At 59.5% G+C, this 57,671-nt stretch carries 45 protein-coding genes, 1 tRNA gene and 1 pseudogene (2 of these 47 running past the window's edge); 14 read left to right on the top strand and 33 right to left on the bottom strand.

Annotated features, from left to right (window positions below):
- Nucleotides 1-383: the 3' portion of an NAD-dependent malic enzyme gene (locus WBR25_RS14995; protein WP_005338379.1), read on the top strand. The gene continues 1,312 nt to the left of window position 1, outside the view; the window shows 383 of its 1,695 coding nt (coding positions 1,313-1,695); its start codon lies beyond the left edge, outside the window; the stop codon is at nt 381-383.
- 85 nt (nt 384-468) lie between these two features.
- On the opposite strand, the gene WBR25_RS14990 is transcribed toward WBR25_RS14995, so the two are convergent.
- From WBR25_RS14990 to WBR25_RS14975, 4 genes are all read right to left on the bottom strand, one after another.
- Nucleotides 469-1,506, bottom strand: a complete 1,038-nt coding sequence (locus tag WBR25_RS14990; RefSeq protein ID WP_123173541.1) for an OmpA family protein — start codon at nt 1,504-1,506, stop codon at nt 469-471.
- A 232-nt stretch (nt 1,507-1,738) separates the two neighbouring features.
- A complete protein-coding gene (ompA, locus tag WBR25_RS14985; protein ID WP_005349964.1) occupies nt 1,739-2,740 on the bottom strand; it encodes a porin OmpA in 1,002 nt (333 codons plus the stop codon).
- Between the two features lie 307 nt (nt 2,741-3,047).
- Nucleotides 3,048-4,067: a porin OmpA gene (gene ompA / locus WBR25_RS14980; protein ID WP_139405972.1), complete on the bottom strand. Its 1,020-nt coding sequence runs from the start codon at nt 4,065-4,067 to the stop codon at nt 3,048-3,050.
- 308 nt (nt 4,068-4,375) lie between these two features.
- Nucleotides 4,376-4,972, bottom strand: coding sequence for a hypothetical protein (locus WBR25_RS14975; RefSeq protein ID WP_005349969.1), 597 nt, complete (start codon nt 4,970-4,972; stop codon nt 4,376-4,378).
- A gap of 258 nt (nt 4,973-5,230) precedes the next feature.
- On the opposite strand from WBR25_RS14975, the gene WBR25_RS14970 reads away from it, so the two are divergent.
- Nucleotides 5,231-5,497 carry a helix-turn-helix domain-containing protein gene (locus tag WBR25_RS14970; RefSeq protein WP_005338367.1) on the top strand — a complete coding sequence of 89 codons (267 nt, stop codon included), beginning with the start codon at nt 5,231-5,233 and terminating at the stop codon, nt 5,495-5,497.
- A gap of 201 nt (nt 5,498-5,698) precedes the next feature.
- Nucleotides 5,699-7,039, top strand: a complete 1,341-nt coding sequence (locus WBR25_RS14965) for an APC family permease (RefSeq protein WP_005338365.1) — start codon at nt 5,699-5,701, stop codon at nt 7,037-7,039.
- A 72-nt stretch (nt 7,040-7,111) separates the two neighbouring features.
- On the opposite strand, the gene WBR25_RS14960 is transcribed toward WBR25_RS14965, so the two are convergent.
- On the bottom strand, nt 7,112-7,987 hold the full coding sequence (locus WBR25_RS14960; RefSeq protein ID WP_005338362.1) for a patatin-like phospholipase family protein: 876 nt from the start codon (nt 7,985-7,987) through the stop codon (nt 7,112-7,114).
- A gap of 46 nt (nt 7,988-8,033) precedes the next feature.
- Complete coding sequence (locus WBR25_RS14955) at nt 8,034-9,572, bottom strand: sensor domain-containing diguanylate cyclase (RefSeq protein WP_479748482.1); 1,539 nt, start codon at nt 9,570-9,572, stop codon at nt 8,034-8,036.
- A 197-nt stretch (nt 9,573-9,769) separates the two neighbouring features.
- Here WBR25_RS14955 and WBR25_RS14950 point away from each other — a divergent pair, with 197 nt between their 5' ends.
- The 3 genes from WBR25_RS14950 (at nt 9,770) to WBR25_RS14940 (ending at nt 16,473) form a co-directional block, all read left to right on the top strand.
- Nucleotides 9,770-10,819, top strand: coding sequence for an efflux RND transporter periplasmic adaptor subunit (locus WBR25_RS14950; RefSeq protein WP_162519637.1), 1,050 nt, complete (start codon nt 9,770-9,772; stop codon nt 10,817-10,819).
- Nucleotides 10,819-13,935: an efflux RND transporter permease subunit gene (locus WBR25_RS14945; protein WP_479748479.1), complete on the top strand. Its 3,117-nt coding sequence runs from the start codon at nt 10,819-10,821 to the stop codon at nt 13,933-13,935. Before WBR25_RS14950 ends, WBR25_RS14945 begins: the two co-directional genes overlap by 1 nt.
- Before the next feature lie 174 nt (nt 13,936-14,109).
- Entirely contained in the window at nt 14,110-16,473 is a 2,364-nt protein-coding gene (locus WBR25_RS14940) for a YgiQ family radical SAM protein (protein WP_479748477.1), read from the top strand.
- 76 nt (nt 16,474-16,549) lie between these two features.
- On the opposite strand, the gene WBR25_RS14935 is transcribed toward WBR25_RS14940, so the two are convergent.
- Nucleotides 16,550-18,283, bottom strand: coding sequence for a DUF262 domain-containing protein (locus WBR25_RS14935; protein WP_429193757.1), 1,734 nt, complete (start codon nt 18,281-18,283; stop codon nt 16,550-16,552).
- A 398-nt stretch (nt 18,284-18,681) separates the two neighbouring features.
- Nucleotides 18,682-20,181 carry a histidine-type phosphatase gene (locus WBR25_RS14930; RefSeq protein ID WP_479748476.1) on the bottom strand — a complete coding sequence of 500 codons (1,500 nt, stop codon included), beginning with the start codon at nt 20,179-20,181 and terminating at the stop codon, nt 18,682-18,684.
- A 411-nt stretch (nt 20,182-20,592) separates the two neighbouring features.
- On the opposite strand from WBR25_RS14930, the gene WBR25_RS14925 reads away from it, so the two are divergent.
- The 3 genes from WBR25_RS14925 (at nt 20,593) to WBR25_RS14915 (ending at nt 23,072) form a co-directional block, all read left to right on the top strand.
- Entirely contained in the window at nt 20,593-21,543 is a 951-nt protein-coding gene (locus tag WBR25_RS14925; protein ID WP_479748474.1) for a transposase, read from the top strand.
- 234 nt (nt 21,544-21,777) lie between these two features.
- A complete protein-coding gene (locus tag WBR25_RS14920; RefSeq protein ID WP_479748472.1) occupies nt 21,778-22,029 on the top strand; it encodes a hypothetical protein in 252 nt (83 codons plus the stop codon).
- Nucleotides 22,030-22,157: 128 nt separating this feature from the next.
- A complete protein-coding gene (locus tag WBR25_RS14915) occupies nt 22,158-23,072 on the top strand; it encodes a Gfo/Idh/MocA family protein (protein WP_479748470.1) in 915 nt (304 codons plus the stop codon).
- Between the two features lie 113 nt (nt 23,073-23,185).
- Here WBR25_RS14915 and WBR25_RS14910 read toward each other — a convergent pair whose 3' ends face one another.
- The 3 genes from WBR25_RS14910 to WBR25_RS14900 form a co-directional block, all read right to left on the bottom strand.
- Complete coding sequence (locus tag WBR25_RS14910) at nt 23,186-23,536, bottom strand: TusE/DsrC/DsvC family sulfur relay protein (protein WP_159158416.1); 351 nt, start codon at nt 23,534-23,536, stop codon at nt 23,186-23,188.
- Between the two features lie 24 nt (nt 23,537-23,560).
- Nucleotides 23,561-25,714 carry a YccS family putative transporter gene (gene yccS / locus WBR25_RS14905; RefSeq protein ID WP_100654251.1) on the bottom strand — a complete coding sequence of 718 codons (2,154 nt, stop codon included), beginning with the start codon at nt 25,712-25,714 and terminating at the stop codon, nt 23,561-23,563.
- A 249-nt stretch (nt 25,715-25,963) separates the two neighbouring features.
- On the bottom strand, nt 25,964-26,620 hold the full coding sequence (locus WBR25_RS14900; RefSeq protein WP_479748468.1) for a Bax inhibitor-1/YccA family protein: 657 nt from the start codon (nt 26,618-26,620) through the stop codon (nt 25,964-25,966).
- Nucleotides 26,621-26,828: 208 nt separating this feature from the next.
- Between WBR25_RS14900 and WBR25_RS14895 the strand changes: the two genes are divergently transcribed.
- A tRNA-Ser gene (locus WBR25_RS14895) sits at nt 26,829-26,916 on the top strand.
- Between the two features lie 122 nt (nt 26,917-27,038).
- Here WBR25_RS14895 and exeN read toward each other — a convergent pair.
- From exeN to WBR25_RS14805, 18 genes and pseudogenes are all read right to left on the bottom strand, one after another.
- Entirely contained in the window at nt 27,039-27,806 is a 768-nt protein-coding gene (gene exeN, locus WBR25_RS14890) for a GspN family type II secretion system protein ExeN (RefSeq protein ID WP_479748467.1), read from the bottom strand.
- Nucleotides 27,803-28,294, bottom strand: coding sequence for a GspM family type II secretion system protein ExeM (gene exeM / locus WBR25_RS14885; protein WP_042083641.1), 492 nt, complete (start codon nt 28,292-28,294; stop codon nt 27,803-27,805). Before exeM ends, exeN begins: the two co-directional genes overlap by 4 nt.
- Entirely contained in the window at nt 28,291-29,475 is a 1,185-nt protein-coding gene (exeL, locus tag WBR25_RS14880) for a GspL family type II secretion system protein ExeL (RefSeq protein ID WP_479748464.1), read from the bottom strand. The genes exeM and exeL overlap by 4 nt, the downstream gene beginning before the upstream one ends.
- A 122-nt stretch (nt 29,476-29,597) precedes the next feature.
- On the bottom strand, nt 29,598-30,599 hold the full coding sequence (gene exeK / locus WBR25_RS14875; RefSeq protein WP_479748462.1) for a GspK family T2SS minor pseudopilin variant ExeK: 1,002 nt from the start codon (nt 30,597-30,599) through the stop codon (nt 29,598-29,600).
- A gap of 112 nt (nt 30,600-30,711) precedes the next feature.
- Nucleotides 30,712-31,359, bottom strand: a pseudogene (gene gspJ, locus WBR25_RS14870) (type II secretion system minor pseudopilin GspJ); the annotation flags it as partial.
- Complete coding sequence (gene exeI / locus WBR25_RS14865; RefSeq protein ID WP_021229089.1) at nt 31,356-31,715, bottom strand: GspI family T2SS minor pseudopilin variant ExeI; 360 nt, start codon at nt 31,713-31,715, stop codon at nt 31,356-31,358. The pseudogene gspJ and the gene exeI, both read right to left, overlap by 4 nt.
- Nucleotides 31,712-32,284, bottom strand: a complete 573-nt coding sequence (exeH, locus tag WBR25_RS14860) for a GspH family T2SS minor pseudopilin variant ExeH (RefSeq protein WP_479748460.1) — start codon at nt 32,282-32,284, stop codon at nt 31,712-31,714. Before exeH ends, exeI begins: the two co-directional genes overlap by 4 nt.
- 38 nt (nt 32,285-32,322) lie before the next feature.
- Nucleotides 32,323-32,754 (bottom strand): GspG family T2SS major pseudopilin variant ExeG, encoded by a 432-nt coding sequence (gene exeG, locus WBR25_RS14855; RefSeq protein ID WP_005338297.1) that lies wholly within the window; start codon nt 32,752-32,754, stop codon nt 32,323-32,325.
- A 97-nt stretch (nt 32,755-32,851) separates the two neighbouring features.
- The gene (exeF, locus tag WBR25_RS14850) at nt 32,852-34,072 is read right to left on the bottom strand and encodes a GspF family T2SS innner membrane protein variant ExeF (protein WP_005338296.1); all 1,221 of its coding nucleotides are present in this window, start codon (nt 34,070-34,072) and stop codon (nt 32,852-32,854) included.
- A gap of 1 nt (nt 34,073) precedes the next feature.
- A complete protein-coding gene (gene exeE, locus WBR25_RS14845; RefSeq protein ID WP_005338295.1) occupies nt 34,074-35,579 on the bottom strand; it encodes a GspE family T2SS ATPase variant ExeE in 1,506 nt (501 codons plus the stop codon).
- The gene (gene exeD, locus WBR25_RS14840) at nt 35,579-37,618 is read right to left on the bottom strand and encodes a GspD family T2SS secretin variant ExeD (RefSeq protein ID WP_181222779.1); all 2,040 of its coding nucleotides are present in this window, start codon (nt 37,616-37,618) and stop codon (nt 35,579-35,581) included. The genes exeE and exeD overlap by 1 nt, the downstream gene beginning before the upstream one ends.
- 21 nt (nt 37,619-37,639) lie before the next feature.
- Nucleotides 37,640-38,473: a GspC family type II secretion system variant ExeC gene (exeC, locus tag WBR25_RS14835; protein ID WP_129504515.1), complete on the bottom strand. Its 834-nt coding sequence runs from the start codon at nt 38,471-38,473 to the stop codon at nt 37,640-37,642.
- A gap of 227 nt (nt 38,474-38,700) precedes the next feature.
- Nucleotides 38,701-39,396: a GspB family T2SS assembly factor variant ExeB gene (exeB, locus tag WBR25_RS14830; RefSeq protein WP_201991711.1), complete on the bottom strand. Its 696-nt coding sequence runs from the start codon at nt 39,394-39,396 to the stop codon at nt 38,701-38,703.
- Nucleotides 39,396-40,964, bottom strand: a complete 1,569-nt coding sequence (locus WBR25_RS14825) for an ExeA family protein (RefSeq protein WP_236357422.1) — start codon at nt 40,962-40,964, stop codon at nt 39,396-39,398. The genes exeB and WBR25_RS14825 overlap by 1 nt, the downstream gene beginning before the upstream one ends.
- Nucleotides 40,965-41,290: 326 nt before the next feature.
- Complete coding sequence (locus WBR25_RS14820; protein WP_479748456.1) at nt 41,291-42,736, bottom strand: HD domain-containing phosphohydrolase; 1,446 nt, start codon at nt 42,734-42,736, stop codon at nt 41,291-41,293.
- A gap of 49 nt (nt 42,737-42,785) precedes the next feature.
- Complete coding sequence (locus tag WBR25_RS14815) at nt 42,786-43,907, bottom strand: beta-ketoacyl-ACP synthase III (RefSeq protein ID WP_139493575.1); 1,122 nt, start codon at nt 43,905-43,907, stop codon at nt 42,786-42,788.
- Between the two features lie 54 nt (nt 43,908-43,961).
- Complete coding sequence (locus WBR25_RS14810; RefSeq protein WP_236357418.1) at nt 43,962-45,125, bottom strand: vWA domain-containing protein; 1,164 nt, start codon at nt 45,123-45,125, stop codon at nt 43,962-43,964.
- 3 nt (nt 45,126-45,128) lie between these two features.
- On the bottom strand, nt 45,129-45,971 hold the full coding sequence (locus tag WBR25_RS14805) for an AAA family ATPase (RefSeq protein ID WP_479748454.1): 843 nt from the start codon (nt 45,969-45,971) through the stop codon (nt 45,129-45,131).
- A gap of 159 nt (nt 45,972-46,130) precedes the next feature.
- Here WBR25_RS14805 and cysK point away from each other — a divergent pair, with 159 nt between their 5' ends.
- The 4 genes from cysK to crr all read left to right on the top strand — a co-directional run bounded on the left by cysK (nt 46,131) and on the right by crr (nt 50,123).
- Nucleotides 46,131-47,099, top strand: a complete 969-nt coding sequence (cysK, locus tag WBR25_RS14800) for a cysteine synthase A (RefSeq protein ID WP_005338267.1) — start codon at nt 46,131-46,133, stop codon at nt 47,097-47,099.
- 440 nt (nt 47,100-47,539) lie between these two features.
- A complete protein-coding gene (locus tag WBR25_RS14795) occupies nt 47,540-47,797 on the top strand; it encodes an HPr family phosphocarrier protein (protein ID WP_005338266.1) in 258 nt (85 codons plus the stop codon).
- A gap of 46 nt (nt 47,798-47,843) precedes the next feature.
- The gene (gene ptsI, locus WBR25_RS14790; protein WP_019446785.1) at nt 47,844-49,571 is read left to right on the top strand and encodes a phosphoenolpyruvate-protein phosphotransferase PtsI; all 1,728 of its coding nucleotides are present in this window, start codon (nt 47,844-47,846) and stop codon (nt 49,569-49,571) included.
- 42 nt (nt 49,572-49,613) lie between these two features.
- Entirely contained in the window at nt 49,614-50,123 is a 510-nt protein-coding gene (gene crr / locus WBR25_RS14785; RefSeq protein ID WP_005338264.1) for a PTS glucose transporter subunit IIA, read from the top strand.
- Between the two features lie 98 nt (nt 50,124-50,221).
- Here crr and WBR25_RS14780 read toward each other — a convergent pair whose 3' ends face one another.
- From WBR25_RS14780 to mscK, 4 genes are all read right to left on the bottom strand, one after another.
- Nucleotides 50,222-51,154 carry a GGDEF domain-containing protein gene (locus tag WBR25_RS14780; protein ID WP_064336990.1) on the bottom strand — a complete coding sequence of 311 codons (933 nt, stop codon included), beginning with the start codon at nt 51,152-51,154 and terminating at the stop codon, nt 50,222-50,224.
- 338 nt (nt 51,155-51,492) lie between these two features.
- Nucleotides 51,493-53,523 (bottom strand): M13 family metallopeptidase, encoded by a 2,031-nt coding sequence (locus tag WBR25_RS14775; protein ID WP_479748451.1) that lies wholly within the window; start codon nt 53,521-53,523, stop codon nt 51,493-51,495.
- A 54-nt stretch (nt 53,524-53,577) separates the two neighbouring features.
- Nucleotides 53,578-53,982, bottom strand: a complete 405-nt coding sequence (locus WBR25_RS14770) for a hypothetical protein (protein ID WP_139443283.1) — start codon at nt 53,980-53,982, stop codon at nt 53,578-53,580.
- 408 nt (nt 53,983-54,390) lie between these two features.
- A protein-coding gene (gene mscK / locus WBR25_RS14765; protein WP_058057772.1) for a mechanosensitive channel MscK crosses the window boundary here: on the bottom strand, nt 54,391-57,671 show its 3' portion. It continues 49 nt past the right edge of the window; 3,281 of the gene's 3,330 nt are visible here — the last part of the coding sequence; its start codon lies off the right edge, out of view; the stop codon is at nt 54,391-54,393.

The raw sequence follows: 57,671 nt of genomic DNA, 5'->3' as shown, positions 1-57,671 counted from the left end.
TGGTGGCCACCGGCAGTCCGTTTGCACCGGTGGAGCACAAGGGCAAGCGCTACGTCATCGCCCAGTGCAACAACTCCTTCATCTTCCCGGGGATCGGCCTTGGCGTCATCGCCTCCGGCGCCACCCGGGTGACCGACGCCATGTTGATGTCGGCCAGTCGCGCGCTGGCAGAGTGTTCGCCGCTGGTGAAAGGGGAGGAGGGTTCTCTGCTGCCGGATCTGGCGGATATCCATCAGGTCTCCCGCTACATCGCCAAGATGGTAGCCAAGACCGCCATGCTGCAGGGCAAGGCGGTGCAGACCCCGGACGAGGTGATCGATCAGGCCATCGACGCCAACTTCTGGCATCCGGAATATCGCCGCTACCGTCGCACCTCGTTCTGATTTCTGCGCAAAGACGCAAAGCAAAAGGGATGCCTCGGCATCCCTTTTTACTGCACGTCTGACATGGTTATCGCCTCAAGATCAACTACTCGCTGCCGCCCTGTACGCCGGTGACACGCACCTCTACCCGGCGATCCGGTCCAAGGCAGTCGATGAGCGCCGCCTTGGCCTTGATGGCATCACACTGGTTGCCGGTGACCGGATTACTCGCGCCATTGCCCTGGATGCTCACCTTGTCGGCAGGCAACCCTTTGCTGATCAGAAAGTCGGCAACGGTTTGGGCCCGAGCTTCTGACAACCTCTGATTGTTGGCATCCGAACCGATACGGTCGGTATAACCCATCACGACTGCACTGCCATCCTTGGGCTGCACGTCGACGATCTGCTGGTAGAGATCGTCCAGCGCACTCATCCCCTCCTGTTTGAGGTCCGCTTTGCCAAAGGCGAACAACACATCGGAACTGAGGTTGAAGGTCTGATCCACCACCTCCGGTTCGGCCGGTGGCGGGGGAACCACGACCGGGGCGGGCGTGGGGGCTGCTTCCTTGGGTTGGCTGCGGTTCGGGTGGATCACCAGCTCCAGCGTGGCGGTGCTGATGTCGCTGACCCAGCGCTGGGTGCCGCTGTTGGCTTTGCCGTTATCCGGATCATCGCCAACGCGCACTATGTAACGGTAGCGTGCCTGCAGATCGACCCAGTCATGGAGCCGGGCCGTCACTCCCAGACCCGCCAGCGGCGCCAGGTTGTCGTCCCCGCCATTGACCGATTCGACGTGATAGATATAGCCACCACCCTCGGCAAAGAGCGAGAACATCTCGCTGAGCGGCAGGCGGCCAATGACTGACAGCGTGGCTCCCTTGCTGTTGAAGTCATGGCCGCTGATATCCCAGTCACCGGTGGAGAGATAGCCAATCTCAGCCCCCAGATTTTCCGTGAAGTTGTAGCCGCCAAACAGGGAGAGCGCAGTCGCATCCTTGCCGACATCCTGACTGAAATCATTCAGATTGTGGGCAATGGCCCAGCCACCGCCGACCCCGGCATACCAGTCGTGAACCGGTTCCGCTTGTGCGCCTGTGCTCGCCAATGCCAATGCAATCCACACAGGTTTTACTCTTATGTTCATCGCGTATCCTCGTCGATGTTTGGTGTAGTGGGGTTGCCTGCTGGTCAAACCCCACACTTATGTATAGGTGACGGGCTGTTTTTAACCACCAAAGAGGTATGGGGGGCGACACGCCGTGAACTAGGGCGCGAGACGGGAAGAGGAAGGGGGCAATAGAGGGTTACAAAGTGGGTGAAATAAGCGGCAAGAAAAAGGAGGCCAGGTGGCCTCCTTGTTATGTCGGACTGCAGGATTACTGTTGTACTTGCTGCACGCCGGTGACGCGTACTTCTACACGGCGATCCGGTGCCAGGCAGGAGATCAGCTGAGCCTTGCCCTTGACGCTGTTGCACTGGGTACCGGTGACCGGATTGGCTTCACCGCGACCTTCGATGGCAACTTTGCCGGCCGGAAGACCTTTGCCAACCAGGAAGTCGGCCACGGTACGGGCACGCGCTTCGGAGAGTTTCAGGTTGTAGGCGTCAGAGCCGATACGGTCGGTGTAACCGACGACCACGGCGCTGCCATCTTTCGGCTGAACATCAACGATCTGCTGATACAGCGTATTCAGCGCTGCGACACCTTCTGGCTTGAGGGTGGATTTGCCAAAGGCAAACAGCACGTCAGAGCTCAGGGCGAAGTTCTTGTCGACCAGTACCGGCTCGGGAACCGGCTCAGGCGCAGGGGCGGCAACCGGGGCAACATAAGAGGTGCGGTTCGGGTGCATCACCAGCTCCAGGGTCGCGATGCTCATGTCGCTCTCCCAGGTTTTCTGCTCGTCACCCAGATTCCACAGATAGCGGTAGCGTGCTTGCACATCGATAAGGTCGGAGAGCTTGGCAGTCAGACCCAGCCCCGCCAGCGGTGCAGTGCCATTGTCGCTGTTGCCATTGCCGTTGACGTGATTGAAGTAGGCACCGCCTTCAGCAAACACCGAGAAGATGTCGCCGAGCGGCAGGCGGGCGATACCGGAGAGGGTTGCACCCTGGGTTTTGAAATCGGCACCGTCAACGCCCGCTTTACCGGCGTAGAGGTAGCCCAGTTCAGCTGCGTAGTAGTCGTTGAAGTTGTAACCGCCGAACAGGCTCAGCGCAGTGGCGTCTTTGTCTGTATCCAGACCTTGTACATCGTCAAGGTTGTGAGCATATGCCCAACCTGCACCAACACCGGTGTACCAGTCATCGGCAGCCTGAGCTGTGGTGCCTGCGGCGGCGAGCGCCAGTGCAATCAGGGTAGGAGCCATTTTGAGTTTCATCGGTTTATCCTCGTTGTGTTAGCCCATGTCGGGCAATGCACTTGTTTTTATTGCTGCGAAAAATCGCCAGCAAAGTGGATAGCGAAGGCTTTGGACTCTCATGATGCAGTGGCGTCATGGACAACAGACCGGACAAGAAGCGCTTTTTAGTGCTTATCCAATACCTTACAGGCGCAACTACTTTATGCTTTCGAGACGGGGCAGGCAAGGGCAGGGAGGCGGGAGTGAGGGATGCAAGCGAGAACTAGACAAACAAAAAGGGATGCCGCAGCATCCCTTTTTTTCGCACTATCTGAACGAGGTCAGATTATTGCTGAACTTCTTGTACGCCAGATACGCGAACTTCTACGCGACGATCCGGAGCCAGGCAGGAGATCAGTTGAGCTTTAGCGGTTACGCCGTTGCACTTGGTGCCGGTAACCGGGTTGGCTTCGCCACGACCTTCGATGGCAACTTTGCTGGCAGCCATACCTTTGCTCACCAGGAAGTTGGCAACGGTACGGGCACGGGCTTCAGACAGCTTCTGGTTGTAAGCGTCGGAACCGATACGGTCGGTGTAACCAACAACAACAGCGTTGCCATCTTTCGGCTGGAACTCAACGATTTGCTGATACAGGCCGTTCAGGGCTGCAACGCCTTCCGGCTTCAGGGTGTCTTTGCCGAAGGCAAACAGCACGTCTGAGTTCAGGGCGAAATTCTTCTCTACCACTTGCGGAGCAGGAGCCGGAGCTTCTTCAACAACCGGAGCAGCTACCGGAGCTACATAGGAAGTACGGAACGGGTGGTATACCGCTTCCAGAGTAGCGATGCTCTGGTTGGCTTTGTAACGCTCACCGTTGGCGTGCAGGTCAGCCACGTCCCACATGTAGCGGTAGCGAGCTTGCAGATCCAGCGCGTCATTTACCTTGTAAGTCACACCAGCACCGGCCAGCGGGGAAACTTTAGTGTCGCTGGTGCCCAGACCATCGGTGTGACCCCAGTAGGCGCCGCCTTCAGCGAACAGGGAGAAGTCGTTGCCAACCGGCATACGGGCGATACCGGACAGGGTGGCACCCTGGCTTTCGTAACGGTTGCCGTTGGTGTTGCCACGACCGGTGTACTGGTAGCCCAGTTCGGTACCGAAGTTTTCGGTGAAGTTGTAACCCATGAAGGCGTTGGCAGCAGCCGCGTCTTCCTGGCCTACATTGGTGCTTTCCAGCTTGTTCAGGCCGTTGAAGTGAGTAGCACCGACACCGGCACCGAAGTAGATGTCGTCAGCGGCGTGAGCAGCGGTAGCACCCAGAGCAGCCATGGCGATGGCGATCATGGAAGGAGCCATTTTCATCATAAAAAAATCCTCGTTGAGATCGCACGTTATTCACGTGCTTCACACTTTGTAATTTATGTAAGCTGCAGGCTCCGCCGTACGGCTGGCGTCGAGTCTGGCAGATGACCCGGTATAACCGGGTTGCACACTCTCCTGGTGTGTCGAGTGCGCTGGCATGGCACGCAATGCGTGAGAAACCACTGCCAGGCAACTGATGTCATTCCGATGACGAGGCGCACTCTATGCCGATTTTAAAACATGATCAAGCTCACAAATGAGCCTTGTGGCAAATTGTGTCGTGCCCTTAACTGGCTGTTTATTTTGATTAATTAGTGATCCAGATAGGCCCTGTGCAGTTTCTTCTCCAGCTTCATATAAGCCTGAACCCAGTCGCTATGCGGGCTGGCAGGATTCGCTCTGGCGGCAAAGACCGCAAGGTAATCTGCCTGGGTTGCGCTCTGCAGCAGGGGGGTAAATGTCATCAAGAAATGTCGGGCCAGATAGGGGTCAAGGGGCCAGATGTTGAGGATGGCGCGAGCCACAGGCTGAACCGCAGCTGAACAGATGAAGTGGCGGTGTCCCGCCTCCAGCCAGTCGGCCATCTCGCACATGCCCGATTCGGGCACCAGACCACCATCACCTTGAGTGGTTGCCAGAGCAATCGCCTGACCATTTACCGTGACGAGCTGCTCATTGTTATGCAGGGTGCCGTCGTGGCTGCGCAAGGCCAGGTCCGGGCACGCCTGTTCAAGAAACAGGCTGCAGCTCTCCGGCAGGGCGGCCAGCAGTTCGCTGGCGTGGCTGGACATCAAGGCCGGAAGCCAGAATGCTTCGGCGCGATATTGTTCACCTTGCAGGCGCTGTTGTGCCAGTTCTTCTGTGCTGGATACGGGGTGCAGGCGAGAGATAATGCCGGGAAACGCCATACTTATTCCTCTTAATGGGTATCCGGCGGATTATACGAGTTATTGGGGGGGCCACAATAAAGGTTTCTTTTCGAGACTGTTTACCTGAGGCGGCTGAGCGATTACCATCCCCCCTTGAAGGCAAGGGTTGTCGCCGAAAGGCGCTCATAAGATAGAGGCTCGACCATAACGAGTCCGAACAAAACTGATACACTTGACTACGAGTCGTCGCGAAAAATAAAAGGCGGAGTAAATCCGCCAAACGGAGTATGGAACATTATGAATTCAAATATCGTCACTGTTGGCAAGAAGATCCGTCAGATCCGTGAAGCGGTCGGTTTGAGCCGTCCGAAGTTTGCAGATTTGCTGGGTGTTCCTCCCACCACGCTGAAAAACTACGAGCTGGGTTACCGTGAAGTTGGGGGCGCCTTCCTGGTTGCCCTGGCGCACCACCCTGATCTGCACAAGTTCACCCTCTGGCTGCTGGCAGACAAGAAAGTCGCCGAAATCGGCCAGATTGGCCCGGATGACCTCGCCAAGGCGTGATCATCGATGTGAATAGAAATGCCGCCTTCGGGCGGTATTTTTTTTGGGTTGTCGATCGATATTTTGATCTAACACGCTTTGAATTACCCATGTAGGCCAACGAGAATAAGCGGCCCCGAAAAGTGGGCCCCCTGGTGGTATCTGGCCACCTGAACACTATTACATTCAGGATGATATGAGCAATCGGTATGGAGTATGGGTATGAGCAGTAATGAGTTGGATAAACGCTATGGCCTGATGACTGCCATTGCGATGGTGGTCGGCGTGGTGATCGGCTCCGGAGTCTTCTTCAAGGCCGATGATGTACTGCGTCTGACTGGCGGTAATCTGGCCATTGCGCTGCTGGCATGGGCGCTGGGAGCATTTTCGATGATCTTCGGCGCGCTGGTGTTTGCCGAGTTTGCCCAGCGGATCGAAAAGTCCAACGGTATCGTCGATTATGCCGAAGCGGCATACGGCAAAATGTTTGGTTATCTGGTGGGGTGGTTCAAAGGCGTACTCTATTACGCCCCTCTTTCCGCCATCCTTGCCTGGGTCGCCGCTCTGTACACCATGATCTTGCTCGGCAGTGATAATCCGACCAACTCTGGTGCGACCTGGATACTGGCGGCTGTCTATATGACGGTCACCTACCTGATCAACTTCTACACCCCGGTCCTGGCGGGCAAGCTGCAAGTGGGCTCTACCCTGATCAAGTTGATCCCGCTGATCCTGGTTGCCATTGTGGGCACCATTTCAGGCTTGCTCAATGGTGTCACCGTGACCAACTTTGTGCAGGCAATGGATGGGATAGGAAGCACCGGAGGCACGCTGGCTACGGCCGTGGTTGCCACCGCCTTCGCTTATGAGGGGTGGATTGCCGCCGTGACCATCAACAGCGAAATTCGCGATTCCAAGAAGAATCTGCCCAGAGCGCTGGTGATTGGCACCCTGATAGTCTTTGTGGTCTATGTCACCTATTTTCTGGGGATCGCCAGCGTCTTGCCGACGGACGAGATAGTGGCGCAAGGGGATAACGCGGTAAATCTCGCGACAACCAGCCTGTTTGGCGGGACTGCCTCGACCATTTTGACCGTGTTTGTGATTATCTCCTGCCTCGGCACCCTCAATGGTCTGGTGTTGGCGACCATGCGCATTCCCTACTCGCTGGCGATCCGCAATCAGGGGCCTGCCCCCAAGTGGATGAGCCGTATCGAACCGCATCACCACATGCCAATCAACTCGGCCCTCGCGGCAGCGTTGTTGTCGGTGATCTACTCAGTGTTGTGGTACTGCAGCATCAACGAGACATTCGGTCGTTACATCGCCCTGGACGAGATGCCGATCGTGCTGATTTATGGCCTCTATCTGTTCCTCTATGTCTGGTACATGCGCACCTTTACCGAGTTGGGCTGGATAAAGCGGTTCGTGATCCCGACCTGCGCCACCCTGGGCGCGCTCATCATTCTGTATGGTGGTATCACCAATCCCAGTCTGGGACTCTATCTGCTGGTCTCTGTGGGGGTGATTCTGCTCGGGTTGCTCTTCTACCGTAAGGAGTAACCGGGTAAGTGAGTTGAATAAAAAAGCGCCGAATGGCGCTTTTTTCATGTGTAAACCACAGCATGTCGACAACTAACTGCCCAGCAACCCGAGGCGGCCCAGTTCATCCTTGAGCTGATCGAGATTGCGCTCGACACAGGCTTCCCCCTCGTTGATGGCATCGCTGGCGCGATGAAAATCCATGATGGAGAAGCTGCCAAGGCGCGGGCAGAGCTGGATCTCCGGCGGGTCACCGGCCATCCGGGCACGGGTGATCCGCTCCTGCATGATGTTGATGGAGCCACTCATCACGCTCCACAGACCCGGGGTGGCTGGCGCGGATTCACCGCGATTGAGCCACTGGCTGAGCAGGCCGCCGCTGCCGGGTTGATCCGGCTCATCGGTCCAGGGTTGGTGCATATCGGTGTTGAGGTTGACCGCAATCACCACCTCGGCCCCCATCGCGCGGGCCAGCGAAATGGGCACTGGATTGACCACGGCGCCATCGACCAGCCAGCGGTCGTTGATCCGGGTCGGGGTGAGGATCCCCGGCATGCCGCAGGAGGCGCGTACCGACTGGCGCAGCGGGCCCTGTTGCAGCCAGATCTCGCGGCCGGTATCGAGTTCGGTGGCGATGCAGGCGAAGGGGATGGGCAGATTCTCGAGATCGGGATCCCCCAGATGGCTGGCGGCAAGACCAAACACCTTTTCGCCGCGAAACAGCCCGCCGGAGAGGGCCGGGTCGAGCAGGCTGACCACCTGCAGGCGGGTAAAGCCGCGCACCCAGGTTTCCAGCCGATCCAGTTCTCCTGCGGCATAGGCGGCACCGACAAAGCTGCCGATGGAGCAGCCAGCGATCAAATCCGGTTTGATGCCGAGACGTTCAAGGGCGCGGATGACGCCGATATGGGCCCATCCTCTGGCGGCGCCGCTCCCGAGAGCGAGCCCTACGCGGGGTTTACGTGGCACGACAGTCCTCCAAAAAAGGGGTTGAGGGCTCAGCTTACTCCGAGAGTCAGGAGGCGTCACCCTGCCATCTTTCGCTGCGGTTGCGGCCGTTGGCCTTGGCCTGATAGAGCGCCACATCGGCGCGGCGCACCGCTTCGTGCAGGGGAAGGTTCTCCTGGTGGGGCAGATAGCCGAGGCTGATGGTGACCTCCAGCCCGGGTTCGATGGCGGCCCAGTCGTGATCCGCCACCGCCTTTCTCAGCCGCTCCGCCAGCTCGCCGAGCTGAGTTGCATCAGCGCGGCCAATCAGCAGCAGAAACTCTTCGCCCCCCCAACGGATCAGGCGATCAGTGGGTCTAAGCTGCTGCTGGCAGATCTGCACCAGCCGGATCAGCACGATATCGCCGACGGCATGGCCGAAGTTGTCATTGACCCGTTTGAAGTGATCCGCATCGAACATCAGGATCCCCGCTTGCAGCCGGGCCAGCTCTCCCGCCTGTTCCAGCAGCACCAGATAGTGGCGGTTGAAGGCACCGGTGAGGGCATCGTGGCAGGAGAGGTAATTGAGCCGCTGGTTGAGGCGATGGGATCTCAGGTTGGAGAGGGCGGCCAGCAGCATAAAGAGGATGGCGAGCAGGGTCGGCGTGGACTGGCAGAGCATGGCCCACACCAGCGGCAGCAGGGTGACGTTGTGCACCAGTCGCAATGGAGTATCGGGGATTGCCATGGTCAGCTGCAATGCCCCTTGCCGCCACTGGTATTCGTCGGTCGGCTCGGGGTCTTGCGGCACCACGGGTTGGCGCGCGCTGCTGGCCAGCACCTGATGGTACTGATTGAGCAGCAGATACTCACCCAGCGCCGGTGCCAGCTGATTGAGCTGCGATTGCAAGCGTGAGAGCAGGATGTCCATGCTGATCATCCCTACCAGCGAGCCGTCCTTGTAGAGAGGCTGGGACATGGTGACCATGGTGCCCAGTCCGGCAAAATCTTCGTAGGGGCGGGAGAGAATGGTGTCCCGGCTGGGGTTGGGTGACATCAGTGCATCCTGCCAGTAGTGCTTGTCATAGATGCTGCGGGCAAAACGAAACTGGCTGGAGGGGATCCAGGGATAGAGGTAGATAAAGTTGTCCACGCCGGTGAAGTAGGCCCAGGCGATCTCGCTGCCCAGGCGCTGGCTGGCGGTGGACAACAAGGGGGAGAGGCTCAGGGCCAAATGAAGTTGCGCCTCCCGTGCACTGCCGGGGGGCGGCAGCGGGCCGTCACCGGTGAGGTTGCCCGCCAGTCCGGCCGGTAAATCACCGGGGAGCTTGTCGAGAGCCAGCCCCTCTGGCAGTACCTCGATATGGCGATAGAGCTGGCGGGTGAGCACCGACTGGGGGTCGCTGCGCAGTCGCTCTTCGGCCTGCCCGCGCATCGCCTCCAGAAACACTTCGGTCTGTTTGAACCGATCCCGCAGGTAGATGGCGCTGTTGAGGGTATCGCTCTGGTAGAGGCGTTCTATCTGTTTCAGGCTTTGCCGCAAGGTCAGACCAATCAGCAGGATGACCACGGCGAACAGGAGCCAGGTCAGGCGTGTGAGAAAGCGGTGGTCAGACATTTTGGGCATAGGCAGTCAGTCGGGTTGCGAAGGAAATTGTCGTTAGTGTATGCGATGTGGCGTGAAAACAAACGGCGCGACCTGAAACAGAGTGAGCTTATCCCGCTCTTGTTACGTTTTGTCACATTTATACATAGTCACGGCATAGTCTGGGGCTAAAATGGCCCCAATCTGGATTTACCCTCTCACTCTTCATGGACTGTTCGATGAAAATGCGTATCTGGCTCGGCTTGGGCCTTCTTCTAATCGTGGTTGCCGGCGTCTGGGCGCTGCGTCACAGCGAACCCGCCGCCAAAGCACCGACCAGACAGGTCAATATCCGCACTCAAACCGTCAAACAGAGTCTGGCCGAGCCGACCCTCAAGCTGGTGGGCAAGCTGGCAGCCAATCGTTCCGTCATCATCAGCCCCGAAGTGACCGGTCGCATCGTCAAAATTGCTGTGCAATCTGGTCAGAGCGTGGCGAAGGGGGAGACCCTTATCGCGCTCGATGCGGGCAAACAGCAGGCTGAGCTGGCCGAGCAGAGCGCCAGTCTGCGCGACGAGAACCGCAAGCTGGGGGATATGCGCAAGCTGGTGGCCCGTGGCGCCGTGACCCAATCCGAGCTGGAGGGGCAGGAGGCCACCGTGGCCCAGGTGCAGGCACGCCTCGATGCCGCCCGCTACGAGCTCTCCCTGCGTACCCTGCAGGCGCCCTTTGCCGGTACCGTGAGCCTGATTGACTTGAGTGAAGGGGCGCTGGTCAACAGCGGCGACACCCTGCTGCATCTGGATGAACTCGACAAACTGCGCCTCGATCTGGCGGTGCCGGAGCGTTACCTCTCCCTGCTGCGCCCGGGCATGGCGGTTACCGCCACCAGTACCGCCTGGCCGGATCAGCAATTCAATGGCACCCTGACCACTCTCGATAGCCGCATTTCAAACGATACCCAGAACATCAAGGCGCGGGTGATGATCCCCAATGGCAACGGCCAGTTGCGCCCGGGCATGCTGCTCAATGTGGAGCTGGCACTGCCTGCCCAGCAGCTTACCCTGATCCCCGCCCAGTCGGTGGAGTACGCCGGTGAGCAGCGCTTTGTTTACCGTCTCGAGGCCGATGGCCGGGTCAAGCGGGTGCCTGTGGTGCTTGGCGAGACCGAAGGGGAGACCGTCTGGGTCACCGAGGGGCTGAAGGTCGGCGATCGCATCGTGGTCGAGGGGCTGGTCAATCTGCGTGATGGGGTGCAGGTGCGTGATCTGGCCGAGGTGAACGGCTGATGTGGCTCTCCGATATCTCAGTACGCCGCCCGCTGGTGGCGGTGGTGCTCAGCGCCCTGCTCACCGTGTTTGGTCTGGTCGCCTTCAGCAAATTGACGGTGCGGGAGATGCCTGATGTGCAGATCCCCTCGGTCTCCATCACCACCACCTATGAGGGGGCGGCCCCCTCGGTGATGGAGAGTCAGGTCACCAAGCCCATCGAGGATCAGCTCTCCGGCATCAGCGGCATCAAGAACATCAACTCCATGACCCGCAAGGGGCGCTCGATGATCACCGTCGAGTTCAAGCTCGGCTGGAACATGGTGGAGGGGATCTCCGATGTGCGCGATGCCCTCTCCCGCGCCCGGCCACGGCTGCCCGATGATGTGGACGAGCCGCTGGTGACCAAGGATAGTGGCAACGGCGATGTGGCGATCTGGCTCAACTTCAGCAGCAGCCAGATGGATCGCACCGCCATGACCGACTACGCCAACCGCGTGCTGGTCGACCCCCTGAGTCTGGTGGACGGGGTGAGCGAAGTGGCGCTCTCCGGCGATCTCACCCAGGTGATGTATGTGCGGCTGCGCCCTGCCGACATGGCCGCCCGTGGCATCACGGTGAGCGATGTGGAAGATGCCCTCAAGCGCGAGAATATCGAGCTGCCGGGGGGGGAGATCCGCAACAACTCCATGACCATGGCGGTGCAGATCGCCCGTCTCTACCACACAGCGGAAGATTTCCAGCAACTGCAAGTCACCACAGCCGCCAACGGCCAGAGCGTCTATCTGGCCGATATCGCCGATGTGGAGGTGGGAGCCAAGAACGAAGACAGCGCCTATCAGCGCAACGGCAAAGAGAGTCTGGGTATCGGCATCGTCGCCCAGTCCACCGCCAACCCGCTGGCTGTCGCGCAGGGGATCGAGAAGAAACTCGGCGAGATGCAGCGCTTCCTGCCGGAGGGGGCCAAGCTCGAGGTCGATTACGACTCCACCATCTTTATCAAGCAGGCCATCGACGAGGTGTACGAGACCCTGGCCATCTGCGCCGTGCTGGTGGTGGCGGTGCTCTATCTGTTCCTCGGGCAGGGGCGCACCACGCTTATTCCGGCCATTACGGTGCCGGTGTCGCTCATCTCCGCCTTTATCGGCGCCTGGTATTTCGGCTTTTCCATCAACCTCATCACCTTGCTTGCCCTTATTCTCGCCATCGGCCTGGTGGTGGATGATGCCATCGTGGTGGTGGAGAACATCCACCACCATCTGCAGCGGGGGGAACCGCCGCTGCTGGCCGCCTGGCACGGCACCCGCGAGGTGGGCTTTGCGGTCATCGCCACCACCGCCGTGCTGGTGATGGTGTTTGTCCCCATCGCTTTTATGGATGGCATGGTGGGGCGGCTCTTTACCGAGTTTGCGATATTGCTCTCCTTGGCGGTGCTCTGCTCCTCGCTGGTGGCGCTGACCCTGACCCCGGCCATGGGCTCCTGGTTGATGCGCCCGCTGGATAAACCGAACCGGCTGACCGCCGGGCTCGATCGCGGGCTGGGCTGGCTGGAGGGGCACTATCGCCACCTGTTGGCGTGGGTGCTGCATCGCTCCCGCTGGACGCCGCTGGTGCTGCTGCTCTGTCTGGGCGGTATCGGTGCCCTCTTTACCCAGCTACCGACCAGCCTTACCCCGACCGAGGATCGCGGCGTCATCTATGTCTTCGTCAAGGGGGCAGAGGGGACCAGCATCGAGCGGATGAAGCGCAACATGCAGCAGGTGGAGTCCGCCATCATGCCGATGCTGGGCAAAGGGGTAGTGCAGGCGCTGAGCTTCAGTACCCCCGCCTTTGGCCGTGGCGGCGATCAGACCGGTATGGTGATCATCCAGCTCACCGACTGGGCGGAGCGCGACGTTACTGCCACCGAGTTCTCCCGCTCGCTGGGTACCAAGCTCTCCGGCATTCCCGATGTGATGATCCGCACCTTCCAGCCCGGTTTCCGCGGCGGCTCCACCGCGCCGGTGCAGTTCGTGCTGCAGGGTAACGACTATGCCGAGCTCTACCAGCAAGGGTTGGCGCTGCAACAGGCAGCGCAGGGCAGCGGCCTGATGCTGAGCCCGGATCTCGACTACGCCGAGAAGACCCCGGAGCTGCAGGTGACCATCAACCGCGACAGCGCCAGCCAGCTCGGCATTCCGGTCTCCACCGTGGCTAACAGCTTGCAGACCCTGCTGGGCGGGGCGAGCAAGACCACCTATGTGGACAGGGGCGAGGAGTATGACGTCTACCTGCGCGGCAACCAGACCGAGTTCAACGGCATCTCGGATCTCGGCCGCATCTATCTAAAGGCCGCCAATGGCGAGATGGTCAGTCTCTCGACCTTGGCGACCGTCAAGCAGGTGGCGACCGCCAACCGCCTCAACCACTACCAGCGGCAAAAGGCGATCACCCTGACTGCCGACGTGCATCCTGACCACACCCTGGGTGAGGCCCTCGATTTCCTCGATGGCTGGGCCAACGCCAACCTGCCCACCGGCATGACGGTGGATTACGCCGGTGATTCCAAGGATTACCGCGACAATCAGGGGGAGATGGTGCTGGTCTTTGGCCTCGCCCTGCTGGTGGTCTATCTGGTGCTGGTGGCCCAGTTCGAGAGCACCCTGACCCCGGCGGTGGTGATGGTGACAGTGCCGCTCGGTATCTTCGGCGGCCTGCTTGGCCTCTGGCTGACGGGGCAGGAGATGAGCATCTACAGCCAGATCGGCATGATCATGCTGATCGGCATGGTGACCAAGAACGGCATCCTCATCGTCGAGTTCATCAACCAGCTACGCCAGCGCGGCGAAGGGTTCGAGGAGGCGATCATCGCAGGCTCGGTGCGCCGCTTGCGCCCGATCCTGATGACCTCGCTGACCGCCATTATCGGCGCGGTGCCGCTGATGCTCTCCATGGGGGCAGGCTACGAGAGCCGGATGGCGGTGGGAACCGTGGTCTTCTTCGGACTGTCGCTGGCGACCCTGGTGACCCTGCTGGTGGTGCCCGCCATCTACCATCTGATCGCCCGTCACGCCGGCATGACAGGGGCGCGGGATCAGCAGGTAGACGAAGCGCTGGCCGCCAAAGGGGCAGGGGAGTCGCACCCTCCGGCGCTCTGACCTCAATCCTGACGGAGGCCGGTTATCAGCCTCCATCATCACAAGGGCGCCTGCGGGCGCCCTTGCTATTGCGGGCGGCGGCCTATTCCGCGGGATCTATAGGGACAAAAAGCCATCGCTCCCCTTGGCCGCAACCGGTATAATGCGCGACCCGAATTGTTCCAGGTGGTTAAAATGCAGCCGGTACCCAACCTTTTCTCCTATCCCCGCTATTGGGCCGAGTGCTACGGCACGGCGCCCTTCCTGCCCATGTCCCGCAAAGAGATGGACAAGCTCGGTTGGGACAGCTGCGACGTCATTCTGGTGACGGGGGATGCCTACGTGGATCACCCGAGCTTTGGCATGGCGGTCATCGGCCGCATGCTGGAGGCGCAGGGCTTTCGGGTCGGCATCATCGCCCAGCCGGACTGGTCATCGAAGGATGACTTTATGCGTCTGGGCAAACCGAACCTCTTCTTTGGGGTGACCGCGGGCAACATGGACTCCATGATCAACCGCTACACCTCTGACAAGAAGCTGCGCCACGACGACGCCTACACCCCGGGGGATGTGGGCGGCAAGCGGCCGGATCGCGCCACCCTGGTCTATACCCAGCGCTGCAAGGAGGCGTTCAAAGAGGTGCCCGTCGTTATCGGCGGCATCGAAGCTTCCTTACGCCGTATCGCCCACTACGACTACTGGTCCGAGACCATCCGCCGCTCCATCCTGCTCGATGCCAAGGCCGATATCCTCATCTACGGCAACGCCGAGCGGCCGCTGGTGGAAGTGGCTCACCGCATCGCAGCGGGGGAGACCATCGACACCATGCAGGATATTCGCGGCACTGCCGTTATCCGCAAGGAGCCGCTGCCGGGCTGGAAAGGGGTGGATTCGAGCAAGCTCGACCAGATTGGCCGCATCGATCCCATCATGAACCCCTATATGGAAGGGGCCCCATGCTCGGACGACGCCACCGACGCGGCCCCTGCCGCGCAGGAAGCCCAGCCTGTGCTGGTGCAGCCGCCCAAGCCCAAGCCGTGGGAAAAAACCTATGTGAAGCTGCCGGCGTTCGAGCGGGTGAAAGAGGACAAGGTGCTCTACGCCCACGCCTCGCGCATTCTGCACCACGAGACCAACCCCGGCTGTGCCCGCGCCCTGTCGCAGGCCCACGGCGATCGCATCGTCTGGGTCAACCCGCCCGCCTTCCCGCTGGAAACCGAGGAGATGGACGGCGTATTCGGCCTGCCCTACCAGCGGGTGCCGCACCCGGCCTATGGCAACGAGAAGATCCCGGCCTTTGAGATGATCAAGACCTCGGTCAACATCATGCGCGGCTGCTTTGGCGGCTGCTCCTTCTGCTCCATCACCGAGCACGAAGGGCGCATCATCCAGAGCCGCTCGGAAGAGTCGATCTTGAAAGAAATCGAAGATATCCGCGACAAGGTGCCGGGCTTTACCGGCGTCATCTCGGATCTCGGCGGCCCCACCGCCAACATGTACAAGCTGCGCTGCAAGAGCCCCAAGGCCGAGCAGACCTGCCGTCGCGCCTCCTGTGTCTGGCCCACCATCTGCCCGCACATGGACACCGACCACAGCCCGACCATCAACCTCTATCGCAAGGCGCGCGACCTCAAGGGGATCAAGAAGATCCTCATCGCCTCCGGCGTGCGTTACGACATCGCGGTCGAAGATCCCCGCTATATCAAGGAGCTGGCCAAGTACCACGTCGGCGGCTACCTCAAGATCGCGCCGGAACACACCGAAGAGGGGCCGCTCTCCAAGATGATGAAGCCGGGCATGGGCAGCTACTACCAGTTCAAGGAGCTGTTCGACAAATACTCCAAAGAGGCGGGCAAGCAGCAGTACCTGATCCCCTACTTCATCTCCGCCCACCCGGGCACCACGGATGAAGACATGATCAATCTGGCGCTCTGGGTCAAAGAGAACCGCTTCAAGCTCGATCAGGTACAGAACTTCTATCCGTCGCCGCTCGCCAACGCCACCACCATGTATTACACGGAGAAAAACCCGTTAAACAAGGTGAGCCGAACCAGTGGCGATGTGTTTGTCGCCAAGGGCGAGCGCCGTCGCCGCCTGCACAAGGCGCTGCTGCGCTACCACGATCCCGCTGGCTGGCCGATGATCCGCGAAGCATTGCTCGCCATGGGCAAGGGCCACCTGATTGGCAATGGCCCGGGTTGTCTGGTGCCTGCGGAAGGGCGCAACGAGCGCGCCGCCAGCGGCAAAGGGATGAAACCGGCCTTGACCCGTCACAGCAACATCAGTCACCAGCGTGGCAACGGCGCGGGCAGCAAGCCGACAGGCGGCAAGCCGGTGGGTTCCCAACTGCAGAAAGGGGCGGCTAATGGCAAACCGGCCGCACAGGGCGAAGGCAAGAGTGCGGGCCAGAATGCGGGTAAAAGTAAACCTGCCGGAAAACCTGCCCATAAGGGCAAGGCGCCGACCCGCGCAGGCTCTGCCAAGCCGGGTGCCAAACCCGCTGCTCAAGGCGGCAAGCCTGCGGCTAAAGGGAATGGTGCCAAGCGACCGGCGCGGTAATACTTCCTGATTGGAAAGCGATAGAAATAAAAAGGCGACCAGATGGTCGCCTTTATTAAAGAAATCTTCCTAATAATTATCGCCAAATGCAGTCATATGCATTTTCAGCAAGTGAAGTAGTTCTTGCATTAATTAAATCTTCATTCCACTCATCTTGAGTATTTTCCTCTAGGAAGACTTGTACTATTCGGTAGTTAGAATTTTGGTATATTCTCTTTTTGGCAGGAAAAGCGGCGGTAGACGCATTTCCATTAATACTCTCTCCCATGGGGAGTAAATTACCAATAGAACCAATTATTTTTTGTGGAATAGTCTGGTTAGATTGGTTCGCAATATGTTCTAAGGACAGGTCGCTTGGTTCAAATTCGTTGGTGGCTTGCAATCTTCTTTCTATTTTTGCAAATATATACTGAATTAGTTTTTTATTGCTTGTGTTATTGTTAAGAAATTGAAGCTCTGAGAATTTGTTAATAAAACTTTCTTTTGTGGGTCTTTTTTGTTCTAAGGTGCGAATTACATTATTAATGATATCATTGCATTCACGAGCATTTTGGGCGTAGGTTAGGTTTCTAGCATTTTTTGCATATATACCTTCTATTCCTGATGGGCGCAAACTACAAATTGCATTAAACATAAAATGGAAATTTTCTATCCTGTTTAATGTGTGAATTAATCTTCGTTGCTTTATCAAGCCTCGTGATCTTACTTTAAATAAAGCAAGCAAAAAAGACCTCATAATGCTTACATTAAAAATAGTTAAGGCATTGAGAGAGTTGAATATGCTTCTCTGATCGGCTTGCGGCCAATCAGTCAATAGTGGAGAAGATAGTTTTACATATGTCAGGCAATCTGAATGCAATTCAGATAAATATCCATCAGCAGTAAATGCACCTACATCAAATTGTTTTTTAAATGCTTTATAGAGATTTCGTTTGCTCGTGTATGCAAACTTTGTTGTCCATTGATTGATGGAATATTCATCCAAACTAACACGTGACTCTCTAGAAGATAATATTCTTGTGATATCATTCCATTTGGTTTTTGCAAAATCAATAGGGTAAGTTCCATTCCACTCTTGTAATACTTTATTCTTAATTAAATCTATTGGGCTAAGATTAATTCCTCTAGCATTTAGTATTTCAAATATAGTGTATGCATCATCGCTGTTTAATACGTTGACCCTGATTACTTTTAAGTGGTCTAGAATAAAGTCGAGCAATGTGCTTAATAGTGTAGAGTATTGTTCATCGCTAATTTCTACGGTTGAATTAGTCAGGGTTTTTCTTAAAGATTGCCTAGAAACTAGTCTGCTGATCTGCGTAAATGCGGCCCTTACTAATTCATCCTCCTCGGATTGAATTTCAGCCTGATGAATATCTAAATCTTGAATTGTAAGTGCAAAGTAATTTGACTGTGATCTCTTATCTAATTTAGGAAATACGCCTCTTCGCCTATCAATAGCTTTTATATATGTACTAAATGTTACTTGCGCCGCCCCCTCTGGACCGATTCCATTAAGCGCTCTGCAAATTGCAGATATAAACATCGTTATAACAGTTAGTCTTTGTTGACCATCTACAACTTCAACCTCAAAGTCTTCTTCGCGACCAGCAAGTACTAAAGTACCTAAGAAATATTCTTCACATGTGAACTCATCGTTAGTTATATGAATGTTGTTTGTTAGATCTGACCATAATTCATCAATGTTTTCTTTAGTCCATGAAAAATCTCTCTGATATCTAGGTATGAAATACTGCTTATTGACAGATAATAAGGCGTTAATTGTTACTGGATCAGCTTGAAAATGCATAAATGAATCACTCAATAATTAGAATTTTATGAATTAGTAATAAATCTTGGATCGGCGGAATCTGGTATCCCCACCTTTCCGAGTGAGGCATAACGCCTCCGAATCTTACGCTACCGCCAGTGGATTACAGCATTCCAAAATGCTCCCTTGACCCGCGCTGGCAGCAACCCATCACAGCTCAACAGGTTCTGGATGGCTATGGTAAGCCAAACGAAACTGCCGAGGCGAGCCTTAAAATGACTTAACTATCAGAAATTAATCGTTTTTTGAACTGGATCAGCAAATGGAGCCGGAAGGCGGCTTTATAGCCATATCCCGCTTTGGCCAGCAGGGAAGGGAGTGAATTGGGGCGACATGATGGTCGCCCCTGGTGATTGCTATATCCGGCTCGCGAAGGGTTAGCCGTTATAGCCGTAGCAGCGCTTGAGCTCCTCGAAGTCGTAGTAGTGGCTGCCGCTTTGGTAGGGTTGGCAGCCCGTTTTAAAGGCGATCTCCTTTTCGTTGTAGAGCATCTTGACCAGCACCTGCCGCTGCCCGTTCTGGTAGATATCCCACTGAATATTGGCGGTATAGGGGGAGACCCAGCCGCCGCGCCACTCGTTGTTCTGCTGGCTGAACAGCTGATCCGGGCTGGCCCCCTGACGGCTCCCTTCCAGCTTCATCAGGGCGGCGAGGGGGATAATGGCTTCGGCGTGGGCAAAGCGCAGGGTGGCCCGTCGGCTCTGCTCGCCCTCCACCACCTGACGCTGCACTTCGCCAAACAGGCCGTCGAGCAGCGGCTGGGCAATGGCGTAGGGGGCGCCCTGGTTGGCAAAGCTCGGCCCCTTTTCGTAGAAATCTTCCGCATCGGAGAGGTAGGAGAACCAGGCAGACTCTTCCGGGGTGAGGAACTGCTCCAGCGCCCAGGGCTCGCTGCCCTGTGCCTGCGCTTCGCGGATCATGCCGGGGCCGATGATAAAGAGGTTGTAGAGCATCAGGGCAGCATCCACCTCGTCGCGCACATAGGTCATGCCGCCATCTTCCGGGTTGACGGCGACAAACTCGACGCCGCCCGCCAGATAGTCGACAAAGCCCTTGCTGTAGATACGCTCCAGCATGCTGCGAGCCATCTCTTTGGTCTTGCTCAGGTTTTTAAGCTGATCCAGCGCCCTGGCCAGCTCGGGGGCCGGGGCGATTCCTGCATCTTCGTCGCCGATAAAGCGCTGGTAGCTCTCATAGGCGGGCAGGTAGCGGGCGTAATCCCCCTCGGGGGTGGTCTTGTGGAAGTAGAGCTCGAACTTGTTGACCAGCTTTTTGTCGATCTTCGAGGGGTCATCCTGCGTGAGGTAGCACTGCGCCGAGTCGCTGACATAGTTCACGTCGCGCTTGAGGCTCTCCATAAAGTAGAAGGCGCTTTCGTTGGCCCTGTCTTTGCCCGAGGTGACCACCTTGATGCAGTGGGGCTCGCTGCTGTTGAGCAGGGTCGGCAGCCGCGCCGCCAGCCGGGTGGCGAGATTGGCGTGCTCCTCCTTGCCCAGCGCCGAGAGCAGGCCGTAGCCCAGTTTCTGGTTGGCGGCCGTCACCAGATCGACCTTGCCTCCCAGCCCCTGCCCGAGGGTAGTAAGCGCCCCCTGACGCTGCGCCTCTTCCCATACCAGCTTGGTCAGCACGTCATATTTAGGGCTGGAGAGGGAGCGCGAGCCGTGGCGCGCCACCATCTCGGTAAAGACCGGGCTGAACCCCTGTGGCGCTGGCTCGTAGCTCTCCGCCTGCTGCTGCGGGCTGTAGACCGCTTTGGTACTGTATTGGTAGGCGGTTTTGCCCTGGCTGTCGGCAGATGATTCATTCTCTGACTGGCAGCCACCAAGCAAGACCAGCGAGACGGCCACAGCCACATAAGAAGAGCGCGGGAAAGTCATGATGTTCCTTATCTATCCATATGAAAAATAAGTGAAAAACTTTATGGTTTGAAAATGACCGTGGGATGTCAGCCAGATGACAGGCTGATGACTTCTGATAAAGCAGTAAGCAAGGGGAGGGATAGAGGATGGCTATAGGGAGGGCAATAGAGGCTCAACTAACCACTGCGCCGGTCACGGCTGAGTGGTCAGTGAGCGCGTTTGGGATGGGGGCTTATTGTCTTACCTCCTGCCCCGTCATCTTGATCCAAAGGGGGGCAATTAAAGGTTGCCAATTAAGGGTTGCTCAATACCACGCCAATAAGGCATCGAACATGCGGGTATGGGTCACCATTTTTTCGGGACACCCACCTTTTTGACGGTGGCGTAGGGCTGTTCTTGACTTAAGAGGTCACCGTTGAGGGATGTGCCATGACCATTGCCCGTTCACGTCAAATCAGCTTGCAGGATACGCCTTACTACCATGTGGTCAGCCGCTGTGTGCGGCGAGCCTTTCTGTGTGGTGACGATGCCCATTCTGGCCAGAGTTATGAGCATCGGCGTCAGTGGGTGGTCGACAAGTTGGGGCAACTATCGCGGCTGTTTGCAATTGGCATTTGTGCTTATGCGGTGATGAGCAATCATTATCATCTGGTGCTCAAGGTGGAGCCCGATACCGCAGCCAACTGGAGTGAGCGGGAGGTGGCTGAGCGCTGGGCGGCGCTATTCCAGTGGCCGCATTTGGTCAGGCGCTGGTATCAGGGGGAGATGTTGATCGAGCCTGAGCTGGCTGTCGTGCAGCAATTGCTGGCCCAATGGCGGGAGCGGCTTCACTCCATAAGTTGGTTTATTCGGCTACTCAATGAAAATCTGGCCCGTCAGGCCAATCAGGAAGATGGTTGCAAGGGCCATTTCTGGGAGGGGCGCTTCAAGAGTCAGGCTTTGCTCACCGAATCCGCCTTATTGGCCTGTATGGCGTATGTTGACCTCAATCCGATACGAGCTGCGTTGACCGATCGGCCAGAGCAGAGTGAATACACCAGTATCAAACAGCGCCTTGACGCGCCTGCTACTACTGAGGTTTTGCCACCACTTTTGCTGCCGTTTGCCCGCCAGGGTAAGCCTGAAGAGCTGCCTTATGCCTTCAGCGACTACCTGATGCTGGTTGATTGGACTGGTCGTGCTATTCGGCCCGACAAGCGGGGTCATATTCCGGCCCAATTTGGACCCATTCTGGAACGATTGGGGCTCGATGCTGTTCGCTGGTTGAAGCAGGTGGCGCTGTTCAGGCGACAAGGGATCAGAGTGGTGGGAGACAGATATCAATGTCAGCAGTTTGCCCGCCACTGTGGCCAGCGACGATGCCATCAACCAAGGCTGTGATAGCTTTGTATCCACCCTGCTGATAGCTCCGGGTATTGCACATAGTCCAATAAATGGCTGTGCAGGGGCTGTTGCTTTCTAAACCTGACAATCTCTCCCACCAGCCTACTTTTGCAGGCATCAGCTCGGATACACACCCCTTATTGGGCCTGCAAGTAGCCTAATAGTGGCTTGCTCCAAAAGGTGGGCAAAAGGTGGGTGTCCCAATTTGATGTGGCTTGCTCAAAAAGGTGGGTGTCCCAATTTGATTCTGCGACGCTCCCCTGTTACACCTCGCTGCAAGCCTTTATGTCGGTCAATGACGTGGCGGCTTGCATTCCGTCGGCCATCGCCGCCCTCGGCGATTTTCGTGTACTGGAACTGGCCGGGGCGCCGCAGCCGTTCGAGGTGGTGGTCGGCAGACACCGCAAAAGCCAAGGCAATCTCGCCATCGAGTGGCTGGCCGAGGTGATCAAGTCGGTCTGCGATCTTGCCATGCCTGGATAACATCGCCGTTTGCCGAGAGCTGCACACGCCAGCCAGCGCGCCAACGGCAGGCTGGATCTGCGGGACAAATCCTGCGATGGTGCGGGCAGTTATCCGCTTGTCCCGTTATCGAGTGAAAAGGAGTTGAGATGCGCATTGCCATGATTGGTCTGGGGGATATCGCCCAGAAAGCCTATCTGCCGCTGCTGGCGAGCGACGAGCGGATCACCCCGCTGCTCTGCACCCGCAATCCTGCGGTGCTGGAGAAACTCGCCCGCCAGTACCGGATCGCCGAGTGCTTTACCGATGTGGCGGCCATGCTGGCCAGTCGCCCCGATGCCGTGATGATCCACGCCGCTACCGCCGTTCACCGCGAGCTGGCCGAGCAGTGCCTGCGTGCCGGCATCCCCACCTTTGTCGACAAGCCCCTGTGCGACAATCTGGCCGAGGCAGAAGCGCTGGCCAACCTCGCTATCGCGCAAGATTGCGCCCTCTTTACCGGCTTTAACCGCCGCTATCTGCCCGTCATGGCCGCGGCGCGGGCCCAGCCGCTCACCGAGCTGAACTGGCAGAAACACCGCTTTGCTCTGCCGGGCAAGGCGCGGGATTTTATGTTCGACGACTTTATCCATGTGCTCGACAGCCTCTGCTTCTATGGCGGCGTGCCGGGCAGCGACTTTCATGCGGTATTGCGACCGGATACGAAGGACCGCAGCCTGTTGGCCGGGGTCAGCGTCAGCTGGCAGAGTGGGGATCGCGCCATCAGCGGCAGCATGAACCGCAGCGCCGGGATCACCGAGGAGCGCATCGATGCCTACGGCGACAACCTCTCACTGCACCTTGAGAACTGCACCCGCGGCATCATCGCCCGCGACAAGCAGGCGCAGATGCTTAGCCCCAGCGACTGGCAGCCGGTGCTGGCCCAGCGCGGCTTTGCCGCCATGCTGGTGCACTGGTATCAGCAGATTGAAATCGGCAAAGCGGATAGCGAGCTGATTACCTCCTACCTGCACGGCCACCGGCTGGCGGAGCAGTTGGTGGCGCTGGCTGACAAGCGGAGATAAGGCTGGCTGCAAGCCTGCGATATATGAAGACGAGATGCGCGAAAAGATAGCGCACCAAACACAACGGGGGCCGCAGTTGCGGCCCCCGTTGTTATGGGATGAGATGCATGGGATCAGATGCACTTCACCGGCTTGGGCAGGCCACCAATCTTGGTCGCCTGCTTGGCGGGGCCTTCCGGGAACAGCTTGTAGAGGTAGCGGCTGTTGCCCTTCTCGGGGCCGTACTGCTTCTCCATCGCCTTGACCAGCGCGCGGATGGCGGGGGAGGTGTTGAACTCCAGATAGAAGGCGCGCACAAAGCGCACCACTTCCCAGTGCGGGTCCTCAAGCGTGATCCCCTCCTGCGCGGCCAGCACCAGCGCCAGCTCCTCGCTCCAGTCGTTGCTGTTGAGCAGGTAGCCCTTGGCATCGGTCTCGATGAGTTGGCCGTTGAATTCCAGCTGATGTTTTTCGGACGCAGACATGGGGGCTCCTCGCTAATGGGGCTATCAGGATTGGGCGGGCATGGTAGCGCCTTGATCCCCGGTGAGCAACCGGCTCTCGTTGGCCAGATGCAGCAGCTGATCCGCCAGCTCGCTGATCAGGTTGAGCTGCTGGGTCAGCATCAGCTGCTCCTCGCTGCTGTCCGGACTTATCACCGGACACTGACCACCGATGGAGCTGGATGGGTTGCCCGCCAGATGACCGGCGGCCTGCTCCAGGGTGTGGCAGATGTGGTGGCGCACCTCATCCAGCCCGCTGATGGCCTCCAGTTTGTCGCGATGGGCCCCCAGCGCCGAGATGTAGGAGAGCAGGGCGTGGTTGCGCCAGGTGAGGGTAAAGCAGAGATCGAGGAAGCGGCGGCGCTTTTGTGGCTCCACCAGCATGCTCTGCCAGGCGGTGGCCAGCTCGCTGTCCGCCAGATGGGCGCTCTTGCGTGCCACCCGATAGTCGATGGACTCGTCCCGCTGCTGCTTGAGACTCGCCAGCACCGCCGAGAGGTAGCGGGCGTTGGCCGAGAGCGAGTTGGCGATAAGCGTCGGCAGCCGCTTGTACTGCCAGTCCGGCCAGAGCCAGGCCACCAGCCCGTAGGAGATCAGGCAGCCGAGTAGGGTATCGAGCAGCCGCGGCCCGAGGATCGCAAAGCCGATGCCATCGAGCAGGTTGAACGCCATCAGCACGTAGAGGGTGATAAAGCAGACCGCAGCGCTGTAGTTGTTGCGCACCTGGGTAAAGAAGAGGAAAGCGGCCAGCCCCATCACCACCAGCTGAACGTGCAGCTCGGGGAAGAGCCAGAGCACCGGAATGCCCACCAGTATGCCGGCGAAGGTGCCGAGCATCCGCTGCACCAGTCGGCGGCGGGTGGCGCTGTAGCTGGGCTGGCAGACAAACAGCACGGTCAGCAAAATCCAGTAGCCCTTTTCCAGATCAAAGGCTTGCAGTATGCCGTAGCCGATCACCAGCCCGAGTGACAAACGCAGCGCATGGCGAAACACCATGGAGTGCAAGGTGAGGTGCTGCTTGAGCTGGGCCAGCAGCGGCAGGCGGGGCGGGCGTGCCAGCGCGGGCAGCTCCTGCTCTGGCTGCTCGGGGTTTTGCAGCACTTCGGCGCTGCCGAGCAGCTGGTTGATGCTGGCCAGATTGCGGCGCAGGAACTTCATCGGCGTCAGCAGAGTTTTCGGGTAGTGCTGCTTGAGATTGGTGAACTCCAGCTGATCGCCAAGGGCCTCCAGCGTCCAGTGGATGCGCTTGTTATGGGCGTAGGGCTTGTGCACCAGAATGGCGTAACCGAGCCGCTGGCACGCCTCGGAGAGTTGCAGAAATACCTCCTGAAATCCTTCCAGTACTATGCCCTGCTTGAGCTCAGCTTCCAGTCGGCTGTAGGGATAGTGGCTGGAGGTGGCGCGCTCGTGTATTTCCAGCGCCAGCAGGTAGAGGCGCAGCAGGCTGGCAAGCTCGGGGCTCGCCGGATGGCGGCGGCTCAGGCGGGCGTTGAGGGCCGATTTGGTGAGGGTCAGCGCGCTCACCAGATTGATGTTGAGCTGGGCCAGATTGTGGCGAATGGCCTGGGCGCCGTGCTCGTCCGCCGGGAAGAAGCGGGACTTTTCCAGCAGGTAGCGGCCAAGGGCGAAGTAGCTCTGGGCCAGTTGCTCGTGCAGGGTCTTGTAGGGCAGCAGCCAGAGCCAGATAAACGAGACCAGCCCGTACCAGAGGGCGCCGGCGCCGAGTGCCAGCGGCTGGTAGAAGAGATCCGGCGCCTTGGCGGCTCCCAGCATGGTGTAGATGGCGATCAGCAGCGAGCCGAAGCTGATGGTGGCGTAGCGGGCGCCGAGCGCCCCCACCATCACGAAGATAAAGGTGGAGCTGGCGAGCCCGATGGCAAACAGCCAGGGGGTGGGGTAGAGATACTGCACGCACAGCGACGCAAACATGAAGCAGATGAGCGTCATGGCGAGGTTTTTGAGCCGTCCCCACAGGCTGTCGTCGGTTTCGGCGATGGCGCCCGCCACGACCCCGAGGGAGAGCAGCACGGTGAGCTGGATATTGCCGGTGGCCAGGGTGAAGGCGAGCAGACCGAGAATGGCCAGCAGCACCTTGAGGGCGAAGTAGATGTGACTATCGGTCAGCAGTCGGCGTAACAAACCGGAGAATTCCATGGGCATGCTAGGCACCACCCTTGAGCGAAGCAAAATCGATGTGACTATCAGTCAGCAGTCGGCGCAGCAGGCCAGAGAGATCCATCGGCATGAGACAGGTGAAACCCTTGATCGAAACGAGAGCGAGATAGTAACCCGCCAAGCGCGAAGTGGCCCTGATCCAAATCAGGGCCACTTCGCTTCATATCCTTGATTTACAACTTATCCTGACAAAAATCGGCGCCAATAAAAACCCCGCCGAAGCGGGGTTTCTGATTAGTTGCGGTTGCCGCCAAGCAGGCTCAGCAAGCTCAGGAAGATGTTGTAGATGGAGACATACAGGGTGACGGTGGCGGAGATGTAGTTGGTCTCGCCGCCGCGCACGATCTGCTGGGTAGTCAGCAGGATGGCCCCGGAGGAGAAGAGCATGAACATGGCGGACAGAGCCAGGCTCAGGGCGCTCATCTGCAGGAAGATGTTGGCAATCATGGCCACCAGCAGTACCCAGAAACCGACGAACAGCATGCCGCCGATGAAAGAGAGGTCACGCTTGGTGGTCAGGGCATAGGCCGACAGACCGAAGAAGGTGAGCGCGGTGCCGCCAAGGGCGGTCATCACGATCTCGCCACCACCATTGTTCATGTACATGTTGATGATGGGGCCCAGGCTATAGCCCAGCAGACCGGTCAGGGCGAAGGTGAAGACCAGCCCCATGCCGTTGTTGCGATTCTTCTCGGTCAGGAACATCAGACCGTAGACACCGATCAGGAACACGGCCCAGTGCAGCGGCGGCATGTTCATCATGGTAGCGACCCCCGCCACCACGGCAGAGAAGCCCAGAGTGAGGGAGAGCAGCATATAGGTGTTACGCAGCACCTTGTTGGTATCGCGTACGGCACTTTGGGTGCCAGTGTAGATAGAACGGGTATCCATCTTGGGTGTCCTCTTGATGTCCGGGTGAGACGGCGAGCAGCCGCCTCGTGATCGCTGTTTGTTACTGCATGTTTACGCATTGTATGTAGAACAAATAGGGATGACGAGGAACAATTTCAAGCCACCTGCCATTTTGCTCCCGCACACTATCCCACAGGAAATATGTATTGCATATGAACAAGGGCTTAGCGTAGTATGCACGCCGTTCGGAGGGGTGGCAGAGCGGCTGAATGCACCGGTCTTGAAAACCGGCGATGGGCGACCATCCGTGGGTTCAAATCCCACCTCCTCCGCCATATTCAAGGAGAAAGCCCAAGCGGTCACCCGCTTGGGCTTTTTTGTATCCGGAATTTCAACTGACATAGACGATAATAATGGCCCGGGTTGTCCCGGGGCCATTTTCACGTTGAATGGTGGCTTAGATCCGTCCCTGATAGCGCAGGGGGAAGCGGCCTTGACTGTCGGGCTGGCCGAGGAAGGGGAGCCCCTGCTGCATCTGTGGTGGCAGTGCCGGGCCCGGCTTCAGGGTGCCCTGGAACAGGTATTGGCCATTGGGTTGCAGCTCGAGGCGACCCATGGTCTGCACCGCATCGGAGCCCTGCTTGAGTTCGGCCACCAGTTTGGAGTCGAGGCAGGTGAGTTTCAGCTCGGGGTCAGCCAGATCCAGCTTGCCCGCCGGGGTATCGGCGCTGGCGTTGTACCAGTCGAGGTTGCCATAGAGGTTGTCACACCAGGGGTTGCCCTGGGCAAACTGCTCCACTTTGAGCTGCAGCTGGCCGGTGACGGTGATCGGGATCGGCAGGCGCATCGGCACCCGGTTCAGCAACCAGGGAGCGGGGGCGTTAAGGGTCAGGTCACGGCCGAAGGCGGAGCCATTCCAGCCGACAACGCCCTGACCATTGAGGCCATTGCGATCGCCAAAGCGTATGGCCACTTCGGGGGCGAAGCGCAGCAGCGACCAGCCGTTGAGATCCCAGCGCAGCTGGTTCACCGATTCGCTGGCATATTGCAGTCGGGCAATCTGGCCACTCCAGAGGGTGCCGCTCACCCCTTCCAGTTTCAGCAGGTTGGCAATGTTGGCAGGCAGCGGCAGATGGCGAGCCACCAGCGCCGCGGGCAGGGTCGCCAGCAGGAAGACGAAGTAGGCTGCCAGAAACAGGCTGGCAATCAGGATGCGTTTTTTCATTGTGGACGACTCAACTGCAAACGTCTGACCTTGACCAGACCCGGGGCCAGATCCTCGCGGGCGATCTCGATGATTTGAACCTGAATACCGTGCTGCTCCACCAGAGTGGAGAGCCAGAGCAGCAAGTCATCGAACTGGACCGTGTCGATCCACACTTGCAGCTCCTGCGCCTGGGGTTGCAGCCGGGCAATCTTGATCTTGTGGTTGAAGGCGGTGCGGTTGACCACCCCTTCCAGGGTGCCGCTGGTATCGATCTGGCGACCCGAGCCCCCTTGCATGGCCAGCACCTCTTCCCCCTTCTCCTTGAGCCAGGCGAGGGTCTGCTGCTGGTTCTGCACCTGCCGCTCCCGCTCTGCGATGCGGTTGGCTATGGGCTGCCAGACGCTCCAGTAGAAGAGACCGACCAGCAGCAGAACGCCACCCGTGACCACCAGCCGCTGTTCCCGTGCGGTGATGCCGTGCCACCAGCTCTGCAATTTTTCCATCATGATGATTTACCCTTGAGCACCAGTGCGCCCTCTACCTTGCCCTCGGTGCTGCGCACCTCGCCTTGCTGTACCTCGAATTGCTTGCCAGCCAGCTCACGGAACCGCTCGATCTCGGCAAAGCCGGGAGCGGTCACCTGCAGCCTCAGCTCGCGGCGACTGGCATCAAAGCGCATCACCTGCGGCTTGAGGCCGGGTACTTCGGCAAAGGTGGGGGCCAGCTCGGTGAGCATCAGCAGTACGCCGTTTTGCGGGGCTTGTCCCATCTGTTGCAGATGCTGGGTCATCTGGCTGCGCACGTTCACGATGCGGCTCTCACCCGGGAAGATGCGGGTATAGACGGCGCGGATCTCCGCTTTCAGCGCCTTGTCCTGCTCGGTGAGCTGATAGAGTTGCACCCCGCGCTGGCCGAGGGCCACCAGCAGCAACAGACCCGCGGTGATGGCTACCTTGCGCCACTGCAACCAGTAGCGGGCATATTCGGTCTGCGGCCGGTAGGAGCCGGTCAGCAGGTTGGCGCGGCAGGTGAGGGCCCCCTTGGCCAGCAGCAGCATGGGCAGCTCGGGCTCCGCCGCCTGCCAGTTGGCGGCTGCAATGGCGGGCACCGGGGTGTGGCTGTGGATGGTGACTGGCTCGACTTCGGTTGCCAGCAAGATGGCCAGCAGCGGTTCGTCGGCGACGATCCCCTGACAGGGCCCCTGGCGTACCAGCCACTCATTGCCGAGTTGCAGCGCAGACCAGCCATCAGCGGCCTGTGGCAGCGCCAGCACATCGGGCAGCAGTTGCAGGCTCTTGAGGCCAGCGGCATCGAGCCAGCCGAGCCACTCGCCCATCTTCTGCCGATCCACCGCCATCAGGTCGACCTGTTGCCCTTCGTGGGCCAGCACCACCAGATGGAGCTCGTCCACGTCGGAGGCGATCTGCTCCTCCAGCAGGTAGGGGAGGGCCGCCGCCGACTGGCGGTTGTAGCGACCCGGCAGGGTGACGCGCCGGAAGATCAGATCGCTGCCCGGCACTAGCGTGACCACGGGGCGGCCACCGGCCCGCTCCTGCAGCTCGCCCAGGGCATCGGCCGAAGGCAGGGTGCCGGAGGCGATGATCTCCTGCTCCTGACCGGACCAGACCAGCCAGGCCACGGGTTGTTGTTTATTGGTCCCCAGTCGGATGACCAGACTTTCGCTCACGCATCTCTCTCCTGCGATACCGGTTTGCAAAGGGCGTTGTGCGCCCTGGCAACCGGTGCGCAGCCCGCAGGCTGCATCCAACATCTCTCGTACCCGCAGGCGATGGCCTGCAGGTGCGCTGTTTATTCGGCGCCGCTACTGAGCCGGCGCAGCATCACCAGTTTATTGTCCTTGCCCCGCTGGAACAGGGTTTCGAGCCAGGCCCGGTTATCGCCGACCTCGGCCACGACTCGGGCTTCGAAGAAGTCGCTCTTGACCACCAGCGCCTCTTTCAGCCCTTTCACCGCATCGACCGGAGCGAGCATGTCTGTCATCAGCTTGCTCTCTTTCCACCCCTTCTGTGGCCGCTCGTTCAGCACTCGCTTGGCGTCATCCAGCCCGATAGTGCCCAGATAAAGGGCAACCAGCAGCTCGGGGCGCTCGGGGGCAAGGGTATTGATATTGATCTTCAACTTGTCGCTGGGCAGGGTGCAGACATAGGGGGCCAGTTTGGCATAGACCCTGGCCGTCACCCCGCGCACCGCCCTCAGCTCATCCTTGCCCAGCATCCACTGGTTGGCGGTCAGATAGGGTGGCTTGAGCCCCTCGTAATAGGCGTCCTCTGCGCCAAGGCTGGAGACCAGCACCGTATCCTTGTCAGTCCAGTCACGGATGGCGTCGGTGAGCTGGGCCGCCTCGTAATCATCCATCGCCAGCTGCTTGAGCAGTTCGCGAAACACCTGCACCGGATAGGGCTGCTGCGCCAGCTCCTCGCCGCTCCCCGCCTTGGAGGCCACGCTCAGGCTGTTGAGGTTGAAGCAGGATTGCAGGTCGGTCACCTCGCCCTTGAGCTGGCCATCGTCCACCGGAAAGACAGTGTTCTTGCGGGCCCAGTTCTGGCTGAGGTTGACCACCTCGGGATTGTCCTTGAAATCCTGCGTCAGCACCTTGCTCACCAGCGCCTCTGCCGAGAGGGCATACCACCACGCCTGTTTGCCTGTGGTGATGTTGGCGGTGCGGCGCAGCTCAAGCTGCAGGCGGCCGCTCATATTGCTGGCGATGATCACCATTACCGAGAGGATCAGCAGCACCACCAGCAACGCCATACCGCGCTGGCGATCGGGTGCGGCGAGATTAGCCCGCATTGGCGCCCCCTCCGTTCTGGCTGTCACCATTACCGCCATTGGTATTGCCGTTGCCGCCGTTGTTCCCGTTATTGCTGTTGTTGCCGCCCCCCTGGTCGGGGTTGCTGCTCTGGCTGTTCTCTTCGGCGCGCTGGCCACCGGCACCAATCAGGAACTGGCGGCGAATGGTGCCGTAATCTTCCAGATCCAGCTCCACTGCCAGCCCGTGGGGCAGCACGCTGCGCTGGGTCCACTCCTCTTTCCAGTTGCCCTTGTCGAAGAAGTAGAGGCGAAACGCCGTGACCCCCGCCAGCACCGGCTGGATGCGTGGCTCGGTGCCGATCACCGGATCCGGATAGAGGTAGCTCAGGCGCTCCAGCTTCTGATCCTTGAGGCGCCAGCCGACCCGTTGCAGATGGGAGCGGGGCAGCATGCCGTCCGGGTTGAGCCAGCCGCTGCGCATAAAAGCCATGCCCCAGTCATCGCTCTGCTGGCCGAACCGGGAAGCCGCCAGCAGCACCTTGTTGTTCTCCCCTTCGATGCGACCGCTGCGCGGCACCATCTGGGTGATGTCTCGCTCCAGCAGGGTGAAAGCGAGTTGCAGTTCGTTGAGGCGAGCCTCCTTGCGTTTGGCCACCTCGTCGCTGGTGAGCACCCCCTGCAGCACCTGATAGGCGCCCATGCTGAGGCTGGCGAAGATGGCGATCGCCACCAGCATTTCGAGCAGGGTAAAACCGGCGTGACGGACGGGGCGAGGCGTGCGGGCAACGTTCTGGGTCATCGGCTGATATAAGTCCGCATCATGGCGACCGGGTTCTCGGCTTTGGCCTCGGTACGCACTTCCATATCGAGTGCCCGAAAGTTGTTGTCGGCGGTGGCGACGCCGCGATAGCGCCAGTACCAGGTGCTGCCCGCCATCTGCTCATCCCCTTCCACCCAGCTGTCGCCGGGCCACTTGTTCTCGAGCTTCTGTTGCACCAGCTGGTTCTCTACCACCCAGGTGGCGAGTGTCTTCTGCTCCAGATAGTTGAGGGCCGAGAGGTGTTCGCTGGCGGTTTTCATTACCGCGAGACCCGCGATGGCAAAGACGGCCAGTGCGACCATGACTTCGAGTAGTGTCATGCCCCGGGCTTTCATTCGCTCACCTCTTCATCTTCATCACCGGTGAGCAGGGTGAGGCGGCCGAACTCGTCCCCCTTGACGATGCGGGTGTAGCGGGCATCGTCATCCTGCTGGGTGAAGGTGAGCACGAACGGGCTCAGTTCGCCGCCCGGGAAGATGAGCAACTGCGGCGTGCGCTCCTTCTCGTCGCGCTTCTGTTCGGTTTTCTCGTCGGAGTCCGGCTGCCAGCCAAAGCCTTCCAGCTCCAGCGCCAGCGTCATGTTCTCGGCCAGTTGCACCGGCCCCAGCTGCTTGTCGCCAGTCAGGGCCAGCCACTTGCGATCCTTGGCCTGGCGCTGCATAAACTGCCAGCCGTTATCCTCGATGCGAATGCCTACCAGCCGACCATCCATCACCGCGTACTCCTGCGCCAGCTGCAGCGTCGCCATCAGGCGACGCGCCTGCTTGTCCAGTTCCCTATCCCCTCTGGCGCCTCCCATGCTGAGGGTGACGGCGGTGGCCACCAGCCCCATCAGCATGGCGACCAGCAACACTTCCAGCAGAGTAAAGCCGGATTGGCGATGAAAGGAGAGAGCCCGCTTCATGCAGTCAGCTCACAAGGAGTGCGGTGGCGACATATCACTTATTGGAAATCCTTCAGGTTCCAGTTGCCGATGTCGTCATCGGTACCGGCTTCACCATCCAGACCCATGGAGAAGATGTCGATCTTGCCGAACTGGCCCGGGCTCAGCAGCTGGTACGGGTTGCCCCAGGGATCTTGCGGCAGGCGCTTGATGTAGCCGCCATCGCGGTAGCTGCGCGGCGCCGGATCGATAGAAGGCTTGGTCACCAGCGCGTCCAGACCCTGTTCTGTGGTCGGGTAGCGGTTGTTGTCCAGCTTGTACATGTCGAGGGCGTTTTCCAGCGCCACGATATCGGAGACCGCTTTCTGCTGGTCAGCCTTCTCCTTGTTGCCCATCAGGTTGGGCACCACCAGACTGGCCAGAATGCCGAGGATCACGATGACCACCATGACTTCCAGCAGGGTAAAACCGGATTGACGACGTTTGTTCATGAGTTGCTCCGTAACGAATGAGATGGGATGGCCCATCAGAGAGTGATCACTGGGTGGGTTCGACGGGCCGCCAGCGGCGCCACCGAACACCGGAAACTTACATATTCACCATATTGTTGAGCTCGAGGATCGGCTGCAGGATCGACATCACGATAAACAGCACCACCCCGGCCATGGAGACCACCAGCATGGGTTCGAACACCCCGAGGGCGATATTGACCTGGGATTCAAACTCCCGATCCTGGTTGTCTGCCGCCCGCTCCAGCATGCTGTCGAGCTCGCCGCTCTGCTCGCCGGAGGCGATCATGTGCAGCATCATGGGCGGGAAAATCTTGGTCTCGGTCAGCGACTTGCGCAGACTGGTCCCCTCGCGCACCCGTTCGGCGGCCTCGAGAATGCGCATTCTGGCAAAGTCGTTGGAGAGCACTTCGCCGGAGATCTTCATCCCCTCCAGCAGCGGCACCGCACTGGCATTGAGGATGCTTAACGTGCGAGCGAAGCGGGCGGTGTTGAGACCACGGCTGACCCGGCCAATCACCGGCAGGCCGAGCAGCACCTGATGCCAGCGTCGGCGACGCTTTTCATCGGTGAGCCACCAGCGCCAGACAAAGCTGCCAAGGAAGATCAGCAGCAGGAACCAGAGGCCGTAGGCCTGCATCAGCTCGCTGGTACCGATGAGAAAACGGGTGGTGCCCGGCAGCTGCTGACCCATGTGTTCAAACTGGGCCACTACCTTGGGTACCACGGCGGTAAGCAGGATCGAGATAACCCCGATGGCGACACAGGTGAGCACTATGGGGTAGATCATCGCCTGCAGCAGCTTGGTGCGCATATGCTGGCGCTGCTCGGTGTAGTCGGCGAGGCGGTTGAGCACCTTCTCCAGATGGCCCGATTTTTCACCGGCCGCCACCATGGAGCGAAACAGCTGGTCGAACACATGGGGAAAAGCCCCCAGCGAGTCGGCCAGCGAATAACCTTCCACCACCTTGCTGCGCACGGTCGCCACCAGAGAGCGCAAGTGGGCCTTTTCGCACTGCTCGGCCACCGCTTTGAGCGCCTCTTCGATGGTGAGACCGGCCCCCACCAGGGTGGCCAGCTGGCGAGTGATCAGGGCCAGCTCGGCAGTGCTGGCACCGCGCCGAAACAGGGCGAAGCGGGTCGCTTCCCGTTTCGCCTTCTCGGTGGTCTCGTTCACCTCGAGGGGAGTGAGCCCCTGTTCGCGCAGCAGCTGGCGTACCTGACGGGCCGAGTCGCCCTCCATCACGCCGCTCTTGCTGCGCCCCTTGTTGTCGAGGGCCTTGTATTCGAATGCCGCCATCTCAATCTTCCCGGGTCACGCGCAGTACCTCTTCGAGGCTGGTCTGCCCCTTGAGGACCTTGTCGATGCCGTCACGGCGGATGCTGGGGGTGTGGCCGCGGATCAGCCGCTCGATGGCGAGCTCGCCGCTGGCACTGTGAATGGCTTCACGCACCGCTTCGTCGATCACCACCAGCTCGTGGATGCCGGTCCGGCCACGGTAGCCGGTGTGGTTGCACAGCTCGCAGCCGACCGGACGCCACACCTGCTGATCAGGGGCCAGCTCGATGCCCATGGCGAGGCGCTCCTGCTCGGTGATGGGGCGCGGGGCACGGCAATCGGGGCAGAGGGTGCGCACCAGCCGTTGGGCCAGCACCGCCAAGAGCGACGAGGAGAGCAGGAAGGGCTCGATCCCCATGTCCCGCATCCGGGTGATGGCGCCGATGGCGGTGTTGGTGTGCAGGGTCGACATCACCAGGTGACCGGTGAGGGACGCCTGCACCGCAATCTGGGCGGTTTCCAGATCTCGAATTTCCCCCACCATCACCACATCCGGATCCTGACGCAAGATGGCGCGCAGGCCGCGGGCGAAGGTCATGTCCACCTTGGTGTTGACCTGGGTCTGGCCCACCCCTTCGAGGTCATACTCGATGGGGTCTTCCACCGTCAGAATGTTGCGATCCCGAGAGTTGATTTCAGACAGCGCCGCATAGAGGGTGGTGGATTTACCGGAACCGGTCGGGCCGGTGACCAGAATAATGCCGTGGGGCTTGCGAATAAGCTCGCTGATGATGGTGCGGTTGGCCGCGGTCATCCCCAACTGCTTGAGCTCGAGGCGCACGTTGTTCTTGTCGAGCAGACGAAGTACCACCCGCTCGCCGTAGCTGGACGGCATGGTGGAGACCCGTACGTCGACGGCGCGGCCGCCGATACGCAACGAGATACGGCCATCCTGCGGCACCCGCTTCTCGGCGATATCCATCCGCGACATCACCTTGATCCGCGAGACCAGCAGTGATGCCAGCTTGCGATGGGGGCGCAGGATCTCCCGCAGTACCCCATCGATACGAAAACGGATCACCAGTGCCCGCTCGAAGGTCTCGATATGGATATCGGAGGCCTCTTCCTTGATCGCCTCGCTCAACATGGCGTTGATGAGGCGAATGATGGGGGCGTCGTCATCGGCATCCAGCAGATCTTCGCTTTGCGGCAGCTCTTCGGCCAGGGCGAAGAAGTCCATCTCGTTGCCGAGATCTTCCATCAGCTGGCGCGCCTCGGAGGAGTCGCGCTGGTAGTGGGCCATCAGCAGCTCTTCGAAGGCCTCGTTGTCGAGCTGCTCCACCGCGAAGCTGCAACCCGCTACCCGCCGTACTTCCAGCAGGGCTTGCGGGGTGACACCGGGGCGGCACTGCAGCACGGGGGCGCCGTCCCGCTCAATCAGGATCACCCCGAAATTGCGGGCAAAGACAAAGGGGAGCTCGGGCAGTGGCGCAGGCCCGACGCTTCCATCCAGATGGTAGGCACTCATCAGGGCTTACTCTGCACAAACGGGGTGGTGGTCTCGACAGTGCTTTGCTGTCTGCTCCGCATCTCGTTGATCTGCTTCTGGATCTCTTTTTGCAGCTCGGGCGACACCATCACATCCTGGCCATAGGCAGGCAATACCTGACGGGCGGGGGAGGTGAGATACCCCTCCTGCGAGGCGGCATTGAGCTGCTCGGCGCGGAACAGGGAGTACTTGTTGCTGGAGACTCCGGTATAGACGTCCGCATCACGCAAGATGGTTGGCCGGATAAAGACCATCAGGTTGCGCTTGGAGGTGGTGTTGGAGGTGGAGCGGAACAGATAGCCCAGCACCGGGATATCGCCCAGCAAGGGCACCTTGGAGACCTGCTCCTTGGTCTGTTCGTCCATCAAACCGCCCAGCACCACGGTTTCGCCGCTTTTGACCAGCACCGCGTTCTTGACGGTACGGGTATCGAAAGTGGGGCCAAGGTTGGCGGTACCGGTCGCCTGGGTCTGGGCGACGCTGGAGACCTCCTGCTCGATATTGAGCAGCACCGAATCCCCTTCGTTGATCTGCGGGGTCACCACCAGCTTGGTGCCCACCGTCTTGCGTTCGATGGTGTTGAACACCTGATCGCTGGTGGTGGAGCTTTGCGAACCGCTCTGGACCGGGACCTCCTGACCGACGTTGAAGGAGGCCTCCTTGTTGTCCATGGTGACGATACTCGGGGTGGAGAGAATATCGTTCTTGGTATTGGAGGCCAGCGCCGTGGCCAGCATGGCCCAGTCGCCGTGATAGAAACCGGCGGCCATGCCGTTGAACTCTTTCAGCAGACCGGCAGCGGTGTCGGTCTTGCCATTCTGGTAATCCTTGCCCGCCGCAATGGCGCTGCCGAGAGGCAGACCTGAGTTGGTGAACTGGGTGCCACCGCCGTTGGCATTGCCCCACTGGACGCCAAGGCTGAGGCCGTCGCCATCCTGCATCTCGACGATGATCGCCTCCACCAGCACCTGGGCGCGGCGGATATCGAGCTTGGCCACCACCTGCTCCAGTTCGGACATCACGTCCGGCTGGGCGGTGATGACCAGCGCATTGGTGGTCTCGTCGGCTGAGATGGCCAGCTTGCCACCGCCGATGCTGGCGCCACCTGTGGTTGCGCCGCCGCCCTTCTTGTCGGCCTCGATGCTGGAGCTGACCCCCTTGAGCACCTCGACCATGTCTTTGGCCTTGCCATATTTGAGGTAGAAGACCCGGGTGTTGCCCTGGCTTTGCAGGTCGCGGTCGAGCTGGCGCACCATCTGGATGATGCGGGCGCGCGCTTTCGGCTCACCACTCACCACCACAGAGTTGGTACGCTCGTCGGCCACCACCTTGGGGGATAGCAGCAGGGAGGCGGTGCCGCCCTGGGGGTTGCCATCCTTGTTGAGGTTGGTCACCAGCCGCACCATTTCCCCCGCCGAGGCGAACTTGAGCTTGATGATGTCCACATCCTGATCGCCTGCGCGGTCGACCCGGTTGACCACTTCCACCAGACGGTTGACCACGGCGGCGCGGCCGGTGATCAGCAGCACGTTGGAGGGCTCGTAGTGCACCACGTTGCCACCACCGGCGTTGTCGTTGAGCTGGCGCAGCAACGGCGCCAGTTCACGGACCGAGACGTTGCGCACCGGCACTACTCTAGTCACCATCTCGTCGCCCATGCCCGGGTTGCTGCCATCCACCACCGGAATGGCGGAGGTCTTGGCATCCCGCGAGCGCAGCACCTTGAGCACTCCGTTGTCCATCGGCACCACGGCAAAGCCGTAGACGTCGAGCACGCTCAGGAAGAACTGGTAGTACTGCTCCTCATTGAGCAGGTCGTAGCTGCGCACGTTGATCTTGCCGCGCACCGAGGGCTCTATGATGATGGTTTTATTGAGGTTCTTGCCCACCGTATTGATGAACTCTTCAATGTCGGCGTTCTTGAAACTGGCAGAGTATTCGGTGGCCCAGGCTGAGCCCGCCATCATCAGTGCCGCTGCGATAGTGGCCAGACGCCAGCATTTCCCTTTAGTGGTCATTATTGGTACGACTCCAAATCATTATTCTGACAAGCGCACATAGATGTCGAACTGTTCGCCCTGTCGCTCGACGGTCACTGTCATTTCCGTTGCGCCAGCCATCTGCTGCATCGCCTGCATGGCTTGCATGTTGTCCCGTAAATCCAGCCCGTTGATGCTGATGGCCAGGTCATTGGCCTGCAGCCCGCTCTGGTTGAAAAACTCAGGATTGCTGCCCGGATTGAGGCGATAGCCGGTCATGCGGCCATCCACCTGAACCGGTGAAATATTGAGGTAATCGGTGATCTTGCCCGGATCGGCCATCAGCTCGCTGCGCAGGGAGCCAAGGGGAGCGGTGTTGGTCTGCGGCAGCGGCTTGCCATACTCCTCGCCATCCAGCATCAGGGTCTCGTCGCGGCCATCCCGCTCGATGATCACCCGATCCGGATAGACCTGCCGGATCCGCGCCTGGGTGCCGTCAATCATGTCACCGACCCCGTAGGAGTTCTGGATGCCGGACATGGCGATGATGGCGATGGATTTGGCGGGATCTGAGCTTGCCAACACTCCGTTGAGCTGGGCATTGAGCTGGGTACGCGGCGCATTGGCGGCCACGGCGGCTTTGGCCTGTGCCTTGGGGATCGCCTTGCCAAACAGCGCCAGTCGGCTTACCTCGCCCAGTTCAAGGCGCGGGTTGCTCTGGCCGTTGACCGCCACTGCGGAGGGTTGCCACGGTTGGCTGGTTTGCGGGCTTGCCAGGGTGAGCAGACGCCAGGTGAGGGCGGCGCTCTGCTGGGCCAGCATGATCAGCAGCGCCAGAAAGGCCACCTGGGTGACTCTGGTCATGGGAAGCCGCCGGCACTGGGCCAGCAGCATGGTCAAGATGTCATCCCTGAATCGTAGCGTCATATTAATCAACAAATTCCAGGCTCTGGGGCGGCTGCGTATTGTGTACGGCCGGTGGCTGTGACACAACGGGTCGGGGCGCGCCAAACCGTAAAAATGGATATTTCATCACACCGTAAACCTTTGAATGCTCACAAAAGTGGCACTCAGGTGAGGTGCATCCTGCTTGCCAGCGAATATCAGGGTACGGTGCGTACTCACCCTCGCCAATCCTGCAGCGCCTTGAGGGTCACGCTCTGTCCGGCGACCTGCAGCACTATGTATTGCTGGTCGATGGTGGCGAGCACGACTCCCGGGGCGATTTCGCTCCCCTCCCGGTATTCCCGGCCATTGAGCACCACGGCGCGCTTGGCGGGGTTGGAGGAGAATACATGAGAGCCATAGCTCAATTGCGGGACCTGCTGGCGCACCGATTGGGGTGCCGAGCCCAGCGCCATCAACTGGGCTGGTTGCACGTTGTTCTGGCCGGTGGCGTGTGGCGTCTCCTGCAATGGGGTTTCATTGAGGGCTTTCATCAGCTGCTCGGCCAGACTCAGCGCGGGGGTATTCCCCTGACTGGTCCCCTCGTTTTTGGCCACTGCTCTGGGTTGTACCACCGGTTCCGGCAGGGGCGGGGGCAGCGGACGGGTCACCATTGCCTTGGGTTCGACCCGCACGAAGGGCGGAGTGATCACCTCTTTCACCTCCACCTTCTCCTCGATGGGGCGCAGGTGGAGCAGATGCCAGCCATAGTTGGCGCCCGCCCCCAGCAGCAAGGCCAGGGGAGCCAGCAGCCAGCCGATGCGGCGTGGGCTGCGCTCCTCTTCCCGGGGCATGGGCAAGCCCATGGCTGGAATATGGGCGGAGAGTTGCGGTTGCTGCGCACGGCGCAGCGCCTTGAGCAGGGTAGACATCAGGAGGCCTCCTCCAGTCTGGGCATGGGTTCACCGGAGAGGGCGTTGAGACGCAGCAGGGTGTTGCTGCCCGCGATGCCATCAGGGGTGAGCCCCTGGTCTCGCTGGAACTGCTGCAGCTTGTTCTTGAGCTCGCCATCGAAGCGGCGCACCTTGCGTTCGGGTTGTTGCAACGCACGGCTGAGGGCATTGTCGAGCCACTGGATCTGGGTCTGACCGGCATTGCTGGCGATCAGGCTGACGCCCCCTTTCGGCATGCGCCAGAGCAGGGTGTAGCTGCCGCCCCAGTTGTCGCTGAGCCACTGGCGATCCACCTGCCAGCTCTGGTCACCTATCATCAGGCTGGCCTTGTTCGGCCCCAGATTGACCAGAGTCGCGTAGTAGAGGCCGCCAGTCTGGTCAGTGAGCGTGATCATGGCGGGATACTGCAGGGCGCGCAGCTCATCGAGGCTTGCCTCTCCCTCCTGACAGCGCAGACCGGCACGGGGGGCGTTATCGCAGGTTGCTTCGAACGGTTCCGGTTCATAACCCCAGACCCGATAGAGATTCTGCATGGCGCTGTCGGGGTCGATGGCCTGATTGATCGCCTCGGTCAGCTGCTCCTGCTGCTCGGCGGTCTCGTCGATGGTGACCGGCACCTCGACCTTGACTACCGGACGGGTAGGGAACACGCCGAATAATTGCCAACCCCACCAGCCTGCGGCCACCAGCAGGGCGCCCGCCAGCGTCACCATCAGACCGGAGGCCCAGCTTCCTTCGTCCCGAACGCCATTGACCTCGAAGGCGGCCTGGCTGATATCGCTGTGGACAATCTTGTAGCTGCCACGGGCGAAAGCGGCGATCAGGGCGCGGTCGCAGATGAGGTTGATGAAACGGGGGATGCCGCCACTCAGGCGATGGAGCGTCTTGATTGCGCGCGGGGTGAAGATGGGTTGTACGCAGCCTGCGACTTGCAGCCGGAAGCGGACGTAGGCATCCACATCGCTGTGAGAGAGCGGCAGCAGGTGATAGCGGGCGGTAATGCGCTGGGCCAGCTGGCGCAGCAGGGGTTGGCGCAGCATCTGTTGCAGCTCGGGCTGACCGATCAGCACCACCTGCAGCAGTTTTCGTTCGTCGGTTTCGAGGTTGGTGAGCAGACGCAGCTGCTCCAGTACGCCGGGCAGCAGGTGCTGCGCCTCATCCACCAGTACCACGCTGCGTTTGCCTGCCGCCAGGTTGGCCAGCAGGTGATCGCGAATAAGGTCGAACAGCCGCTTGATCCCGGCATCTTCGGGATAGGGGAGTTGAAACTCGTCGCAGATGGCGGCCAGCAGATCCCGTTCGGTCAGGGAGGGGTTGAGGATATAGGCGATCTCGGTCTCGGCGGGGAGCTGTTGCAGCAGGCAGCGGGAGACGGTGGTCTTGCCGGTGCCCACTTCGCCGGTCAGCAGCACAAAGCCGCCGCCATCCTGCAATCCATAGTTGAGATGAGCAAGGGCTTCGCCGTGGCGCTCGCTCATATAGAGGTACTTGGGATTGGGCGAGATGGAAAACGGGTGTTCCGAGAGGCCGAAGAACTGTGTGTACATGAGGGTATTCTTTTGTAGCCGGCGACAGATGAAAAATGTCTCCGGATGATAGCAAACCTCGCTTTCATTGGAAGCCATCATTGGCGCTGGAGGGCAAATTGCGGCCTTTTCCTGCCATCTTGTGATCCCGGTTGCGTCATCGGCACGAATCCGGATCACAAAATGACAAAAAATAGCTGTAAATAAAGGGAAATATCAATATGGGCGCGGCGTGGCAAATGCCGTCAACATGGCGCTGAACCGGCAATGGTTGGACCTGTTTGTGTACAATTTATGACGCCGGTTGCCCTGTCAGCCATCAGGGCAGCTGGTCGGAATGTACTTGCTCAGCGGTGATCCTGAAACTGCGCGGCAATCTCCCTGAACTGCGCCTCACAGGCGAGAAACGCCGCGACGATGCCGGGATCAAAATGGCTGCCGCTCCCCTTCACGATGATCTCCTTCGCTTCCTCATGGCTGAAAGCAGGTTTGTAGACCCGTTTCGAGATGAGGGCATCGTAGACATCCGCTACCGCCATCAGCCGCCCGGAGAGGGGAATCGCCTCACCCGCCAGCCCAGCCGGATAGCCGCTGCCATCCCACTTCTCGTGGTGGGTGAGGGAGATCTCCCGGGCCAGCCGCAGGAAGGAGTTGGAGCCCAGCTGCGCCTCGGCGCTCGCCAGCGCATCAGCACCGATCTGCGGGTGGCGCTTCATGATGGCGAACTCCTCGTCGGTCAGCTTGCCCGGTTTGAGCAGGATGGCATCGGGAATGCCCACCTTGCCCACATCGTGCAGAGGGGCCGACTTGAACAGCAGATCGATGGTGGCGTCATCGAGCGGATAGCGATCCCAATCGCTGCGACTGAGGTATTGCGCCAGCGCCTTGACGTAGTGCTGGGTGCGAATGATATGGGCGCCGGTCTCGTTGTCCCGGGTCTCCGCCAGCGAGGCGAGGCCAAGGATGGCCACGTCGCGGGTCAGGTTGAGCTCATCGCTGCGGGATTTCAGCTCGCCGATCATCTGATTGGTGCTGGCGGCGATAAGGCCAAACTCGTCATCCCGGGTGACCGGCACCCGGGCGTCGAAGTCACCGCACTGCACTCTGGCCATGGTGCTGGTCTGCTGGCGCAGGGATAGGCCGAGATTGCGACCATAACCGTGGATGATGAGGGCGAGATAACAGAAGGTCACCGTCATCACGAAGGCGATTTCCCACAGGATGTAGTGCTGGGCATCGACCCTCGGCAGGCTGCGCTCCACCGTCACCAGCCACTCCAGATCCTTGTTGAACAGCAAGAAGAAGACGCCTCCCAGCAGGGTGAGGGTCGCCAGGGTAAAGAGGGTGAACTTGCGTGGCAGCGGCATGGCCAGCGGGTGGCTCAGTGCCAGGCTCTGCTCGGCTTGCCGTGCTCTGGCCCGATGCCAATCCCGCTCCAGAGTCAGGTCGGCCGCTACCAGAAAGCCGAGGGTGGTCATCCCCAGCAGCACCTTGAGGTGACTCTCCAGCGGAAAGTCGTGGGCCAGGGCGTTGTAGCCCGAGAGCAGCAGTGCTCCCAGCAGGTAGAAACCCACCTCCAGTCCAAACCCGTCCAGCCCGTTGCGCGCCAAGGGCCGACTTGAGAGCAGCCAATTGCGCACGGCGAACATGATGGCAAACGTCACCAGGGTCGGCCCCAGTAACTGGGGCAGGGTGAGACTCTCGAGAAACGGGCAAACCTGCCAGCCATAGAGACAAAATAGTGACAGGGTTACCCCGTAGTGCAGGGCGCAGCGCCCCGTGATCCTCTGCATATTCCCACCCATGTTGCTGGTTATTGTTATGTCGGCGGGAGGCCCGCCATTACAGGCGCCGCAGCAGCAGGCTACCTATGGAGTAGCCTGCGCCAAAGGAGCACAGTACGCCGCGAGCCCCCGCAGGAAGGTCGCGATTGTACAGATGAAACGCGATGATGGAACCCGCCGAGCTGGTATTACCATAGCTATCAAGAATGACCGGCGCCTCCTGCTGGCTGGCATCGTGGCCGAGCAGTTTGCGGCCGATGAACTGGTTCATGGTGAGGTTGGCCTGATGGAGCCAGAGCCGGTTCAGGCTCTCGGCGGGCCAGCCCTGCTCATCGAGTTGGTTGGCAATCTGGTCGCACACCAGCGGTAACACCTCCTTGAACACCTTGCGCCCCTGCTGGCGAAACAGCTTGTCGTCGCCGTAGCGGGTACGCGGGCTCAGCCGGTTCAAAAAGCCGAAGTTGTTGCGGATGTTGTTGGAGTATTGGGTCACCAGCTTGCTGGCCACCAGTTGCCACGGATTGGCCGCCTTGCAATCGGTCTCCCGCTCCAGCAGCACCGCGGTGCAGGCATCGCCGAAGATAAAGTGACTATCACGATCGCGAAAATTGAGGTGCCCCGAGCAGATCTCCGGATTAACCACCAGCGCCAGTCGGGCGGTGCCAGCCGCCAGCATGTCAGCGGCTGTCTTGATGCCGAAGGTGGCGGACGAGCAGGCCACGTTCATGTCAAAGGCCATGCCGCTCGCCCCCAGATAATGCTGCAGCTCGATGGCCAGCGCTGGATAGGGACGCGGCATGTTGGAGGCGGCGACGATCACCAGATCGATCTCGCCGGGCTCGCGACCGGCGGCGATCAGCGCCTGCTCGGCGGCGGCCACCGCCATCTCCACCATGATGGAGGGCATCTCATCGGGCCGCTCCGCCAGCAGCGGCTGCATGATGTCGGGGTTGAGCACCCCCTCGCGGCTCACCAGATAACGGCTCTTGATGCCGGAGGCCTTCTCGATGAACTCGCAACTGGAATGCTGCTTGGCGGGGAGCTGGCCGGCGTCGATGGCGGAGGCGTTCTCCTCGTTGTAGAGATCCACATACTGGTTGAAAGCGGCCACCAGCTCTTCATTGCTGACGGCAAAGGGTGGGGTATAGAGGCCTGAGCCACTGATCACGATAGAGGTCATCTTTGCTCCTCGCCGGGTGCGTTCCCGGCTTGTCGGTTTATAGGGTAGAGAGGGTTACAACTGGTCGATCGCCGCAGCGAGACCCGCCAGGGTCAGCGGATGCATCCGTCCGCCAACCACGTCATTCATCAGTTTGATAGAGGGATGCCAGAGCCACTCCCGGCGCGGGGTGGGATTGATCCACACCAGTTTGGGAAAGTGCTGCTGCAATCGGGTGAGCCACACCTGACCCGACTCCTCGTTCCACTGCTCGACGCTGCCGCCGGGCCAGGTGATCTCGTAAGGGCCCATGGTGGCATCCCCCACCAGGATCACCCGGTAGTCGCTGCCGTAGGTGCGCAGCAGCCGCAGAGTATCGAACCGCTCCTCAAAGCGGCGGTTGTTGTCCTTCCAGACGAAGTCGTAGAGGCAGTTGTGAAAATAGAAGTACTCCAGATGCTTGAACTCGTGGCGCAAGGCGGAGAAGAGGCGCTGCACCTCGGCCACGTGGGCATCCATGGAGCCCCCCACATCGAAGAAAACCAACAGCTTCACCCCGTTGTGGCGCTTGGGCCGCAGCTTCACATCGAGCCAGCCCTGGCGGGCCGAACTTTTTATGGTGTCATCGAGATCCAGCTCGTCGGGACTGCCTTTGCGCACCCAGCGTCTGAGCTTTCGCAGCGCCAGCTGAATGGCACGCTGGCCGAGCGGTGAGTCCTCGCTGAAGTTGCGATAATGACGGGCCTCCCACACCTTGGCCGCCTTGCCGTGCTGCCCCTCTCCACCCATGCGCACCCCCTCGGGGTGAAAACCGCCATGGCCAAACGGGCTGCTGCCACCGGTCCCTACCCACTTGTTGCCACCGGCGTGGCGTTCTTTCTGCTCGCGTAATCGCTGGTTAAGGGTCTCCAGCAGCTTGTCAAGTCCGCCGAGGGATTTGAGCAGCGCTTTCTCCTCTGGGCTCAGCAGCCGTTCGAATTCCTTGCGCAGCCACTCCTCGGGCAGGTTCTCCGGCAGCAGGGGGATGGCTTCCAGCCCCTCATAGTATTCGGCGAAGGCGCGATCGAAGCGATCGTAGTGGGCCTCGTCTTTGACCAGCAGGCAGCGGGAGAGCTGGTAGAACTCGTCCATATCAATGGTGACCAGCCGGGCGGCCAGCGCGGCGTGCAAGTCCAGCAGCTCACGCAGGCTGCACGGCAGCTTGTGGCGGCGCAGATGGGTAAAAAAGTCGATCAGCATGAGTCAGCTGCCGCGCCGGACCAGAAAGGCGAGCTTCTCGAAGAGATGCAAATCCTGCTCGGTCTTGAGCAGAGCGCCATATAGTGCGGGTACCAGCTTGCCGGGTTCGCGGGCGCGCATCGCCTCGGGGGCGATATCGTCGGCCAGGAGCAGGCGGATCCAGTCCAGCAGCTCCGAGGTGGAGGGCTTCTTGCGCAGCCCCTCTACCTCGCGCAGCTCGAAGAAGAGATCCATTGCCTCGCCAAGCAGGCTCTCCTTGAGGTCGGGGTAGTGGAGTTTGACGATGGCCTGCATCTCGGCCTTGTCGGGGAAGCGGATGTAGTGGAAGAAACAGCGGCGCAGGAAGGCATCCGGCAGCTCTTTTTCATTGTTGGAGGTGATGATGACTACCGGCCGCTGGCGTGCCCTGACTCGCTCGCCGGTCTCGTAGACGTCGAACTCCATCCGATCCAGCTCCAGCAGCAGATCGTTGGGGAATTCGATGTCGGCTTTGTCGATCTCGTCGATCAGCAGCACAGGTCGCTGCTCGGCGCTGAAGGCCTGCCACAACTTGCCTTTACGAATGTAGTGACTGATATCGGCCACTCTGGGGTCGCCGAGCTGGGAGTCCCGCAGCCGGGCCACCGCATCATATTCGTAGAGTCCCTGTTGGGCCTTGGTGGTGGACTTGATATGCCAGGCAATGAGGTCTGTACCGAGATGGTCGGCGACCGCTTCTGCCAGCACAGTCTTGCCGGTGCCCGGCTCCCCTTTGATCAGCAGCGGTTTTTCGAGGGTGATGGCGGCATTGACCGCCATCTTCAATGCATCGGAGGCGAGATACTGGCTGCTTCCTGAAAATCCCATAACGTCGGTTCCTTTGACGATTGGCGCCCGGAGTCAGGGGCCAGAGAGAATAAGCTCTATATGTTGTAATACCATATGGTTATAACGAATAGTCACTTCTCATTCAGAAACCACAGGGTAATCTTGTTTCATCGTCGTAACAAACACAGGGATAGCGCCATGAGCAAAATTTTTGAGGACAACAGCCAGACTATCGGTCACACCCCGCTGGTTCGTCTCAACCGTGTTACCAAAGGTCGCGTGCTGGCCAAGATCGAGAGCCGCAACCCCAGCTTCAGCGTCAAGTGCCGTATCGGTGCCAACCTGATCTGGGATGCCGAGAAGCGCGGCATCCTGACCAAGGGTAAGGAGATCATCGAGCCCACCAGCGGCAACACGGGTATTGCTCTGGCCTTTGTCGCGGCAGCTCGCGGCTATCCCATCACCCTGACCATGCCGGCCACCATGAGCCTGGAGCGCCGCAAGCTGCTCAAGGCGCTCGGTGCCAATCTGGTGCTGACCGAAGGGCCCCTCGGCATGAAGGGGGCCATTGCCAAGGCCAACGAGATCCTCGAATCCGAGCCGGGCAAGTATGTGTTGCTGCAACAGTTTGAAAACCCGGCCAACCCGGAGATCCACGAAAAGACCACAGGCCCCGAGATTTGGGATGCCACTGACGGCGAAGTGGATGTGTTCGTGGCCGGGGTCGGTACCGGCGGCACCATTACCGGGGTCTCCCGCTATCTGAAGCAGACTAAAGGCAAAGCGGTGGTCTCTGTCGCAGTCGAACCGGCCGAGTCGCCCGTCATCAGCCAGAAGCTGGCCGGGGAAGAGATCAAACCGGGCCCCCACAAGATCCAGGGGATCGGCGCCGGCTTTATCCCAGGCAACCTGGACCTCTCCCTCATCGATCGGGTGGAGAAGGTGACCAGTGACGAAGCCATCGAGATGGCTCGTCGCCTGATGGAGGAGGAGGGGATCCTGGCTGGTATCAGCTCCGGTGCTGCGGTGGTGGCAGCCAGCCGTCTGGCCGAGCTGCCGGAATTTGCGGGCAAAACCATAGTGGTCATCCTGCCGAGTGCAGCTGAGCGTTACCTCTCCAGCGCCCTGTTTGCCGGGGTGTTCAGCGAGCAGGAGCTGCAGCAGTAACTGATCGGAATCTTTCAAAACAGCGGCGCTCCCAGGAGCGCCGCTTCTTTATGGGCTAGACTCAACCCCTGTTAGTGTCACTTGATCCTTATTTTTTGGGGTAAAATAACAAGTTCCGGAGTGAGAAAAAAAGCAGACATTCCGCTCTAAATCTCATATCCTGTGCGGCGTCACGCGGTGTTTGCTGGCTCGGTATCACAAAGTAACAAAGTGTTATTTTTCGTTATAAAATAATTTCAAGCCAGTCCTGATGCGGCTTGTAGCCCAATAACGGAAAATTGCCAACCAGCGCGCCGATTACTGCACAGAAACTTGACCTGGATTAAACCATTGCGGGTCTGCTTTCGTTACTTTACAACATATCCATACTGACACGGTGGGTCAGGTTGCTTCAAAAACGACCAATCCACCAAAAAATATCAATAATATGGGGTGAAACCATGTACGAGAAGTCTGTTGTTATTACTGCTGAAAACGGCCTGCACACCCGTCCGGCAGCTCAGTTCGTGAAAGAAGCCAAAGAATTCCAAAGCGAGATCACTGTGGTCTCCGGTGGCAAGTCCGCCAGCGCCAAGAGCCTGTTCAAGCTGCAGACCCTGGGCCTGACCAAGGGTACCAACGTAACTATCCAGGCTGACGGCCCGGATGCTCAGCAAGCTGTTGAGAAGCTGGTTGCCCTGATGGACGAGCTGGAGTAATCCAGCTTTAGATTCCTCCCCCACAGTCGTTTTAATAGGAAGGATTATGATATCTGGCATTCTTGCGTCCCCCGGTATCGCATTCGGTAAGGCGCTTCTTCTGAAAGAAGATGAAATCGTTATCAATCAGGGCAAAATCTCTGCTGACCAGATTGATGCCGAGATCAACCGTTTCCTCGAAGCTCGTACCAAGTCAGCTACCCAGCTGGAAGCCATCAAAGAGATGGCCGGTCGCACCTTCGGTGAGGAAAAAGAGGCCATCTTCGAAGGCCACATCATGCTGCTCGAAGATGAGGAGCTGGAAGGGGATATCAAATCCTTCATCAAAGAGAACAAGGCTTCCGCTGACAAAGCCATCTATGAGGTGATCGAACAGTACGCCAAGATGATGGCCGAGCTGGATGACCCTTATCTGCGCGAACGCGCTACCGACTTCCGTGACATCGGCACCCGTCTGGTCAAGAACGTACTGGGCATCGCCGTTGTCAACCTGAGCACCATCGACGAAGAGGTGATCCTGGTCGCCAAAGACCTGACCCCGTCCGAAACCGCTCAAATCAACCTGAAATATGTGCTGGGTTTCGTTACCGACATCGGTGGCCGTACCTCTCACACCTCCATCATGGCCCGCTCCCTGGAGCTGCCGGCCGTGGTAGGCACCAACGACATCACCGAGCGCGTCAAGAACGGTGACATGCTGGTGCTGGATGCGATCAACAACCAGATCATCATCAATCCGACCGCTGAACAGCTGACCGAAGCCAAGAAGTTCCAGGCTCAGTTCCAGGCCGAGAAAGATGAGCTGGCCAAGCTGAAAGATCTGCCTGCCATCACGCTGGATGGTCACCAGGTCGAAGTGTGCGCCAACATCGGTACCGTCAAGGATACCGAAGGTGCCATTCGCAATGGCGCCGAAGGCGTGGGTCTGTACCGTACCGAGTTCCTGTTTATGGACCGTGACGCGCTGCCGACCGAAGAAGAGCAGTTCAAAGCCTACAAAGAAGTGGCCGAAGCGATGCCGGATCAGCCGATCATCGTGCGTACCATGGACATTGGCGGCGACAAAGAGCTGCCGTACATGAATTTCCCGAAAGAGATGAACCCCTTCCTGGGCTGGCGTGCCGTGCGTATTTTCTTCGACCGCGAAGACATCATGCACGCTCAGCTGCGGGCCATTCTGCGCGCCTCTGCCTTCGGCAAACTGCGCATCATGTTCCCGATGATCATCTCTGTCGAAGAGTTCCGTAGCCTGAAAGCTACCGTAGAGACGCTGAAAGCCGAACTGCGTGCCGAAGGCAAAGCCTTTGATGAATCCATCGAAGTGGGTATCATGATCGAGACCCCGGCCGCTGCCGTGATGGCTCATCATCTGGCCAAGGAAGTGGATTTCTTCAGTATCGGTACCAACGACCTGACCCAGTACACCCTGGCTGTCGATCGTGGTAACGAGATGATCTCCGCCATGTACAACCCGCTGTCACCCTCCGTCCTGACCCTGATCAAGATGGTTATCGATGCGTCCCACGCCGAAGGCAAGTGGACCGGTATGTGTGGTGAACTGGCTGGTGACGAGCGCGCTACCCTGCTGCTGCTGGGTATGGGTCTGGATGAGTTCTCCATGAGCGCCATCTCTGTACCGCGTATCAAGAAGCTTATCCGCAACACCAACTTCGAAGATGTGAAGGCAATGGCTGATCAAGCACTGAGCTTTGCCACCGCCGCTGAAATCGAAGCATGCGTAGATAACTTTATTAAGCAGAAAGCAGTCTGCTAAGATCGGCTGCAAACAGCGACAAATCATCTCTAGGAGCTTTATATGGGTCTGTTTGATAAACTGAAGAAACTGGTTTCCGACGATAGCTCTGACACCGGCGGCATCGAAATCTTTGCTCCGCTGTCTGGCGAAATCGTGCCGATCGAAGATGTGCCTGACGTTGTCTTCGCCGAGAAGATCGTTGGTGACGGTATCGCCATCAAGCCGGCTGGCAACAAGATGGTTGCGCCGTGCGATGGTACCATCGGCAAGATTTTCGAGACCAACCACGCGTTCTCTCTGGAATCCGACTCCGGTATCGAGCTGTTCGTTCACTTCGGTATCGACACCGTTGAACTGAAAGGCGAAGGCTTCAAGCGTATCGCTCAGGAAGGTCAACAGGTCAAGCGCGGCGACACCATCATCGAGTTCGATCTGGCCGTTCTGGAAGCGAAAGCCAAGTCTACCCTGACTCCGGTTGTCATCTCCAACATGGACGAGATCAAAGAGCTGATCAAAATGACTGGTGCCGTGACTGTGGGCGAGACCCCGGTTATCCGTATCAAGAAGTAATGCCAAGCTGGCTCACGCCAGTTGCGCAGTAAAAAACCGAAGCCTTGTGCTTCGGTTTTTTTATGGCCGCGAGTCGGCTTTCCGTTCTGATTACCACTCTATTCCGTCGAGATGACAACCCGGTTACGGCCCTGATCCTTGGCCTGATAAAGGGCCCGGTCTGCCATCATCAGCAGATAGTCGATGCCCTCCTGCCCCTTCATGCTGGCACACCCCAGACTGATGGTGAGGGATAGCTGCTTCCCCTGCCATGGCAAGCGGGTGGAACTGACATGCTGGCGCAGCTGTTCGGCGCGCCGTGCTGCCTGGTCAATATCGCAACCAGGCAGGATCAGCAGGAACTCCTCTCCGCCCCAACGGGCCAGACTCTCCCCCGGCAACAGCTGGCCCGCCATAGCGTGGGCGACGGCGCAGAGCGCGGCATCGCCCGCAGGGTGGCCGTAGCGGTCATTGACCTGTTTGAAATGGTCGATATCTCCCAGTACCACCGAGAGGGGCTCACCTTGCAACCAAAGGGCCTGCAGCTGTTGCTGGGCGCCGCGCCGGTTGGTCAGTTCGGTGAGTGGATCGGTGCAGGAGAGGCGGCTCACCTCTTCCACCATACACTGCAGGTCGTGGATATCGCGAAAGGTGACGATATGGCCATCCGGGATGGCATCGGCTCCCAGCTGGGCAGTGACGATAAACCAGCGCGACTGACCGCTCTTGCAGCGGATCAGCGCAGGCATTTCGGCAACCTCCAGCCCTTGCGACAAGCTCTGTTCCACCTGGGAGTGCCAGGAGTCGATGATGGTGCGGCGATACCCTTCATCCGGGTAGGCGACCTGAAACCAGGAGGCCATGTCCGGCAGATCGTCAAGGTTGTAGCCCAGCTGCTCGATAAAGGCTTTATTCAGGAAGCGGTGGCGGCGCTGCGGGATCATGTCGGGTGAGCAGCCATCGTGACGGGCAATGGATTCGGACACCAGAATAGGCAGCGGGATCACATCGAAGGAGCGAAACAGGATCTGTTGCAGTTCTCGGTCATTCATAGGAAAAGCGGCTCCACGATGCATCTTTTATATGCTTTACCATAGGTCAGACCAGTGTGGTGGTAAACCGATTTATAGCGGTTCCGCCGCCGGTTTTTCAGCCAATGGCAAAGGCGAGAAAATGGCAGAGTTGTGTGCCGTGGCCGTATCGGGTGAAAGCTGGGCAGGCTGAGGAGAAGCGGCGGGGCAAAAGGGTCAAAAAAACCCACATGGTCAGGCACATGTGGGTCGGGAAAAACCAGGCAGGGTAAAACAGACACTCCCTGTGTCGGTCATCTTCAGCTCAGGTGGAGTGGTCCATCTGCTGGAGCTTTTCGGGCCAGGGCCCCTGCTGGTGGTCACCAAATCTTCACGCGCTCGGAAGGTGGCAGATAGAGCTTGTCTCCCGGCTTGATGGCAAAGGCGCTATAGAAGGCCGGCATATTGACGACGACGCCGTTGACCCGGTACTCCAGCGGCGAGTGGGGATCTGTCTTGAGCAGAACGGCTGCGAGCTCGGGCCGGTACTTCCCTTTCCACACCTGCGCCCAGCCGATAAAGAAGCGCTGATCGGCAGTGAAGCCATCGAGCACCGCTGACTTGCGGTTGCCCAGGGCGAGCCGGTACGCCTTGTGGGCGATGGTCAAGCCGCCGAGATCGCCGATGTTCTCGCCAAGGGTCAGCTGGCCGTTGACATGCTCCCCCTTGATGGGCTCGAAACGGTCGTACTGTTTCGCCAGTTTTTGCGCTCTGGCGGTGAACTCCTTGAGATCGGCCTGAGCCCACCAGTTGTGCAAGGCACCGTTGCCATCGAATTTGGCCCCCTGATCATCGAAACCATGGCTCAACTCGTGACCGATGACCGCGCCGATGGCGCCATAGTTGACCGCATCATCCGCCTTCAGATCGAAGTAGGGCGGTTGAAGTATGGCTGCCGGGAAGACGATCTCGTTGTTGTTCGGGTTGTAGTAGGCGTTCACCGTCTGCGGATTGTCGAACCACTTCTCCCGATCCACCGGTTGATGGAGGCGGGCAAGGTGCTCGTTGTAACGCACCGTGGCCGCGCGCTGGGCATTGCCGACCAGATCATCGGGACGGATCTCGATTGCGCTGTAATCCTGCCACTGGTCGGGATAGCCGATCTTGACCCGTACCTTCTCCAGTTTCGCCTGCGCCTGCTGTTTGGTCGGGGCAGACATCCAGTCGAGCCCACCGATCTCCTGGCGATAGGCAGCGATCAGATTGCGTACCATGGTCGCCATCTGTGCCTTGGCTTCGGCCGGGAAGTAGCGCTCCACGTAGAGTTTGCCCACCGCCTGACCCAGATAGTCGTCCAGTACCTCCATGGCCTGCTTCCAGGGCTCCCGCTGCCGGGGGATGCCGCTCAGGGTTGTACCGTAGAAAGCGAAGTGCAGGGCATTGCTCTGGCTGTCGAGATAGGGCGCATAAGTGCGTAGCAGATGGAACAGGCAGTAGGATTGCCACTGCGCGATGCTGGTCTCCTGCATCACGGCGGTCAGCTTCTCCAGATAGTCCGGCTCACTGACGATGATCTCCCTTTCCCCAGCGATACCGGCCTCTGTCAGGTAGCGTTGCCAATCCAGGGTGGGCAGCAACTGACTGAGGCGGGCGATGGGCAGTTTGTTGTAGGTGAGGTTGTCATCCCGCCGCTTGACTCTGTCCCACTGCAGGCTGGCGAGCCGGGTCTCCAGCGCCAGAATGCGATGGGCCTGTTCGCTCGCCCCCTCGACGCCGGCATGGTGTAGCAGGGCGGTAATGAACTGCTCGTAGCTGGCCCACACTGCCTTGCTGGCGGCATCTGTTTTCAGGTAGTAGTCCCGATCCGGCAGACCGAGACCGGATTGCTGCAGGTAGATCCCGTAGCTGTCAGGCTGCTTCTTGTCGGCCATGAACCCGATACCAAAGGGAGCGCCGCCGCCCAGCTTGCTGACCCGGGCAAAGTAGGTGGCCAGCGAGGCGCCATCATGGATGGCCATGATCTCGTCGCGCAGTGGCTGAATGGGGGTCAGCCCTTTGGCATCCCGCCCGACCTGATCCAGATAGCTGGCGTAGAGGTCGGCTATCTGCTGGCGAGGAGTTCCGGCTTGTTGCGGGCGCTTGAGCAGCTCCTCCAGCAACACCTTGCGATCCTCCAGCGACTTGTCCGCCAACAGATTGCCGATGGTCTGCCCCGGCATGTCATCCGGTATTTGGGTCTGGGCCAGCCAGTTGCCGTTGACGTGGCGAAACAGATCGTCCGCCGCGCGCACGCTGTTATCCATGCTGGCCAGATCCACCCCGGAGTGGCCGCTGGCGGCACCGGCGCATGGCGCGAGGCCGAGCAGGGCCAGCGCAATGAGGCTGGCGATCATGCTGCGTTGCTGTTTCATCTTGTGTGTCCTGTATGGGCTGCCAGTAGTGAATTGGCTATACCCGCTGGCCAATCAGCTGCGAACGACCGAGAGGAAGCGACCGTCGTGATTGAAGGTGCAGGTAAAGTCGACCGCATCATCATCGGTCTCGTACTGGCCATAGACCTTGTATCTGTGGCCACTCTCTTCTGCCGACTCGGTGGTGATATCGCGCGGGGAGACATGGAATTTGCTGGCTGCTTCCCCCGAGCAGTAACGGGGCATCTTGCTGGTGGCCATATGCTGGTCATTGCTATCGTCATGCTGGCCATCATGCTCGTGTTTGTTATCGCTGTGCTTTTTCCCGGCGTAATAGCCAGCGGCGCCGATGGCACCCAGCGCAGCTGCACCTATCAGGACTTTCTTGGTATCCATATTCTGGCAGCCGCTCAATGCCAGACAGGCGGCCAACCCCATTACCATCAAGGAGTGTTTCATCTCTCGGATCCTTTCAATTATCAAATGAGCAAGTCGGTGTCAGCCGGACGGTGGTCACAGGGCCCGGCGCTGGAATGGCGCCACTTTGCAATGGTCAGGATGAAGAGGACACTCAAATAAAATTAAAAAAACTTATAAAAGTCCGGGAGCCGGGGCGAGCGCGGTATGGGGGGCTCGGTGAGGGGAGAAGGGCGCAGGTTTCATCCATGCGGTAAGTAGTGGTGTGGGGCAAATGTTTGTTTTTATACTTTTATTTCTCTTTATATTTTATCAAGGGTGATGGCTGTCTGTTATGCGGCGGCCAGCCATGCTGGCGGTGGATAGCCGTCTCTATCTTCATAAACAGGGCATAAAAAAGCCGCTCACCTGGGTGAGCGGCTGTTGCCATCAGATTCATGCAGTTCGCTATCAGGCTGGCTGTTTGCCATCTTCTGCGGGCGGCGGCAGGGCGGCGGAGTTGGACTCCACCTTCTGCTCTTCGCCCTGCATGTTCTTGATGTAGACATCCATCTGGTTGAAGGCGATCTCGATGCCGTTCTCGCGGAACAGCTGGTCGATCTTGCGGTTCAACTCGTCCACCGCCGGGTTGCGATCACCCAGTTCGCTCACGAAGAAGCGCAGCTCGTGATCCAGGGTGCTGGCGCCAAAGGTGAGGAAGTAGACGATGGGAGCCGGGTCTTTCAGCACCCGGCTGTTTTCGTCGGCCGCTTGCTTGAGCAGGGTGCGGGTCAGTTCAAGATCTGAGCCGTACGCCACGCCCACCCGTACGATCACCCGGGTGACGGTGTCACTCAGCGACCAGTTGATGAGCCGTTCTGTCATCAGTTGCTGGTTGGGGATGATCACCTCTTTGCGGTCGAAGTCGGTCAGGGTGGTGGCGCGAATGCGGATCCGCGAGACGGTACCGGAGAAGGAGCCGATGGTGACGGTGTCACCGATCCGCACCGGACGCTCGAACAGGATGATGATGCCGGAGACGAAGTTGGAGAGGATCTCCTTCATGCCGAAACCGATACCGACTGACAGACCACCCGCGACCCACTGCAGCTTGTCCCACTGCACGCCCATCATGGAGAGAGCGGTCAGGGAGCCAAAGCCGATCAGCACGTAGTTGAGCATGGTGGTGATGGCGTAGGCGGTCCCCTGAGCCAGGTTGAGCTTGGAGAGCACCAGCACCTCCAGCAAGCCCGGCAGGTTGCGCGCCAGTGACCAGGCACCGCCGAGCAGCAGGAAGCCGATCAGCACATCACTCAGGCTGATGGGGAACAGCACGGCGTTGGCGCCGGTGCCTTCACTGCGGTGCCACAGCACCATGCTGTCGAGGTAGGAGAAGACCGCGACCAGATCGGACCAGAGCCAGTAGAAGGCGACGCCGAAGATCAGCATCAGCACGGTACGGGTCAGACGCAGGGACTGCTGGCTGACATCCTCCAGATCCATGGGCTGCTCTTCGATGGACTCGCCACCTTCCGCATCTTCCGAAGATTTGTGCTCACGCTTGGCCACCGCACGGCGGTAGGCCAGACGACGGGCCGCCAGCTCCAGACCACGCAGGGCTGTGCGGTAGACCAGGCTCCAGATGATGATGAGGTAGAAGGATTCGATCAGGCGACCGGTCAGCTTCAGCGCGGTGTAGTAGTAACCGAGCACCGCCAGCACGATCAGCGCCACCGGCGCCAGCGCCAGAGCGATGGCGATCAGCGACTTCTGCATGCTCGCCTCGCCCTTGATGCGGGCGCGGGAGATGGGGAACACCAGATAGGCGGCCAGCCCCAGCAGGGTCAGGGTCATGGCCTGGCCGATCACGTCGTTGCCCAGGGTGGAGGGTTCAACCACCGCCTTGGTTGCGAGCATGATGAGCGGCAGCAGTGGCAACCAGATGTAGCGCATGCTGTTGCGCTTGGCCTGCAGCTCCGCTTTCGGGATCCGGAAGTGGGTTTCGGCGATGCCGCCCGGGCGCATCACCGCCAGATAGACGCTGAACACCAGATAACCGAGGGCGAGGTTCAGGGTGATCTGGAACATCAGCTTGGGACTGAGCAGACCGCAGTAGGTGAGCAGCAGACCGCCAGCCAGAATGAACATGCTGCCCGGCAGGCGTTGCAGCACGGTATAGAGCAGGGCGCGCGGGGTGTGCCACTGGCTGTCCTGACGGAAACGGCCAAGGTCCTTGGTGATCTTCTTCTCGCGCTCAACCAGCGCCGGACGTTTCCAGACCAGCAGGCCGCCGATCAGCAGCAGCGGGAAGGCGAGCAGGGAGATCCCCAGCAGCTCTTCGCGCCAGCGTTTCCAGTCCGGTTTCAATACCCAGTCGGAGGCCTGTTTGTAGGCCTGGGCGGGCCAGCTGATAAACCACTTGCTGTCGATGGGCTTGTTGCTGCTTACCCAGAAGATGTGTTGCTGCAGGGTAAACTCGATAGAGGCATAGACCCGAGCCAGCTGCTGCTGGGTCAGCTGCAGGCTGATGGCGTTGGTGAGCTGGCTGTCGAGTTGGCGGTTGAGCTGATCGAGCAGATTGATGCGGGTGTCGAGCAGCTTGGCAAGGCTCTCCTTGTCCTCCTCGCTGACCGGATCCTTGCTGCCGGCGATCAGATTGTCCAGATAGAGGTTCTTCTGGAACAGCTGGTCACGCTGCTGGCTCAGTTCAAACTGGGCCAGATGCAGGTCGGCGATCTGCTCTTCCAGGTTTTTGACGGCGATGGTGGGCGCCGCTTCCAGCTGCTGGTAGAGCTGATAGAGGATGCGTGACAGCAGCAGATTGCCCTTGAGCATCTGCACCTGTTCATTGAGGTTGCGCTCGGTCTGGATGCCGCGCTCCAGCCAGCTCTTGGCTTGCAGGTTTTTCTGTACCAGCGAGTTGAGGCTGGTGGTGGCACCGATGAGCTGCTGGCTGAGCTGGTGATTGAGCTCCTGCTCTTTTTGCACCAGCGGGCTGTCTTCGGTCGCCACCAGTTCACCGGTCTGCTCGGCGGTTTTTTCGGTGTCGCCGAGGCGCTTGGCGCTGCTCTGATCCTGCAACAGCTGCAGTTTCTGCTCTTCGCTGGCGAGACGGGCACTCTGGTAGTCGCGCTGCTTGATCGCCAGATCCTGCATGCTGGTACGGTTATCCAGCTCCTTTTGCAGGTGGGCCAGTTGCAGGTCGAGCAGTGCCAGCTCGGCACCGAGCTTCATCTTCTCGGCGCTGGAGACGCTTTCACCGGCGTTGAGGCGGGTACGGATCTCCTGACTGCGCTGGTAGGCGCGGCTCATGCTGGCCTGTGCCCGCTCCGGCAGGGTCTGCAAGCTGGTGAGCTGGCTGCCGATGGCGCCGAGGGCCTCCTGGGCCGCCTGCATGTTGGCCAGCACTTCCGGCTGGCGGCTGTCGAGCTCTGCCAGACTCATGCTGGCGTATTCGCTCTTGATCTGCTCGGCACTCTTGCCCTTGGTCAGGGCATCGAGCTTGGCGCTGATCTCTCTGAGCTCGGTGGGCAGGTTGCGGATCCGCTGGGCCTGGGTCTTGGCCTTTGCCTCTTCCTTGTCGATGCTGTCGAGCAGGGCGAGGGTTTCGGTCAGCAACTTCTGATCCGCTTGCTGACTGACGGTCAGGGTTTCTGATTTACCCAGACCATCCAGCGCTCGCTGAACTGCGTTGCGAGAGGGGACATCTTGCGCCATGGCTTGCGGCACGCAGAGGCTGGCGAGGAGACAGA

The organism is Aeromonas sp. MTB (genome assembly GCF_056632455.1).
This window is presented reverse-complemented; position numbering and strand designations above follow the sequence as displayed.

Bases quoted from the DNA above. Each gene is read 5' to 3' on its own strand.
- WBR25_RS14990 (WP_123173541.1), bottom strand. From the start codon at position 1,506: ATGAACATAAGAGTAAAACCTGTGTGGATTGCATTGGCATTGGCGAGC.
- ompA (WP_005349964.1), bottom strand. From the start codon at position 2,740: ATGAAACTCAAAATGGCTCCTACCCTGATTGCACTGGCGCTCGCCGCC.
- ompA (WP_139405972.1), bottom strand. From the start codon at position 4,067: ATGATGAAAATGGCTCCTTCCATGATCGCCATCGCCATGGCTGCTCTG.
- WBR25_RS14975 (WP_005349969.1), bottom strand. From the start codon at position 4,972: ATGGCGTTTCCCGGCATTATCTCTCGCCTGCACCCCGTATCCAGCACA.
- WBR25_RS14970 (WP_005338367.1), top strand. From the start codon at position 5,231: ATGAATTCAAATATCGTCACTGTTGGCAAGAAGATCCGTCAGATCCGT.
- WBR25_RS14965 (WP_005338365.1), top strand. From the start codon at position 5,699: ATGAGCAGTAATGAGTTGGATAAACGCTATGGCCTGATGACTGCCATT.
- WBR25_RS14955 (WP_479748482.1), bottom strand. From the start codon at position 9,572: ATGCCCAAAATGTCTGACCACCGCTTTCTCACACGCCTGACCTGGCTC.
- WBR25_RS14950 (WP_162519637.1), top strand. From the start codon at position 9,770: ATGAAAATGCGTATCTGGCTCGGCTTGGGCCTTCTTCTAATCGTGGTT.
- WBR25_RS14945 (WP_479748479.1), top strand. From the start codon at position 10,819: ATGTGGCTCTCCGATATCTCAGTACGCCGCCCGCTGGTGGCGGTGGTG.
- WBR25_RS14940 (WP_479748477.1), top strand. From the start codon at position 14,110: ATGCAGCCGGTACCCAACCTTTTCTCCTATCCCCGCTATTGGGCCGAG.
- WBR25_RS14935 (WP_429193757.1), bottom strand. From the start codon at position 18,283: ATGCATTTTCAAGCTGATCCAGTAACAATTAACGCCTTATTATCTGTC.
- WBR25_RS14930 (WP_479748476.1), bottom strand. From the start codon at position 20,181: ATGACTTTCCCGCGCTCTTCTTATGTGGCTGTGGCCGTCTCGCTGGTC.
- WBR25_RS14925 (WP_479748474.1), top strand. From the start codon at position 20,593: ATGACCATTGCCCGTTCACGTCAAATCAGCTTGCAGGATACGCCTTAC.
- WBR25_RS14915 (WP_479748470.1), top strand. From the start codon at position 22,158: ATGCGCATTGCCATGATTGGTCTGGGGGATATCGCCCAGAAAGCCTAT.
- WBR25_RS14910 (WP_159158416.1), bottom strand. From the start codon at position 23,536: ATGTCTGCGTCCGAAAAACATCAGCTGGAATTCAACGGCCAACTCATC.
- yccS (WP_100654251.1), bottom strand. From the start codon at position 25,714: ATGCCCATGGAATTCTCCGGTTTGTTACGCCGACTGCTGACCGATAGT.
- WBR25_RS14900 (WP_479748468.1), bottom strand. From the start codon at position 26,620: ATGGATACCCGTTCTATCTACACTGGCACCCAAAGTGCCGTACGCGAT.
- exeN (WP_479748467.1), bottom strand. From the start codon at position 27,806: ATGAAAAAACGCATCCTGATTGCCAGCCTGTTTCTGGCAGCCTACTTC.
- exeM (WP_042083641.1), bottom strand. From the start codon at position 28,294: ATGATGGAAAAATTGCAGAGCTGGTGGCACGGCATCACCGCACGGGAA.
- exeK (WP_479748462.1), bottom strand. From the start codon at position 30,599: ATGCGGGCTAATCTCGCCGCACCCGATCGCCAGCGCGGTATGGCGTTG.
- exeI (WP_021229089.1), bottom strand. From the start codon at position 31,715: ATGAAAGCCCGGGGCATGACACTACTCGAAGTCATGGTCGCACTGGCC.
- exeH (WP_479748460.1), bottom strand. From the start codon at position 32,284: ATGAAGCGGGCTCTCTCCTTTCATCGCCAATCCGGCTTTACTCTGCTG.
- exeG (WP_005338297.1), bottom strand. From the start codon at position 32,754: ATGAACAAACGTCGTCAATCCGGTTTTACCCTGCTGGAAGTCATGGTG.
- exeF (WP_005338296.1), bottom strand. From the start codon at position 34,072: ATGGCGGCATTCGAATACAAGGCCCTCGACAACAAGGGGCGCAGCAAG.
- exeE (WP_005338295.1), bottom strand. From the start codon at position 35,579: ATGAGTGCCTACCATCTGGATGGAAGCGTCGGGCCTGCGCCACTGCCC.
- exeD (WP_181222779.1), bottom strand. From the start codon at position 37,618: ATGACCACTAAAGGGAAATGCTGGCGTCTGGCCACTATCGCAGCGGCA.
- exeC (WP_129504515.1), bottom strand. From the start codon at position 38,473: ATGCTGCTGGCCCAGTGCCGGCGGCTTCCCATGACCAGAGTCACCCAG.
- exeB (WP_201991711.1), bottom strand. From the start codon at position 39,396: ATGTCTACCCTGCTCAAGGCGCTGCGCCGTGCGCAGCAACCGCAACTC.
- WBR25_RS14825 (WP_236357422.1), bottom strand. From the start codon at position 40,964: ATGTACACACAGTTCTTCGGCCTCTCGGAACACCCGTTTTCCATCTCG.
- WBR25_RS14820 (WP_479748456.1), bottom strand. From the start codon at position 42,736: ATGCAGAGGATCACGGGGCGCTGCGCCCTGCACTACGGGGTAACCCTG.
- WBR25_RS14815 (WP_139493575.1), bottom strand. From the start codon at position 43,907: ATGACCTCTATCGTGATCAGTGGCTCAGGCCTCTATACCCCACCCTTT.
- WBR25_RS14810 (WP_236357418.1), bottom strand. From the start codon at position 45,125: ATGCTGATCGACTTTTTTACCCATCTGCGCCGCCACAAGCTGCCGTGC.
- WBR25_RS14805 (WP_479748454.1), bottom strand. From the start codon at position 45,971: ATGGGATTTTCAGGAAGCAGCCAGTATCTCGCCTCCGATGCATTGAAG.
- cysK (WP_005338267.1), top strand. From the start codon at position 46,131: ATGAGCAAAATTTTTGAGGACAACAGCCAGACTATCGGTCACACCCCG.
- WBR25_RS14795 (WP_005338266.1), top strand. From the start codon at position 47,540: ATGTACGAGAAGTCTGTTGTTATTACTGCTGAAAACGGCCTGCACACC.
- ptsI (WP_019446785.1), top strand. From the start codon at position 47,844: ATGATATCTGGCATTCTTGCGTCCCCCGGTATCGCATTCGGTAAGGCG.
- crr (WP_005338264.1), top strand. From the start codon at position 49,614: ATGGGTCTGTTTGATAAACTGAAGAAACTGGTTTCCGACGATAGCTCT.
- WBR25_RS14780 (WP_064336990.1), bottom strand. From the start codon at position 51,154: ATGAATGACCGAGAACTGCAACAGATCCTGTTTCGCTCCTTCGATGTG.
- WBR25_RS14775 (WP_479748451.1), bottom strand. From the start codon at position 53,523: ATGAAACAGCAACGCAGCATGATCGCCAGCCTCATTGCGCTGGCCCTG.
- WBR25_RS14770 (WP_139443283.1), bottom strand. From the start codon at position 53,982: ATGAAACACTCCTTGATGGTAATGGGGTTGGCCGCCTGTCTGGCATTG.